This window comes from Streptomyces longhuiensis (genome assembly GCF_020616555.1).
GTDB lineage: Bacteria > Actinomycetota > Actinomycetes > Streptomycetales > Streptomycetaceae > Streptomyces > Streptomyces longhuiensis.
The window spans coordinates 57,672-114,788 of record NZ_CP085173.1 but is presented as its reverse complement, the minus strand read 5'-3'; the positions used below and the strand labels follow the sequence as shown (position 1 = coordinate 114,788).

At 68.3% G+C, this 57,117-nt stretch carries 45 protein-coding genes and 10 pseudogenes (2 of these 55 running past the window's edge); 33 read left to right on the top strand and 22 right to left on the bottom strand.

From position 1 onward, the window contains the following. Positions 1-826, top strand: partial view of a transposase gene (locus tag LGI35_RS00520; RefSeq protein ID WP_227300159.1) — the 3' portion only. The gene continues 326 nt to the left of window position 1, outside the view; only the last 826 of its 1,152 coding nucleotides appear in the window; its start codon lies beyond the left edge, outside the window; it ends in the stop codon at positions 824-826. 251 nt (positions 827-1,077) lie between these two features. Here the strand turns inward: LGI35_RS00520 and LGI35_RS00515 are convergent, their stop codons facing one another. Further along, complete coding sequence (locus LGI35_RS00515; protein WP_227291613.1) at positions 1,078-1,665, bottom strand: hypothetical protein; 588 nt, start codon at positions 1,663-1,665, stop codon at positions 1,078-1,080. A 519-nt stretch (positions 1,666-2,184) separates the two neighbouring features. Between LGI35_RS00515 and LGI35_RS00510 the strand changes: the two are divergent. From LGI35_RS00510 to LGI35_RS00500, 3 genes and pseudogenes are all read left to right on the top strand, one after another. Further along, positions 2,185-2,521: pseudogene (locus LGI35_RS00510) on the top strand (DUF2267 domain-containing protein); the annotation flags it as partial. Positions 2,522-2,629: 108 nt separating this feature from the next. Continuing rightward, positions 2,630-2,986: pseudogene (locus tag LGI35_RS00505) on the top strand (DUF2267 domain-containing protein); the annotation flags it as partial. Positions 2,987-4,159: 1,173 nt separating this feature from the next. After that, positions 4,160-4,495, top strand: coding sequence for a MerR family transcriptional regulator (locus LGI35_RS00500; protein WP_227291612.1), 336 nt, complete (start codon positions 4,160-4,162; stop codon positions 4,493-4,495). Positions 4,496-5,122: 627 nt separating this feature from the next. Here LGI35_RS00500 and LGI35_RS00495 read toward each other — a convergent pair. Genes LGI35_RS00495 through LGI35_RS00475 form a run of 5 tightly spaced genes read right to left on the bottom strand, consistent with a single transcriptional unit; the run spans position 5,123 to position 10,690 of the window. Continuing rightward, the gene (locus tag LGI35_RS00495) at positions 5,123-6,055 is read right to left on the bottom strand and encodes a glutaminase (RefSeq protein ID WP_227300158.1); all 933 of its coding nucleotides are present in this window, start codon (positions 6,053-6,055) and stop codon (positions 5,123-5,125) included. A 36-nt stretch (positions 6,056-6,091) separates the two neighbouring features. Then, positions 6,092-7,504 carry an aspartate ammonia-lyase gene (gene aspA / locus LGI35_RS00490; RefSeq protein ID WP_227291611.1) on the bottom strand — a complete coding sequence of 471 codons (1,413 nt, stop codon included), beginning with the start codon at positions 7,502-7,504 and terminating at the stop codon, positions 6,092-6,094. A 32-nt stretch (positions 7,505-7,536) separates the two neighbouring features. Beyond that, positions 7,537-8,553 carry an asparaginase gene (locus LGI35_RS00485; RefSeq protein ID WP_227300157.1) on the bottom strand — a complete coding sequence of 339 codons (1,017 nt, stop codon included), beginning with the start codon at positions 8,551-8,553 and terminating at the stop codon, positions 7,537-7,539. An 11-nt stretch (positions 8,554-8,564) separates the two neighbouring features. Then, a complete protein-coding gene (locus LGI35_RS00480; protein WP_227291610.1) occupies positions 8,565-10,016 on the bottom strand; it encodes an amino acid permease in 1,452 nt (483 codons plus the stop codon). Next, the gene (locus LGI35_RS00475; RefSeq protein WP_227300156.1) at positions 10,013-10,690 is read right to left on the bottom strand and encodes a FadR/GntR family transcriptional regulator; all 678 of its coding nucleotides are present in this window, start codon (positions 10,688-10,690) and stop codon (positions 10,013-10,015) included. Before LGI35_RS00475 ends, LGI35_RS00480 begins: the two co-directional genes overlap by 4 nt. Positions 10,691-10,774: 84 nt before the next feature. Between LGI35_RS00475 and LGI35_RS00470 the strand changes: the two are divergent. After that, positions 10,775-10,945 (top strand): annotated as a pseudogene (locus tag LGI35_RS00470) (carbohydrate kinase); the annotation flags it as partial. A gap of 352 nt (positions 10,946-11,297) precedes the next feature. On the opposite strand, the gene LGI35_RS00465 reads toward LGI35_RS00470, so the two are convergent. Then, the gene (locus LGI35_RS00465) at positions 11,298-11,477 is read right to left on the bottom strand and encodes a DUF6381 family protein (RefSeq protein WP_227291609.1); all 180 of its coding nucleotides are present in this window, start codon (positions 11,475-11,477) and stop codon (positions 11,298-11,300) included. A gap of 653 nt (positions 11,478-12,130) precedes the next feature. On the opposite strand from LGI35_RS00465, the gene LGI35_RS00460 reads away from it, so the two are divergent. Further along, positions 12,131-12,985, top strand: a complete 855-nt coding sequence (locus LGI35_RS00460) for an aminoglycoside phosphotransferase family protein (RefSeq protein ID WP_227291608.1) — start codon at positions 12,131-12,133, stop codon at positions 12,983-12,985. A gap of 77 nt (positions 12,986-13,062) precedes the next feature. Here LGI35_RS00460 and LGI35_RS00455 read toward each other — a convergent pair. Then, positions 13,063-13,194, bottom strand: a pseudogene (locus LGI35_RS00455) (transposase family protein); the annotation flags it as partial. A gap of 46 nt (positions 13,195-13,240) precedes the next feature. On the opposite strand from LGI35_RS00455, the pseudogene LGI35_RS46305 reads away from it, so the two are divergent. Beyond that, a pseudogene (locus LGI35_RS46305) lies at positions 13,241-13,438 on the top strand (GNAT family N-acetyltransferase); the annotation flags it as partial. A 31-nt stretch (positions 13,439-13,469) separates the two neighbouring features. Here LGI35_RS46305 and LGI35_RS00450 read toward each other — a convergent pair. Next, positions 13,470-14,644, bottom strand: a protein-coding gene (locus LGI35_RS00450; RefSeq protein ID WP_227291607.1) for an IS3 family transposase whose coding sequence is annotated in 2 segments (ribosomal slippage) — positions 13,470-14,377 and positions 14,377-14,644 — 1,176 coding nt in all. Because the reading frame shifts where the segments join, the coding sequence is not laid out codon by codon here. A gap of 71 nt (positions 14,645-14,715) precedes the next feature. Between LGI35_RS00450 and LGI35_RS00445 the strand changes: the two are divergent. Then, positions 14,716-15,009 (top strand): annotated as a pseudogene (locus tag LGI35_RS00445) (GNAT family N-acetyltransferase); the annotation flags it as partial. Positions 15,010-15,241: 232 nt separating this feature from the next. Here LGI35_RS00445 and LGI35_RS00440 read toward each other — a convergent pair. Beyond that, positions 15,242-16,504: an ROK family transcriptional regulator gene (locus LGI35_RS00440; protein ID WP_227291606.1), complete on the bottom strand. Its 1,263-nt coding sequence runs from the start codon at positions 16,502-16,504 to the stop codon at positions 15,242-15,244. A 166-nt stretch (positions 16,505-16,670) separates the two neighbouring features. On the opposite strand from LGI35_RS00440, the gene LGI35_RS00435 reads away from it, so the two are divergent. From LGI35_RS00435 to LGI35_RS00395, 9 genes are all read left to right on the top strand, one after another. Further along, complete coding sequence (locus LGI35_RS00435; RefSeq protein WP_227291605.1) at positions 16,671-17,834, top strand: Gfo/Idh/MocA family protein; 1,164 nt, start codon at positions 16,671-16,673, stop codon at positions 17,832-17,834. Between the two features lie 44 nt (positions 17,835-17,878). Then, on the top strand, positions 17,879-18,799 hold the full coding sequence (locus tag LGI35_RS00430) for a sugar phosphate isomerase/epimerase family protein (protein ID WP_227291604.1): 921 nt from the start codon (positions 17,879-17,881) through the stop codon (positions 18,797-18,799). Positions 18,800-18,857: 58 nt separating this feature from the next. Beyond that, positions 18,858-20,423, top strand: coding sequence for an ABC transporter substrate-binding protein (locus tag LGI35_RS00425; RefSeq protein WP_227291603.1), 1,566 nt, complete (start codon positions 18,858-18,860; stop codon positions 20,421-20,423). Between the two features lie 23 nt (positions 20,424-20,446). Further along, entirely contained in the window at positions 20,447-21,400 is a 954-nt protein-coding gene (locus LGI35_RS00420; protein WP_227291602.1) for an ABC transporter permease, read from the top strand. After that, positions 21,397-22,299, top strand: a complete 903-nt coding sequence (locus LGI35_RS00415; RefSeq protein WP_227291601.1) for an ABC transporter permease — start codon at positions 21,397-21,399, stop codon at positions 22,297-22,299. The genes LGI35_RS00420 and LGI35_RS00415 overlap by 4 nt, the downstream gene beginning before the upstream one ends. Then, positions 22,296-24,389, top strand: a complete 2,094-nt coding sequence (locus LGI35_RS00410) for a dipeptide ABC transporter ATP-binding protein (protein ID WP_227291600.1) — start codon at positions 22,296-22,298, stop codon at positions 24,387-24,389. The genes LGI35_RS00415 and LGI35_RS00410 overlap by 4 nt, the downstream gene beginning before the upstream one ends. 29 nt (positions 24,390-24,418) lie before the next feature. Next, positions 24,419-25,315, top strand: a complete 897-nt coding sequence (locus LGI35_RS00405) for a sugar phosphate isomerase/epimerase family protein (RefSeq protein ID WP_227291599.1) — start codon at positions 24,419-24,421, stop codon at positions 25,313-25,315. 53 nt (positions 25,316-25,368) lie between these two features. Then, positions 25,369-26,898, top strand: coding sequence for a GMC oxidoreductase (locus LGI35_RS00400; protein WP_227291598.1), 1,530 nt, complete (start codon positions 25,369-25,371; stop codon positions 26,896-26,898). Positions 26,899-27,054: 156 nt separating this feature from the next. Further along, positions 27,055-27,327 (top strand): WhiB family transcriptional regulator, encoded by a 273-nt coding sequence (locus LGI35_RS00395; RefSeq protein ID WP_227300155.1) that lies wholly within the window; start codon positions 27,055-27,057, stop codon positions 27,325-27,327. 272 nt (positions 27,328-27,599) lie between these two features. Here the strand turns inward: LGI35_RS00395 and LGI35_RS00390 are convergent. After that, a pseudogene (locus LGI35_RS00390) lies at positions 27,600-28,581 on the bottom strand (IS5 family transposase). 121 nt (positions 28,582-28,702) lie between these two features. Here LGI35_RS00390 and LGI35_RS00385 point away from each other — a divergent pair. Together LGI35_RS00385 and LGI35_RS00380 are read left to right on the top strand one after the other, a co-directional pair. Continuing rightward, positions 28,703-28,858 (top strand): annotated as a pseudogene (locus LGI35_RS00385) (HU family DNA-binding protein); the annotation flags it as partial. Between the two features lie 492 nt (positions 28,859-29,350). Further along, positions 29,351-29,953, top strand: a complete 603-nt coding sequence (locus LGI35_RS00380) for a hypothetical protein (protein ID WP_227291597.1) — start codon at positions 29,351-29,353, stop codon at positions 29,951-29,953. A 601-nt stretch (positions 29,954-30,554) separates the two neighbouring features. On the opposite strand, the gene LGI35_RS00375 is transcribed toward LGI35_RS00380, so the two are convergent. Then, on the bottom strand, positions 30,555-31,001 hold the full coding sequence (locus tag LGI35_RS00375) for a MarR family winged helix-turn-helix transcriptional regulator (RefSeq protein ID WP_227291596.1): 447 nt from the start codon (positions 30,999-31,001) through the stop codon (positions 30,555-30,557). 171 nt (positions 31,002-31,172) lie between these two features. Here LGI35_RS00375 and LGI35_RS00370 point away from each other — a divergent pair, with 171 nt between their 5' ends. From LGI35_RS00370 to LGI35_RS00340, 7 genes are all read left to right on the top strand, one after another. Then, entirely contained in the window at positions 31,173-32,135 is a 963-nt protein-coding gene (locus tag LGI35_RS00370) for an alpha/beta hydrolase (protein ID WP_227291595.1), read from the top strand. Positions 32,136-32,586: 451 nt separating this feature from the next. After that, a complete protein-coding gene (locus tag LGI35_RS00365; protein WP_227291594.1) occupies positions 32,587-33,186 on the top strand; it encodes a TetR/AcrR family transcriptional regulator in 600 nt (199 codons plus the stop codon). Between the two features lie 75 nt (positions 33,187-33,261). After that, the gene (locus LGI35_RS00360) at positions 33,262-34,485 is read left to right on the top strand and encodes an acyl-CoA dehydrogenase family protein (RefSeq protein WP_227291593.1); all 1,224 of its coding nucleotides are present in this window, start codon (positions 33,262-33,264) and stop codon (positions 34,483-34,485) included. Next, positions 34,482-35,297: an SDR family NAD(P)-dependent oxidoreductase gene (locus LGI35_RS00355; RefSeq protein WP_227291592.1), complete on the top strand. Its 816-nt coding sequence runs from the start codon at positions 34,482-34,484 to the stop codon at positions 35,295-35,297. Before LGI35_RS00360 ends, LGI35_RS00355 begins: the two co-directional genes overlap by 4 nt. Beyond that, positions 35,294-36,052, top strand: coding sequence for an SDR family oxidoreductase (locus tag LGI35_RS00350; RefSeq protein ID WP_227291591.1), 759 nt, complete (start codon positions 35,294-35,296; stop codon positions 36,050-36,052). Before LGI35_RS00355 ends, LGI35_RS00350 begins: the two co-directional genes overlap by 4 nt. After that, on the top strand, positions 36,052-37,122 hold the full coding sequence (locus LGI35_RS00345) for a phosphotransferase family protein (RefSeq protein WP_227291590.1): 1,071 nt from the start codon (positions 36,052-36,054) through the stop codon (positions 37,120-37,122). The genes LGI35_RS00350 and LGI35_RS00345 overlap by 1 nt, the downstream gene beginning before the upstream one ends. 22 nt (positions 37,123-37,144) lie before the next feature. Next, a complete protein-coding gene (locus tag LGI35_RS00340; RefSeq protein ID WP_227291589.1) occupies positions 37,145-37,789 on the top strand; it encodes a histidine phosphatase family protein in 645 nt (214 codons plus the stop codon). A 40-nt stretch (positions 37,790-37,829) separates the two neighbouring features. Here LGI35_RS00340 and LGI35_RS00335 read toward each other — a convergent pair whose 3' ends face one another. After that, on the bottom strand, positions 37,830-38,444 hold the full coding sequence (locus LGI35_RS00335; RefSeq protein WP_227291588.1) for a TetR/AcrR family transcriptional regulator: 615 nt from the start codon (positions 38,442-38,444) through the stop codon (positions 37,830-37,832). A gap of 94 nt (positions 38,445-38,538) precedes the next feature. Between LGI35_RS00335 and LGI35_RS00330 the strand changes: the two genes are divergently transcribed. Then, positions 38,539-39,789, top strand: a complete 1,251-nt coding sequence (locus tag LGI35_RS00330; RefSeq protein ID WP_227291587.1) for an NADH:flavin oxidoreductase/NADH oxidase family protein — start codon at positions 38,539-38,541, stop codon at positions 39,787-39,789. 271 nt (positions 39,790-40,060) lie between these two features. Continuing rightward, positions 40,061-40,510: a hypothetical protein gene (locus tag LGI35_RS00325; RefSeq protein ID WP_227291586.1), complete on the top strand. Its 450-nt coding sequence runs from the start codon at positions 40,061-40,063 to the stop codon at positions 40,508-40,510. Positions 40,511-40,607: 97 nt separating this feature from the next. Here the strand turns inward: LGI35_RS00325 and LGI35_RS00320 are convergent, their stop codons facing one another. The 3 genes from LGI35_RS00320 to LGI35_RS00310 form a co-directional block, all read right to left on the bottom strand. Beyond that, positions 40,608-41,486 (bottom strand): IS5 family transposase, encoded by an 879-nt coding sequence (locus tag LGI35_RS00320; protein WP_227291585.1) that lies wholly within the window; start codon positions 41,484-41,486, stop codon positions 40,608-40,610. Positions 41,487-42,298: 812 nt separating this feature from the next. After that, on the bottom strand, positions 42,299-43,897 hold the full coding sequence (locus LGI35_RS00315) for a succinic semialdehyde dehydrogenase (protein ID WP_227291584.1): 1,599 nt from the start codon (positions 43,895-43,897) through the stop codon (positions 42,299-42,301). Between the two features lie 21 nt (positions 43,898-43,918). After that, on the bottom strand, positions 43,919-44,839 hold the full coding sequence (locus LGI35_RS00310) for an acetoacetate decarboxylase family protein (protein WP_227291583.1): 921 nt from the start codon (positions 44,837-44,839) through the stop codon (positions 43,919-43,921). 177 nt (positions 44,840-45,016) lie between these two features. On the opposite strand from LGI35_RS00310, the pseudogene tnpA reads away from it, so the two are divergent. Beyond that, positions 45,017-45,355, top strand: a pseudogene (tnpA, locus tag LGI35_RS00305) (IS200/IS605 family transposase); the annotation flags it as partial. Positions 45,356-45,581: 226 nt separating this feature from the next. Here the strand turns inward: tnpA and LGI35_RS00300 are convergent. The 4 genes and pseudogenes from LGI35_RS00300 to LGI35_RS00285 form a co-directional block, all read right to left on the bottom strand. Next, positions 45,582-45,965, bottom strand: a complete 384-nt coding sequence (locus LGI35_RS00300; RefSeq protein WP_227291581.1) for a hypothetical protein — start codon at positions 45,963-45,965, stop codon at positions 45,582-45,584. Between the two features lie 339 nt (positions 45,966-46,304). Then, the gene (locus LGI35_RS00295) at positions 46,305-47,549 is read right to left on the bottom strand and encodes an NADH:flavin oxidoreductase/NADH oxidase family protein (RefSeq protein WP_227291580.1); all 1,245 of its coding nucleotides are present in this window, start codon (positions 47,547-47,549) and stop codon (positions 46,305-46,307) included. A gap of 597 nt (positions 47,550-48,146) precedes the next feature. Further along, positions 48,147-48,457 (bottom strand): annotated as a pseudogene (locus LGI35_RS00290) (alpha/beta hydrolase fold domain-containing protein); the annotation flags it as partial. A gap of 29 nt (positions 48,458-48,486) precedes the next feature. Further along, on the bottom strand, positions 48,487-49,056 hold the full coding sequence (locus tag LGI35_RS00285) for a TetR/AcrR family transcriptional regulator (RefSeq protein ID WP_227291579.1): 570 nt from the start codon (positions 49,054-49,056) through the stop codon (positions 48,487-48,489). 154 nt (positions 49,057-49,210) lie between these two features. Here LGI35_RS00285 and LGI35_RS00280 point away from each other — a divergent pair, with 154 nt between their 5' ends. The 3 genes from LGI35_RS00280 (at position 49,211) to LGI35_RS00270 (ending at position 54,408) form a co-directional block, all read left to right on the top strand. Next, a complete protein-coding gene (locus LGI35_RS00280; protein ID WP_227291578.1) occupies positions 49,211-51,439 on the top strand; it encodes an MMPL family transporter in 2,229 nt (742 codons plus the stop codon). A gap of 569 nt (positions 51,440-52,008) precedes the next feature. After that, positions 52,009-52,968 carry an NAD(P)H-quinone oxidoreductase gene (locus LGI35_RS00275; protein ID WP_227291577.1) on the top strand — a complete coding sequence of 320 codons (960 nt, stop codon included), beginning with the start codon at positions 52,009-52,011 and terminating at the stop codon, positions 52,966-52,968. 360 nt (positions 52,969-53,328) lie between these two features. Beyond that, entirely contained in the window at positions 53,329-54,408 is a 1,080-nt protein-coding gene (locus LGI35_RS00270) for an NAD-dependent epimerase/dehydratase family protein (RefSeq protein ID WP_227291576.1), read from the top strand. A 192-nt stretch (positions 54,409-54,600) separates the two neighbouring features. Here the strand turns inward: LGI35_RS00270 and LGI35_RS00265 are convergent, their stop codons facing one another. Further along, the gene (locus LGI35_RS00265; RefSeq protein ID WP_227291575.1) at positions 54,601-55,575 is read right to left on the bottom strand and encodes an alpha/beta hydrolase; all 975 of its coding nucleotides are present in this window, start codon (positions 55,573-55,575) and stop codon (positions 54,601-54,603) included. 255 nt (positions 55,576-55,830) lie between these two features. Next, a complete protein-coding gene (locus LGI35_RS00260) occupies positions 55,831-56,433 on the bottom strand; it encodes a TetR/AcrR family transcriptional regulator (protein WP_227300154.1) in 603 nt (200 codons plus the stop codon). Positions 56,434-56,711: 278 nt separating this feature from the next. Here LGI35_RS00260 and LGI35_RS00255 point away from each other — a divergent pair, with 278 nt between their 5' ends. After that, positions 56,712-57,117: the 5' end (the start) of a class I adenylate-forming enzyme family protein gene (locus LGI35_RS00255; RefSeq protein ID WP_227291574.1), read on the top strand. It continues 1,217 nt past the right edge of the window; only the first 406 of its 1,623 coding nucleotides appear in the window; it begins with the start codon at positions 56,712-56,714; its stop codon lies off the right edge, out of view.

Below are 57,117 nucleotides of genomic sequence, written 5' to 3'. Positions count from 1 at the left end.
CATCGAGGTCCTGGAGCAGATGAAGGTGTTCTACCGCGGCGAGCAAGTGGTCCTGGTCTGGGACGGCCTGTCCGCCCACTGGAGCCGGGCGATGCGGGCCTGGGTCGCCGAACAGGACTGGCTCACCCTGGAACGATTACCCGCCTACGCTCCCGAGCTGAACCCGGTGGAACTGCTGTGGTCCTCACTCAAGAAGCGTGAACTCGCCAACCTCGCCGGCGACCACCTCGCCGATGTCGCCGACGCCACCGAGCAAGGCATCCACCGCATCAACACCAACCCCCGACTGCCATGGTCATTCCTCGCCCATACCGGCCTGACCATCCGCCCACCACACCCACCGAACTTACGAAAAGATCAGTATTGCTCGTGCTTACGGCCGACTCAACGCCGAGACCGTCGGCCACGCCGACATCTACCGCACGCGACGGATCTTCCTCGGACCGATCGACCGCCGACAGACCACGTGAGTCGGCTCGTCCGGCACAGGGGCGAGGCACATGGACACGCCACAGCTCTCGGCGCACCCATCACCGGACAAGCCGAGGCCGAACTCAGTGCCGCTCTAGCTGAGTTGAGCGACCCCGGCCCGTTCCTGGCCCTCAGTAACGGTGACGCGGAGACCAATAACATCCTCCTCCACGAATCCGGCCCCGCCGACGCCCGCCTGATCGACTTCGAGTCCGCCGGCTACGCCCTCGTCGACGCTGCCTGCCTGCATGTCCCGGGTCTGGCGTGGATGACCGTGGGCGACCCCATCGCCACCGGTCTTGCTGACCACTACCGCCACGCCTTTGCCGATGGCGTGCCCCGAGGCCGAGGATGACCGGCGGTACGGATTCGGCCTGGCGGCAGCCTGCATGTCCTGGGCGATCATCCGTTTGCAACGGTTCGTCTTGCTCGACACCCGCGCGCCCGGCGACGACAGCAGACCCCAGCTCGTCGAGCCGCTGGAGGCCGCAGCTTGCACCGCCACGGCCCATCGTGCCTTCCCCCCTCACCAGCTGGGCTCTTCGCACAGCCGACCTGCTGCGCCGGTCGGACGCCGTAAGAAGCGCCGGGGCTGAGCCGTCCGGTTCATGTTTGTTGGGCTACTGCCATCGTGAATTCATGACGGAGGCGGTCAGAACGCTCTCGGGCTTGCTCCCATCTCCTGCGAAGGCCATCGCCCGTGGGCTGGGGGCCTCCTTTGATCGCTTGTACTTCTTCCTTCAGCGATCGATGGACGGCCTGGGCTTTACTGAAGAGTGATTTGTCGAAGTGTCCAATCCTTCGGGCTGCCCTCTCAGCCTTGTTGAGAGCCGTGTTGACGGTACGCCAGGAAACGTCTGAAGCTTCCGATTCGCCTGCTGGCGTGGCTACGTCCTCGTAAACATCATTAGCAACGGGCCATTCGTCCCACGACATCTGTGCGTCGTACACAGCGTTGGAGGGGTGTCGCCGGGACCGCAAGAGCGCGGCTATCTGATTGGCGAAGTCATCTTGCAGCACGTCGCACGCCGTTTCGAAGACCTCGCAAGCCTCAAGTAGCTTCTCTTTGCGCTGTGTCAGGACTTCTTTGCGCTTGGAATAGACGGGCGTAAAAATGACGCCGGCCAGGGCGACGAGGGAGATACCCAGAGGGACCCAGATGGTGGACGCATCTGACGCGGCGAAGAGAGTCATCCCAACAGTGTGCCCATGCGTTATGGCTGACCGTCTACCAACTGCCTGCCTATGCACCCGAGTTCAACCCGGCCGCCACCTCGGTGACGGTCTTCCCGGAGGAGCGGTTGGAAGTCGAGGCTGGTCTTGGCGATGAGGCCGTCGCGCGGTGCGAAACGACGGACATGAGATCGGCATCGAGCGGCGGCCGGCACCGCCAGACGCACCCCCCAGGGCCGTACCCTGGTTCTGGACGTGCTGCCCGCGACCTTCCCGTGGGTGCGCTACCTCCCCGCACACGACGTACGCGCCTTCTCCGTCGAGCTAATCGATGCGCTCGGGGGACCGCAGCCACTGAGCGACACGGGCAGGGATCCCACGGGTGACCGCAGCCGGATTCGCGCGTTAGCCTGCGCGTTTCACTTGGGCTTTGGTCCGGATCATGAGCGGTACCGCGAAAGTGCCTTCTGAGCTGGGACGATGAACCTTGTCGAGGGGTTCTGTCGGTCCTAGCGGAAGGCGCTTTCTGCGTGCAGGGTATCCCCCCAGGAAGCCGAGCGGGCCGCGCGTACCGTTCTGGCGCTGCTGGGCGCCCATCTGGTGGGTGAGGTCCGGGCCGAGCTGGCCGCCCGGCTTCCGGAGACCTTCGCCCTGATCCTGCTCAACCCGCTGCAGGCCACCGAGCCGCTTTCACCCGAGCGGTTCGTGCGGGCGACCGCGGCATGGATCGACGGAGCCACCGAACAGACCGCGGGCCTGGGACGTCAGCGCCGTGCTGAGCGTGGCCGCCGATGCGGCCGGCGAGGACTTCACCCACCGCATCCTGCTCCAGCTGCCCCCGGGCTACGACCTCCTCTTCGGCCATCCCGAGACCTGAGCCCCGGAGAGCGACACCCCCTTTGGCCACGAAAGGCACACCAACCGATGCTCCCGCTGGATGAACCGGCTCCTGCCCGGCCTGGCATGTCGTTTCATCAGGTGCTGGAGCGCCTGCCCCACCCGGGAGCGGGCCGAGGAGGTGATGCGGGCCGTTCTGACGGCGCTGGGCCGTCAGCTCACTGGCGACGAACGCGTCGAGCTCGCCGCCTGCCTCCCCATCGAGGCCGCACGCGTCTTCGCCGGCCAGGTCCCCGGCTGTCAGCCACTCACCGGCTGAGGCTTCGTCAAGGACCTGCCCGCCCGCACCGGGACCACCCTTGCGACCGTCCGCTGGGATACCGGAGCCGTTCTCACCGTCGTCGGTGACCTGGCCGGCCCTGGCCTGCTGGCCCGTATCCTCACCCGGCTCCCGCCCGGATACGCCCTGCTGTTCGGCCGGGCCGAACTCACTCGAGCTGCATAACCCTGCCCGGCCCGGGGGAGATGCCGCTGCGGCGACCTGGCGCAACGGTGGTGGAGCAGCGGGACGACGTTGTCGCAGCTCGGCGGTACCTCGGCCCGGGGTCCTGACCGGGCTGACTCGCCTTGCCCATACTCAGCCGTGCCGGTGTCTGCGGAATGCTCCCAGACCGGCCCGGGGCCCTCTTGACAGTCACTGACCGGTACGTGGTGACCGCGTCCGCGTTGGGCTTCCGTGTGGCAGCGCTTCGTGAGCCAAGAGCTCGGCGAGGGCTGCCTGCGATCAGGCCCGAACGACTGCAAGGGTCGGCAGCGCAGCCATCCGGGCCCAGCGGAGGGTCGTCAGTGCAGGTGACTGGCCCTGCTCTCACCCCTCCACTGCGCGGGGGCCGAATACCTACCCGCCGACACGCAGAAATCTATGTTGGCCGCAGTAGACATTGGGTGGCGGCGTAGTTATGGTTTCTCTCGTAGCCAGAAGTCAGCAAGGCCCGGCAGACACGAACTGCCGGGTAGCGGTACGGAAGTTGCAGTTCGCAGGACGGTGCGGTGGTGGAGTTCCGGAGCCAGGGTTGTTGCAGGACGGCGACGGGGCTGACGACCGGACCGGGTGGCCCGCAGTGATCAGGGGCCGCCGGCGGGGCCGCGGTCAGCAGGGGCGGTTCCCGTGAGTGCAGTTCGCGGTACCCAGCAGTGAATCGGTGAGCAGTACCTCGGTGAAGGCGTCGGCTGCGGGCGCGCGCACCGGGAGGTTCGGCAGTGGGGTTCTAAGCCAGAGCAGATGCACGATGGGCGACGGGGCTGGCTGCCGAAAATGTGGCGCTGTCACAGGTCACAGAGCAGTTTGCATCACCAGCAGTACGCAGTAGAGCAGTGCCAGCAGTATGAAGTCCCCCCGTTTTGTAAGTGGTTGATCACCGAGGGAAGAACGGAGGAACGAGCGCCATCAGGATCGCCCGGGCGGAGTGTTGAGCCCGGGTACCGCAGGACATCGATAGTGAGGTGGTCTCCGGTCAAGCAACCGCGATCCCCGCACCCCCGACAACTCCCAGGTCGGGGCGGCGGACACAGAAGGCCGGCGCAGTTCCAAGGCCGGCAGATGGTGTAGATGTTCCTTCGGGGCCCTGGTGCCATATGGCACCAGGGCCCCTCAAGCGTGTTCCACGGAGAGGTGCAAATGACAGCAGATGACTCGTTCGACCGTCTCGAGGACGAGGACTACCCCGCCTACACGATGGGCAGGGCCGCCGAAATGCTCGGCACCACCCAGGGCTTCCTCCGCGCCATCGGCGAAGCCCGCCTCATCACCCCGCTGCGCTCCGAGGGCGGCCACCGCCGCTACTCCCGCTACCAGCTGCGCATCGCCGCCCGCGCCCGGGAACTCGTCGACCAGGGCACTCCCATCGAGGCGGCCTGCCGCATCATCGTCCTCGAGGACCAGCTCGAAGAGGCCCAGCGCATCAACGCCGAATACCGTCGCGCCGCCGAATCGGGTTCACCGCCCGCGGGCTGAGGCGACATTGGGCCATCGCGCGCCGGCAGATCCCGCACGCACCTGCCGGGGGACGCGGCGTGTGGGCCCGTTCCTGATGGTGACAGCGTGTGAGGGCGTGTGGCGTGCCGTGCCCTTGGGATTGGTGCAGATCAGCTCACGCGTCTCGATCCGGGACACCTGCCCGCCCCGCTCAAGCGGCTTCGCCGCCTGCCGGGATCTGCGTTCTCCTCGTCTGGGCATCAGACCGCCTGCCGTTCCGCCAGACGGCTCGCGTAGTCGGCGTAGGTCTTGTTTGGTCGTTTCACTCCGCGATCGCCCTCGCAACCAGCAGGTCCGCCGGATGTAGCGCAGAGACCGCATCGTGGAGCTGGTGTGCAGGTGTCCGAGCAGCCGCTGAACGATCAGCAGGGCGTTGAGGTTGGCGCAGCCGCCAGGTGCTGCCCACTCTGATCAACGAGGTCGACGACTGCCAGGATCTGTCGATCCCCGGCTTGGACGGGAACCCTCGTCGGCCGGAAAGGAGGTGTGAGTGAGGTTCTCGGAGATCTGCCAGATGCGTTTCGCGTCGCCCTCGCCTGCCGAAGGACAAGCGGACTCTGGCGAACGCGGACGCCGCGATACGCCAGGCCCGCAAAGAGATCGGGCTCAGAACACCGACAGCCCCGTCAGAGTCGTGAAGCGGTCCAGGGCCGCGACGCCCGCCACCGAGTTGCCTCGCTTGTCGAGTCCCGGGCCCCACACGGCCAGCGTGCAGCGGCCGGGCACGACCGCCACAATGCCACCGCCGACGCCACTCTTACCGGGCAGTCCCACGCGGTACGCGAACTCGCCGGCCGCGTCGTAGGTGCCGCAGGTGAGCATGACCGCGTTGACCTGCTTGGCCTGGCTGCGGGTGAGCAGCCGGGAGCCGTCGGCGCGGATGCCGTGCCGGGCAAGGAACCCGGCGGCGAGCGCGAGATCGGCGCAGGACGCCTCGATGGAGCACTGGCGGAAATACTGCTCCAGCAGCGCGGGCACCGGGTTGTCGATGTTGCTGTACGACGCCATGAAGTGGCCCAGTGCCGCATTTCGGTCGCCGTGCGCGGCCTCGGAGGAGGCGACGTCCCTGTCGAAGGCGAGCTCCGGGTTGCCGCTCTCTGCGCGCAGGAACTCCAGCAGGATGCCGGCCGCGTCACCGGTCTGGGTCTGCAGGCGGTCGGTGACGACGAGGGCGCCCGCGTTAATGAAGGGGTTGCGGGGGATGCCGTTCTCGTACTCCAGCTGCACCAGGGAGTTGAACGGGTTACCAGAGGGTTCGCGGCCCACGTGCTCCCACAGCTCGTCGCCCTCGCGGGCCAGGACGAGGGCTAGCGTGAAGACCTTGGTGAGCGACTGTGTGGAGAACGGCTGCTGCCAGTCCCCAACGCCGTACACCGTGCCGTCGAGTTCCGCGACCGCCATGCCGAAGCGGCGCGGGTCGCAGGCGGCGAGCGCCGGGATGTAGTCGGCAGGCCGCCCACGGCCCGGCGTCTGTTCGATCTCGGTGGCGATGCGTTCGAGGACCGGCTGGAAGGCCAGCGGCGACGTCGTGATCACTATTTTGCCTCCCGGCCGGTCCTGGTGCGCGTTCGTGGTTCAGGCGTGCGCAGAGCCGCTGCCCGCGAGGACTTCCGGACGCAGCAGCTCGGCGAGCCGCTCGGCCGGCAACAGCCCCTTCTCCAGCACGAGTTCGGCGACGCCGCGTCCGGTGGCGAGGGCCTCCTTGGCGATGTCGGTGGCAGCCGTGTACCCGATGTGCGGATTGAGGGCGGTCACCAGGCCGATGGAGTTCTCGACGGCCGCGCGCAGCCCCTCGGTGTTGGCGGTGATCCCTACGACGCAGCGCTCGGCCAGGGTCAGGCAGGCGGTGCGCAGATGCGTGATGCTCTCGGACAGGGAGTGCAGGATGATCGGCTCGAAGGCGTTGAGCTGGAGCTGTCCCGCCTCGGCCGCCATGGTGATGGTGACGTCGTTGCCGATCACCTCGAAGGCGACCTGGTTGACGACCTCGGGGATCACCGGATTGACCTTACCGGGCATGATGCTCGAACCGGCCTGCACCGGCGGCAGGTTGATCTCGTTGAGGCCTGCGCGCGGCCCGGAGGAGAGCAGGCGCAGGTCGTTGCAGCTCTTGGAGAGCTTGACGGCGATCCGCTTGAGCACACCCGACATCTGGACGAAGGCGCCGCAGTCCTGGGTCGCCTCGACGAGGTTCACGGCGGTCACCAAGGGCAGCCCGGTGATGTCGGCGAGGTGGCGGCGCGCCGCCTCGGCGTATCCGGCGGGGGCGTTGAGGCCGGTGCCGATGGCAGTGGCGCCCAGGTTGATTTCATGGATCAACTCGACTGCCTCGTCAAGACGGCTACGATCCTCGTCAATCATGACGGCAAACGCGGAGAATTCTTGACCGAGCGTCATGGGTACCGCGTCCTGCAACTGTGTACGGCCCATCTTGAGCACATGGCGGAACTTGACGGCCCTGCCGGCGAAGGCGTCCTGCAGTACAGCCATCGCCTTGAGCAACCCGCGCACCGCGAAGACGGTCGCTATCTTGACTGCGGTCGGGTAAACGTCGTTGGTCGACTGGCTCAGGTTGACGTCCTCATTGGGGTGCAGGAACTCGTACTGGCCCTTCTCGTGGCCCAGCAGCTCCAGCGCCCGGTTGGCGACGACCTCGTTGGCGTTCATGTTCGTCGAGGTGCCGGCGCCGCCCTGGATGACATCGACGACGAACTGGTCGTGCAGCTTGCCCTCGCGGATCTCGCGGCAGGCCTCGACGATGGCGGCCGCCTTGTCCGGGGCGAGCAGGCCGAGTTCCTCGTTGGCGCGGGCGGCGGCCTCCTTGACAGCGGCGAGGGCGTCGATCAGGTGCGGGTAGGCGGAGATCGGCGTTCCCGTGATGGGGAAGTTCTCCATGGCGCGCAGGGAGTGAATGCCCCAGTACGCCTCGGCGGGGACGTCGCGGTCGCCGAGCAGGTCGTGCTCGCTGCGGTGGGATGCGGCGGTCATGGCTGTGCGGGCCTCTTTCGGAGGTGTGTGGATCAGGTGTACGTGGGGTGGGTGAGCGGGGCGAGCGCACGGGCGGGCCGGATGCTGCCGACCACCTCGCCGCCGCCGAGGAGCGGGGCGGTCGCGAACTCGGCGAGTGCGGCCGGGTTGACTCCGCAGCGCGCGAGGGCGGCCGCGGCCACCGGGACGCGTGCCCGGTCCGCGCCGTCGGCGATCTTCACGGCGACGGCCCGGCCGTCCGGGAGCGCGGCGACCTGCACGCCTTCGAAGCCGTCCTTGGTGAGCAGCCCCGGCACGGCCCGCATCAGCGCGGAGACGTCCCGCCCCGATCCGGAGGCCATCTCGGGGTGCTCGCGCATCGCGTCGGCCACCATGGCCTCGGGGGTGCCGGGCGCGGCGGTGACGATGCGGGCGGCGGCGCGGGCGAGGCCGTGCAGCGAGACAGAGAACAGGGGCGCGCCGCAGCCGTCGACGGTCACCTGGGCGATCTGCTGTCCGGTGAGGCCCTCGACGATCTCCGCGATGGCCTGCTGGAGGGAGTGGGCCGGGTCGAGGTAGTCGTCGAGGGACCAGTCGTTGAGCTGCGCCGTGTAGAGCATGGCCGCGTGCTTGCCCGAGCAGTTCTGTGCGAGGCGGGAGGGCAGCCGCCCCCCGCGCACCCAGTCCTCCCGGACGACCGGGTCGAAGGGCAGGTCCGTGACATTGCGCAGCTGGACCTCCGACAGACCGGCCTGCTCCAGGATCCGGCGGGTCCCGGCCAGGTGCCGCTCCTCGCCGGAGTGGCTGGCGGCGGTCAGCGCGAGCAGTTCGCCGTCCAGCGGCAGCCCGGTCCGCAGCATCGCCACGGCCTGGACGGGCTTGAGGGCCGAGCGCGGGTAGAAGGCGGCCTCGATGTCGCCGATCTGAAGGTCCACGCTGCCGTCGGCGCCCAGCACGACCACCGAGCCGTAGTGGATGCCCTCGATGACACCGCCGCGGACAAGGTGGGCGACCGGCGCGTGGAGCGGTTCCCGGATCACCGGGGCCTCGGCCACCGAACTTCCGTACATCACTGCCTGGTTCACGCGTCCGCTCCGTCGCGCATCCCTGCCACCCGGCGGCGCACCCCGTACCAACCCGCGACGAGCGCCGCCGCGATCAGCGGCAGACACAGCACGGTCGTACGTCCCGCGCCTCCGTCGGCGTACATCAGCACCAGCACGGAGACCAGGAAGACGATCGTCACGATCTCGGTCCACGGCGAGCCGGGCAGGCGATAACTGGGCCTGGTCAGCTCGCCGTTCTGGGTCTTCTGCCAGAACATCAGGTGACAGAGCATGATCATGCCCCAGGTGGAGAGGATGCCGATCGCTGCGAAGTTCAGCACGATCTCGAAGGCGTCGGCGGGGACGACGAAGTTGAGGCCGACGCCGATGACGCAGATGCCGCTGGTGAGCAGGATGCCGCCGTAGGGGACCTGACTGCGGCTCATCACGCCGGTGAACCTGGGTGCCGAGCCGGACATCGCCATGGAGCGCAGGATGCGGCCGGTGGAGTACAGGCCGGAATTGAGGGACGACATGGCCGCGGTGAGCACGACCAGGTTCATGATGCCGCCCGCGGCGGGGATGCCAATGTTCGACAGCACGGTGACGAAGGGGCTCTGGGCGGCGCTGTATGAGCTCCAGGGCAGCAGCATCGACAGGAGGACCACGGAACCGACGTAGAAGAGGCCGACGCGCCACATGATCGAGTTGATCGCCTTGGGCATGATCTTCTCGGGGTTCTCGGTCTCGCCCGCCGCGACGCCCACCAGCTCGACGGAGGCGTAGGCGAAGACGACGCCCTGGACGATCAGCAGCATCGGCAGCAGGCCGTTGGGGAAGATGCCGCCGTTGTCGGTGATCAGGGACGGGCCGGGGCTGTGGCCGTCAACGGGGTGCTGGGTGACCAGCAGGAAGACGCCGATGAGCATGAAGACGACGAGCGCGCTCACCTTGATAATCGCGAACCAGAACTCCAGTTCGCCGAACATCTTCACGGATATGAGGTTCACGGTGAGGACGACGGCGAGCGCGATGAGCGCGATCACCCACTGCGGGATGTCGGAAAACATGCCCCAGTAGTGGGTGTAGACGGCCACGGCGGTGATGTCGGCGATGCCGGTGGTGGCCCAGTTCAGGAAGTACATCCAGCCCGCGATGTACGCGCCCTTCTCGCCGAGGAACTCACGGGCGTACGAGACGAAGGCGCCCGACGACGGGCGGTACAGGACGAGTTCGCCGAGCGCGCGGACGACGAGGAAGGCGAAGAGGCCGCAGACCGCGTAGGCGACGAAGAGGGAGGGCCCGGCGTCGGCGAGGCGGCCGCCGGCGCCGAGGAAGAGGCCGGTGCCGATGGCACCGCCGATGGCGATCATGTTGACGTGCCGGGACTTCAGGGACTTGCTGTAGCCCGCGTCTCCGGCGTCGACGTGTCCGGAGGCCGGCTTCTCGCTACGCAGGGCGTCTTGCTGAAGGGATCGCTCGCTCACGCCTGGGGTCCGCCTTCCGCGGGTGGGGCCGCGCGCTCGGGGCGCACGATGGAGGTGAGGGTGGTCTGGACGCGGTCGAGATGGTGGGCCATGGCCTCCACCGCGTCGTGTTCGCTGCCGTCCATGAGGGCCTCGACGATCGCCCGGTGCTCGCGGTTGGACTGCTCGCGGCGGCCGCCGAGTTCGTTGAGGAAGGCGGACTGGCGGCCCAGCGCATCGCGGATCTCCTCGATGACCCGGCGGAACACCGGGTTCTGCGAGGCCTCGGCGACGACGATGTGGAACAAAGTGTCCATGGCGACCCAGGCGGTGGTATCGGTCTCCCGCTCCATCCGCTCCAGGAGGTGGGTGAGGTGGTCGAGGTTCTCCGGGGTGCGCCGCACCGCCGCGTACCCGGCGACCGGGATCTCGACGTGGCGGCGCACTTCGAGGAGGTCGCTGGCCGCGTAGTCCCCGAAGGTGGGGTCCTCGACCGCGTTGGCGACCACGAAGGTGCCCTTGCCGGTGCGGGACACGGTCAGCCCCATCACCTGCAGGGCCCGCAGCGCCTCGCGCAGTACCGGTCGGCTGACTTCGAGGCGGCGGCAGAGCTCCGCCTCGGAGGGGAGCTTGTCGCCGATGGCGTACTCGCCGCGCTCGATGGCGCCGCGGAGGTGGGTGAGTACCGCTTCCATCGCGCTGACGCGCCGCGGCACCGACCCACCTGTCTGGCTGTCTGACAGGTTCACGCGAGTGATCCTGCGCGCAACGGGACGGGGCTGTCAAGGGGGGCAAGGGCGTTGTCCGTCGGCACGTGCTCGCTCGTCCTCGAACCGGCTGCGAGCGCGTATGAGCACCTGATGCGGCGCGAGTCCGCGCGGGGCGTCTTCGTCGCCCTCGACCCGAACATCCGCGCCGGTCTGATACCGGACGCGGACGCCTACCGGGCACCGCTTCCGGGCCGCCGATGGCGATGCGTGGGCGGTTTCGTTTGGGCGGAGGTTGCGTCTCCAACGGCGGAGGGCCCGGCCCGGCTTTCGCCGAACCGGGCCGGGCCACCTGTTCTTCGTACGCCGCCGTGATCGACAGGTAAAGGAGCCACGGCACGGGCGGCCCCGGATCATCCGGTTGCTCCTGAACCGGAGCCGGGACGGCTGGGCGGTACTGCCTTTGTCGGTGTCTCTGGCGGCGGAGGCGTTGTTCTTGAGCGGAGACAGCAGTGACCGGCCGGGGGCCTCTCGCGTGCCCGGAAGGCCACGGAGGCCGGCCACCGGCCGGTGTCTGTGTTCGGAACTGCCAGGACTACATCGGGTCGATGTCCCGCTTGCCCGTACCGCCTGCGTGCTCGCTCTGCTCCTTGAGCTCGCGGGCCTTGTCCTTCAGACGCTGACGCTCCTGCGGGTCAGTGGCGCGTTCCGCGGCCTGTTCCAGGTCCGCAGCCCGAGCACGCATCTCACGTCCGGACTCGCCTGCAGCGCTCATGATCACTCCTTGGGTGACGGGGGAAGAGCGGGCCACACCAGCGAAACAGGACCCGTCACCCCCGGCATCTCGATCAATCACCCACCGTTATCTACGCAGTTGGGAAAGCCCTCGCGTAACGGCTTGCGTGCCGGGCTCTGCTCATGTTGCGGGGTGCCTTGCTCAGTGGCTCCGGTCCCACGGGATCGGATGCGAGACCGTTGGCGTCGGCCGGGGTGTTGGCGCGCCATCGCCATACCTGCGTGGTCACTCGAATGGCGGGGTCGCGCATGCGGTGGCAGGGGCGGTCGCGTGAGGATCAGCGAGAGCCCTGCCCGGAGCGTTCGCGCCTCTTCCAGCCGGGCGGGTGGCTCCGTCCACCTTCAGCGACAGCGTTTGTCGATGAGTTTCAGCAGCAGTTGACCGTCCATCTGTCGGGGACTGTTCACGAGTTTGGGAGTCCCTCCGGTCCACCGAGGCCCGGCGCCATGTCTTGATCGTCACTCCAAGCGGTGTCATCCGCGGTCGGGGTTCTCATCGCTCATCTCGACGCTCTGTTATTGCCGTCGAAGCGTTGCTGGGCGTCCTGATACGTTCTGTGACCTGCGGCGACGAACGGGGATGTGGTGGACGGGATAGCTTTTGTACCGCGGGAGGTTCGTAGCCGGCTTGTCGTGCGCTTCGGACCGGAAGTTTTGGGCTGGTGTGATCAACTGCCAGCTCTGGTGGATCAGCTGGCGGCTCGCTGGAGCCTGACTGTCCTCGCGGGGGGCGGAGGTGGCACCTCACGGGTGTTTCACTGCAAGCAGCAGGCTGACGGGGCAACTGTGTGGCTGAAACTCACCCCCGACCTCGAGATCGCCTCCGCGGAATCAGAGGCACTGCACGCCTGGGCCGACACGCCGTCGGTTGTCCAACTGCTGGCGGAGGATCTTACTGTCGGGGCCCTGCTGCTGGAGGGCGTGAAGCCGGGAGTCCCGGTGAGGCAGCTCAGCTGGAGTCTTCCTGAGGTCGCAGCCCTGCTGCGGGAACTGCGCATTCCTTCCCCTGCTCGCGGACAGGGTTCTGTGCTGCAGCCGCTTGCGCACCGAGTGGACTTCCTCTTCGAGCTGACCGACCGCCGGCTGGCGGGTGCCGGTCTGAGCGAGGTGTTTGACCCGGCGGTGCTCAACCGGGCTCGCGCAGCCGCCCTGGATCTCGCCAGCGGCGGCACGGTGGGACTCGTGCACGGTGATCTTCATCCGGCCAACGTGCTGTCCGGGCCTGGGCAGAAGATGGTCGCGATCGATCCCCGGCCTGCGCTCGGTGACCCTGATTTCGACGCTGTGGACTGGGTGATGGCGGGAGTGGAGGAGCTCGCCGAGCTGGAGCGGAGGGGCGAGGAATTGGCGGCGCTGGTTCCCGGCCAGTCTTCCGGTCGCGTACTGGCCTGGTGCCGCGCTGTTGCTGTCATGAATGCGGCCTCCAGGCTCTGCGCGGGTCGGAACGACGCCGAGACCCGGTTCCTGTTGGCGCTGGCTCGCGGCTGAGCGATGGGCGTTTGAGTCAGCCCGGGTTCGCAACCGCCCTCTCAACCGAACAACATCGTCAGCTTCCGCGACAGGCGTGCCTGGACGATGCCATGGGCGCGGGCCGCGGTCAGATCGTGGGTACGGCCGGGCAGGGCCTGGGAGAACCACAGTGGTGTGCCGTTCGCGGAGGCGATGACCTGCACATTCATGCCATGCCGCTTGTGCTTCTTGTGAGGCGTCGGCGTGGATGCTGACTGACCGGAGGTACTGAAGATGATCGACGTTGTGCTGAAGCTGTCAGCCCGTGATTTGGTGCATGCGGACCTGGCGTCGTGCGGGTGGGCAGGGTCTGACCACCACTTGGCCGGCGTCGCCAAGCAGTTGGAACGTGCACGGACCGGTGAGGTCGACTACCTAGCGGTCTGCTCTGCAACGGACATCCCTGTGGCGAAGGGCGGCGTCGACTACCAGGGGCTTCCCCCTGAGCCGTAGACACCGTTTGCTATGCGGCAGTGGTCAGCGTAACCATTCGCTGTTCGAAGGCGATCGGGCTGACCTGGCCGATCGCTGAATGCCTTCTCCTGGTGTTGTAGCGAGTGATCCACCGGAATACCGCGAGGCGGGCCTCGCGTACTCCCGGCCAGCGCTTCCGGCCCTGAAGGGTCTCTCGTTTCAGGGCCGCGTTGAAGCTCTCCGCCGCGGCGTTGTCCGCGCTCGTCCCGACCGCCCCACGAGAACGGATCACGCGGAGTTTGCGGCATGCCTTGGCGAAGTCCTTCGAGGCGTACTGGGCTCCGTTGTCGCTGTGGAAGACCGCCCCGACCAGGTCACCGCCGCGGGTGCGGGCGGCGGCTTCGAGGGCGTCGGTGACCAGCTCGGTGCGCATGTGATCGGCGATCGCCCAGCCCGCCAGCCGCTTCGAGCAGAGGTCCAATACCGTCGCCAGATAAAGGAACTGGCCGCCACCGATGGGCAGGTAGGTGATGTCGCCCACGTACTTGGTGTTCGGTTCGCTCGCGGTGAAGTCGCGCTGCAGGAGGTCGGGGACCTTGGTCGCGTCCGGGGCGGGCACCGTGGTGGTGACCTTCCTGCGTAGGCGCACGCCGACAATGCCGGCCTCGCGCATCACGCGCTCGACGCGCTTGTGGTTGACCTGCCAGCCCTCGGCCCGGAGCTCGGTGGTGACCCGCGGGGAGTCATAGGTGCCGTCCCATTCGGTGTGGATCTCGCGGATCTTCCCGGTCAGCTCGGCATCCGACCGGGCCCGCTCGGCGCGGGCGCCAGCGACGGACCGCCATCGGTAGTAGCCGGAACGGGAGACTTCCACGACCCGGCACAGCCGCTTCACTCCGAAGGTGTCGCGGTGATCATCGACGAACTGGAAGCGGCTCACCAGTTGGTCTCGCCCGCGAAATACTTGGCCGCCCGGCGCAGGATCTCGCGCTCAAGCTCCAGCTCGCGCACCTGCCGGCGCAGGGCGGCGATCTCGGCGTCCTTGTCCGCCTCCGCCCGCGCGGACGGCGCTTCGGCCGTCTCGGCTGCCTTGATCCACAGGCGGAGCGTCTCATGGTTCACGCCCAGGTGCTTGGCCACGGCCGCGACGGGCCGCCCCGGGCTGGAGCGGTACAGCGCGACGGCGTCGGCCCGGAACTCAGCCGAGTACTTGTAGGTCCCCAACTGGAACTCCTGATCTCTGGAACTTCATAGATCCAGTGTCCAGGGTGTCCACGACCAGGGGGAAACCTCCCCAGGTCAAGGAGGGCGTCGGCACTTTGTGGCAGCTGGCAGTCCACCCCGCATTGCAGTCGTGTGGGATCGGCACGTTCCTTGTCGAAGCCTCAGAACTGCGAATCAGGAATCGCGGTCTGCGGCAGGCGGAGCTGGCTGTGGAGGAAAGCAACCCCCGGGCGCGTGCGCTCTACCAGCGACTGGGCTATGTCGCGTACGACCGCCAGCCGGACTCATGGGACGAACAAGCCCCTGATGGATCGTTGCGCCGCTACGAAACGATGTGCACGTTGATGCGGAAGCAACTCTCATAGGCTCAGCCACGGCCGCCACCTCCAAGTTCGTCAGCCATGGCGGCTCCTCGGATCCGGCCAGAAGCTGCGAGTCGCGGAGTGGCTCATCGCTGCGCTGGTGGTCGGGTAGCTGGACCGAGTGGAAGCCGAACGGATGTGGTGAGCCTGATGGTGGGTATCTGGCTGCGCGAGCCGCGGCACCGTGGGTGGAAGTGACCGCAGACGTATGGCCGCACGGGTGCTGGCCGACGCGTCAGCGCGCCGGGCCGAGCAGCCGCCCCACTCCATCCTGGCTGAAGGCCTGCTGGACCGCGAGGACGACCGCGCCGATCAGGCCGGCCCGCTCGCCCAACTGACTGGTCGTGATGACCAGTTTGCGGGTGGCCAGGGAGAGGGCGCGCCGGTAGACCACGGCGCGGATCGACGCGAGCAGCTCGTCACAGGCGTCGGCGATCGGGCCGCTGAGTACGAGAGTGCGCGGGTTGAAGGCGAGGACCAGCATGGCCACCACCTCGCCGATCTCCACACCCGCCCGGGCCACCTCGTGTAGGGCCTGGGCATCGCCATTGGCCAGACGTTCGCAGAGCAGCCGCAGGCCGTGGGCGGGATCGTCCGGAGTGTGTTCCGGGATGTCCAGTGCGGTGAGGATCGCCCGGCAGGAGGCGACGGCCTCCAGACAGCCCGTCTTGCCGCAGGCACACAGCACCTCGTCATGCCCCGGCATGTGGGTGTGCCCGACGTCGCCCGCCGCGCCGTCCGCACCCCGGTGCACGGTTCCTTCCGCGGTGACCAGGCCCGCGCCGATGCCGGTGCCGACGCTCAGGCAGAGCAGCGGGGCATCGCCACCGGTGCCCCGCTCGGCCTCGCCGAGGGCCATCAGATTGACGTCGTTGTCGACGAGGGTGGGCGCGCCGAGGAGTTCCGTCATCCGGGCGGCGACCGGAAACCCGTCCCAGCCCGGCATGATCGGAGGGCGTACCGGGCAGCCCCGGACGAAGTCCACCGGGGCGGGCAGGCCTACCACCACCTGGCGCACCGGACTGCCGGTGCGGCCGTGTTCGGTCAGCAGCGTACGGACGTGTTCCGCGACGGTCGCAAGGAGCGTGTCCGGTCCTGTCTCCACCCGTAGGTCGAGCGTGTCGCGGGCGATCAGGTCGCCGTTGAGGTCCGTGACCGCGACGCCGGTTGACTCCGGGCTGACGAACACCACGGCGAGCGTCCCGGCCTCCGGACTGATGGTGAGGGTGCGCGGCGGCCGCCCTCGCACCGACTGACCCACCACCGTCTCGGTGATGATGCCGCGCCGCAGGAGTTCGTCGATCTGCTGGCCGACCGTGGAACGGGCGAGCCCTGTCCGCCGGGCGATGTCGGCCCGGCTCGCCACCTCGCTCTTCGCGATCAGCGTCAGGACGGTGTGCAGCGCCACCGGAACCGGCTGGGTCGGTGTGCCCGGAATTTCGACGGGGGTACGGCCAGCGGCCGGGACAGCCGGACGGTGCTCGCGCTCTTTATGCATGAACACAAACTAAAGAAGGCATCTTGTGGTCGTCCAGAGCCTGAACAAAGCTCTCCGTAGAACGGGGTGGCCGAAAAGCGCTCAGCAGGACGCAATTACCGACGGCGACACAACCACCTACGAAGACGCGACAAGCAACGCAGCAAATGCTCCACGGAGGCTCAGCATGACGACACCGCATCCTCGATCAGCCATCGTCGGCACAGGGATGATCGGAGCCGTCCACGCCAGAGCCGTCCGCGCCGCCGGCGGTGTGCTGCACGGCGTCCTCGGCTCCTCCCCTGCCCGCAGCACCCAGGCCGCCGCCGCACTGGACGCACCCCACGCCTACCCGGACCTGGACGCCCTGCTCGCCGACGACGCGGTCGACGTCGTCCACCTGTGCACCCCGAACACGCTCCACGCCCGGCAGGCCCTGGACGTGCTGGGCGCCGGGAAGCACCTGGTGTGCGAGAAGCCTCTTGCGACCTCCGCGGCCGACGCCGAACGCATCGTCGAGGCGGCCCGCGTCGCGGACCGGCTCGTGGCCGTTCCCTTCGTCTACCGCTACCACCCGATGGTGCGGGAGATCAGGGCCCGCCGACTGGCGGGTGAGTTCGGCAACTGGCAGCTGCTGCACGGCAGTTACCTGCAGGACTGGATGCTCCCAGCCGACACCGCCACCTGGCGCGCCGACCCGGCCGCGGGCGGTCCGTCACGCGCGTTCGCCGACATCGGCTCCCACTGGTGTGACCTGGTCGAGTGGACGGCAGGCGTCGAGTTCACCGAGGTGACCGCCTGCCTCGCGACCACCGTCGCGCAGCGCCCGGTGGGGAGTTCGGCTAGTTTCGGCGGGCCGGAGCGGCAGGGAACCGGGGCGGGCGAGTGCGTCGCCGTCAGTACTGAGGACGCCGCAGTCCTGTTGCTGCGGACCGGCGAAGGCACCCTTGCGAATCTGACCGTCTCCCAGGTGTCGGCAGGCCGCAAGAACCGGCTCTGGTTCGAACTCGACGGCAGCCACGCCAGCGCCGTCTTCGACCAGGAGGAGCCGGAGCGCGCCTGGCTGGGCGGTCTGGACGGCGCCCGCATTCTGGTCCGCGACCCCGGCCGGGGCAGCGCCGAACAGCGTCGCCTCGCCCACCTCCCGGCTGGTCACGCCCAGGGCTACGCCGACTGTTTCACGGCCTTCACGCGGGACGTCCATCAGGCTGTCGCGGGAGACGGCCTGCCGGACGGGCTGCCCACCGCCACCGACGGACTGCACTCGGCCCATCTCGTGGAAGCGGTGCTGACCTCAGCCGCCGCCGGCGTCTGGACCGACGTCAGCCGCCGTGCCCTCGCCGCCGCCTGACGCCATCTGAAAACCCCCGTGCATCACCGCAAGGAGCCTCCGTCATGAAACTCGGCATGCTCACCGCCTGCCTGCCCGATTCCTCTCTCGACGAGATCGCCGACTGGGCGGCGAAGACCGGCTACGAGGCCCTCGAAGTGGCCGTCTGGCCGCGCACCGGCGGCCGCGACTTCGAGGCCGCCCACCTGCCCGTCGCCGACTTCGGCGCCCGCGAGAAGGACGACACCCTCGCGCTCCTCGACCGCCACGGCCTGTCGATATCCGCCCTCGCCTACTACGAGAACAACCTCCACCCGGACCACGCACGCCGTGCCGAGATCCGCGTCCACCTCAAGCACGCGATCGACACCGCCGCGGCCCTCGGCGTTCCGTACGTCGGCACCTTCGTCGGCCGGGACTGGACCCGCCCCGTCGCCGAGAACCTCGCCGAGGCCGAGCGGATCCTGCCCGAACTCGTCGAGTACGCGGGGGAGCGCGACGTCCGCATCGTCATCGAGAACTGTGTGATGGAGGGCTGGCACCCGGACGGCTACCCCGGCAACCTTGCCTACTCGCCCGAGCTGTGGGAGTGGATGTTCGGCCTCGGGTTCTACCTCAATTGGGACCCCTCGCACCTCACCTGGATCGGCATCGACCCGGTTACCACCATCGCCCCCTACGCCGACCGCATCGTGCACGCCCAGGCCAAGGACATCGAGATCCAGGCCGACCGCATCGACCGCTACGGCTTCTTCGGGAAGGCGACCGGCCGTAAGGACCCCTGGGACACCGGCTGGTGGCGGTACCGCGTTCCGGGCCGGGGCCAGGTCGACTGGAACGCGGTTGTCGACGCCCTGTACGAGCACGGCTTCACCGGCACCCTCTCCGTCGAGCACGAGGACCCGGTCTGGGGCGGCACCCCCGACCGCGTCCGGCAGGGTCTGGAGATCGCCCACCGCAGCCTGCGCCCGCTCCTCGTCGCCTGAGGCGCGAATCCATCACGTCATTCCGGATCAACCAGATCGAAGAGAAACGAGGTCCTCCATGGTGCGGTCGCGAAGGAGGTGGGGCGGTGCCGCGACGGTGGTGTGCGCCCTCGCCCTGATGGTGTCCGGCTGCAGGTCGGCGGTGCAGCAGCAGGGGGCGCAGAACATCACCGTCCCGGACACCCCGCAGGACGGCGGGACGCTGGTGGCCGCCCAGGTGCAGGACGCGGATCCGGGCTCGTTCCTGAAGACGTCGATCGGGAACATCCTCACCGAATACTCGGTCCTGGAGACGCTGACCCGCATCGACCAGAAGACCGGCAAACCGCAGGGCGTGCTGGCCAAGTCGTGGAAAGTGGCGCCGAACGGCAGGAGCATGGACGTGGTGCTCCGCGACGACGTGACCTTCCACAGCGGGGCGAAACTCACCGCCGCCGACGTCCTCTTCACACTGAAGAAGGTGCGGGACCCGGCCACAGGCGCCGCCAACCAGCGGGTCGCCGCCGTGATTTCGGGCATGAAGGCGGTCGGTGACAACGAGCTGAAGCTGACCTTCTCCAAGCCGCTGCCGAACATCTACGACCTCTTCGAGACCATGCCGGTCCTCAACCCGGCCACGTACGACAAGTACGCGGCCGGTGAAGTCGTCGACGGCACCGGCCCGTTCGAGTGGACCTCCTGGACGCCGGGCGGGAAGGTCGTCCTGACCAAGTACCCGAAGTACCGGGACGCCGACGACATCCACCTCGACAAGATCCAGATCAACGTGATCACCGACCCCACGGCGATGATCTCCGCCATCCGCAGCGGCCGCATCCAATACGGCGTCGGCATGGGCGCTCTGGACGCCTATACCCTCAGCCGCCAGCCCGGCTTCCAGCTGATCACCGCCGGCGGCTCGGCGATCCCGCTCGCCTTCGACGTCAGCAAGAAGCCCTTCGACGACAAGCGCGTCCGGCAGGCCTTCCAGTACGCGGTCGACCGAGAGCGGATCGACAGCCAAGTGGAGGGCGGACAGGCGACGGCGACCTCGCTGCCCTGGCGCACCAACACCGTCGGCTACGACGAGAAGCAGGCCGGGCGCTACCACTACGACCCCGACAAGGCCCGCAAGCTGCTCGCGCAGGCGGGGGTGAAGGACCTCTCCGTCGAGATGATCACCCTCAACAGCCCCGAAGCCACCGGCATCTTCCAGATCGTCCGCAACAACCTCGAAGCGGTCGGCGTCGACCTCAAGGCCGTGCCACTGGCCGCCGCCGAGTTCGACGGACGCCTCGCGTCGGGCACCATGGGCGCACCGGTCTTCCTCCAGCAGGCCAGCAACGGGCTCTCGCCCGCCGGCGCCGTCGTCGGCCGCGCCGAACTCCTCGCGGACGGCAACCCCAGCCACTACGGCGACGACCGCTACACCGCACTCTCGCGACGCCTCACCGTCGCCACTGGTGCGCACGACCAGAGGGCGGCCCTGCGCGCCTGGAACGACCACTTCCTGGACCAGGCGTTCGCCGTTCCGCTGATCACTCGGCCGTCGATGACGGTCGCCTCCCGCGCGGTGCAGGGCATCACCTACACCCAGATGGGATTCATGGACCTCAACCACGTCTGGCTCGCGCGGGCCCGGTAGGCGAAGGACGGAACCGATTCCCCATGTTGCGCTATCTCGTGGGCAGACTGCCCTCCCTTTTGCTGGTTCTGATATCCGGCTCGGCCGTCGCCTTCGCGCTGCCCCGGTTGGCACCCGGCGATGTCGCCGTCTCCATCGCGGGCACCGACGCCACCCAGGCGCAGATCGACGCCATCCGCAAACAGCTCGGCCTGGACCGGCCACTCGTCCTGCAGTACTGGGACTGGATCTCCGGCCTCCTCCACGGCGACCTGGGCGAATCCCAGCGACTGCAGCGCAGCGTCGCCGGCCTGATCGGCGACCGGCTGGACAGCACCCTCGAACTCGCCCTGATGTCGCTCCTGTTGGTGATCCTGATCGGACTCACCCTCGGGATCATCGGCGGCGGGCAGCGCCGCCGCTGGGTGCGCGGCGTCCTCGACATGACCAGCAGCCTGCTGATCGCCGTCCCCTCGTTTCTCTTCGCCCTCGGCCTGATCTTGCTGTTCGGCGTCTACCATCGCTGGCTCCCCGCCAGCGGCGAGGTCAGCCTCCTCGACGACCCCTGGATCGGAATCCAGTACCTGCTCATGCCCGCCCTCGTCCTGGCCCTCGCGCCCGGCGCCGTCGTCGGACGGATGCTGCAGACCGAGATGGCGAAGGTACGCGGCGAGGACTTCGTCGACCTGGCCAAGGCGAAAGGCGTCGCCCCGCACCGCATCACCCGCCGCCATGTGCTGCGCAACAGCGTCGGCAGCGCGGTGGTCGGGGTAGGTCTGCAGGCCGGCAACCTGATCGCCGGGGCCGTGATCATCGAGGCGGTGTTCAGCCGCAACGGCATCGGACAGCTCGCCGTGTCCAGCGTGGAGACCCGCGACTTCAGCGTCCTGCAGGTACTCATCCTCGGCATCGTACTGACCGCCGCGCTGTGCCAGATCCTCACCGAGATCATCCTCGCGGCCATCGACCCGCGGGTCCGACTGGGAGAAGCCGCATGACGTCCATCGCAGCAGACGAAGCCACAAACGGAGTCGCAGACGGAACGGGCCGAAGCCGCCCGGCCGCCCGGCGCCTCAACCCCACCCTCGCCCGCTATCTCTCCGCACTGCGCACCCCCAAGGGCCTCACCGGCGGAGTGATCTTCGCCGCCCTCGCCCTCGCCGCACTCCTCGCGCCCGTCCTCTTCCCCGGTGGCTACGACCAGCAGGGTGCCACCGCCCTCACCGGACCCTCCGTCGCCCACCCCTTCGGCCTCGACGAATTCGGCCGGGACATCTTCGTCCGCTCCGTCTACGGCCTGCGCATCGACCTCAGCCTGATTCTCACTGCGGTGCCCGCCGCCGCGGCCCTCGGCACCCTCCTCGGACTGACCGGCGCAATTTCCGAACGGCTCGGCGCGGCGACCCAGCGCGCCCTCGACGTCATCATCGGCTTTCCCGGACTCATCCTCGGCGTCTGCCTGGTCGCCATCCTCGGCGCCGGCTGGCCCGCTCTCTTCCTCACCATCTTCATCAGCGGCCTGCCGTCGGCCGGACGCTACGCCCGCACCGCGTGGCTCAGCCAGCAGGACCGTGAATACGTCCTGGCGGCACGGGTGTTGGGGGTGAAGCGGTGGCAGCTGCTCACCCGGCACGTGCTGCCCAACGCGCTCGACGCGTGCGTCGTCAACACAGCCGTGTGGATGGTCGTCGGCGTCTACATCGAGGCCGGCCTGTCCATCGTCGGCCTCGGCATCCAGCCGCCGACGCCCTCGCTCGGCGTGCTCCTCAACAACGGTCTGCGGTTCGTGACGCAGTCCCCGACCTATGTCGTCGGCCCGGCGCTGCTGCTGCTCCTGCTGGCGGTCGCCTTCAGCCTGCTGTCCGACGCGTTCAACGAGGCGGTGAACCGGAAATGAGCCCGACCAAGGAAACCTCCGGGACGGAGTCCCCGGCGCCGCAGGCGGAACCGCTGCTCCGTGTCGACGGGCTGCGTACCGAGTTCCGGGTGCCCGGCGGCCCGGTCACTGCCGTCAACGACGTGAGCTTCGAGGTTCGGCCGGGGCAGGTGCTCGGCATCGTCGGCGAATCCGGCTCCGGCAAGTCCGTCACCGCCCGCTCGGTGATGCGGATGCTGCGCGTCCCCGGCGAAGTCACCGCGGGCAGCATCCGTTACGGCGGCACCGACCTGCTCGCCCTTCCCGAGCGCGAGATGCGTACGTGGCGCGGCAGCAAGGTCGCCATGGTCTTCCAGGATCCGCAGGCCGCCCTCAATCCGACGATGCGGGTCGGCGAGCAGATCGTCGAGGCGATGACGGCGCACGGCCACGGCCGCACGGAGGCCCGGCAGCGGGCGCGCGAACTCCTCGAGGCCGTAGGCATCCCCGACGTCGACACCAAGATCAACCACTATCCGCACCAGTTCTCCGGCGGGATGCGCCAGCGCGTCGTCATCGCCATCGCGCTCGCCAACGACCCCGCCCTCCTCATCGCCGACGAGCCCACCACCGCCCTTGACGTCACCATCCAGGCGCAGATCCTCGGCCTGCTCGACCGGCTCCGCCGCGAACTCGGCATCGCCGTCGCGATCATCACCCACGACATGGGCGTCGTCGCCGAACTCTGCACGGACGTGGTCGTGATGTACGCGGGCCGCACGGTCGAGAAGGGCAGCGTGGCGGAGGTCTTCGCCCGGCCGAGCCACCCCTACACGGCCGCCCTGCTGCGCGCGATGCCCCGGATCGACGACGTCCGCAGCGGGCGCCCCCTTGCAGCCATCCCCGGCGCCCCACCGGACCCGGCCGCACTGCCGGCCGGGTGCGCGTTCGCACAGCGGTGCGCGGTCGCCGAGGAGCGCTGCCATGGCGAACAGCCGGTGCTGCTGACCTCCCCCGGCAGCGGGCCCCAGCACCTGGCGGCCTGCTTCGTCGCCGAGCGCGGAGGCGAGATCACGGCACCGGAGGACGACGCAGCGGACGTGCGCAGTGCTGAACAGGCTCCCGCCCAGTCCCTGCTGGAGGTCCGCGACCTCCGGGTGGACGTCGGGTCGCGGCGGCGCGGACTGTTCGGCCGGGAACCGGCCGTGTACGCGGTCGACTCCATCAGCCTCACCGTCGAGTCGGGGCGGACGCTCGGCCTCGTGGGGGAGAGCGGCTGCGGCAAGTCGACGTTGTCCCGGGCGCTGGTCGGGATCAACAAAATCGCGGGCGGGACGGTCAGGGTTGAGGGCCAGGACGTGACCGCCATGGAGGAGCCGGACCGCGAACGGGTCCGCTCGCATGTGCAGTACCTCTTCCAGGACCCCTACGCCTCCCTCAACCCGCGCCGTACCATCCGCCAGTCACTCGCCGAGGCGCTCGCGCTCAGCGGTGTCCAGGGCGCGGAACAAGAGACGCGGGCACGCGAACTCATGAGCCAGGTCGGTCTGCGCGACGACCACTTGGACCGCTACCCGCACGCCTTCTCCGGCGGCCAGCGGCAGCGCATCGGCATCGCGCGGGCGCTCGCCCGGCAGCCGCGCGTCCTGATCCTGGACGAACCCGTCTCCGCGCTCGACGTCTCCGTCCAGGCACAGATCATCAACCTGCTCGAGGAGATCCAGGCCGAACTCGGCGTCGGCTACCTCTTCATCGCCCACGACCTCTCCGTCGTCCGTCACCTCAGCGACACCGTCGCCGTGATGTACCTCGGCCGGATCGTCGAACACGGGCCCGCCGAGGCCGTGTACGCGAACCCGCAGCATCCGTACACGGCCGCGCTTCTCTCCGCCTCCCCCTCGCCCGTACCCGGTGAGGGCGGCCGGGAGCGGATCACGCTCGGCGGCGACCTGCCGAGCCCTGCCGCACCGCCCTCCGGCTGCCGCTTCCGCACCCGCTGCCCGATCGGCCCGCAGGTCAACGAGGAGCGGACGGTGTGCAAAGAGAAGGACCCCCAGCTCACCGCTGTCGGCGACGGACAGCGAGCGGCCTGCCACTTCCCCGGCGAACTCGCCTCCGCCACAAGCCGATAGCCCCCTCCCAGGAATCCGAGGTAACGAACATGACATCCCGTATGACCCTGGCCCTGAACCCCATCCAGTGGTGGGCCACCGACGACGGCTGGCTCGACCCCACCCTCGCCCCGCCACCGGCCGAACTCCTCGCGCTGGTGAAGAAGACGGGCTTCAATGCCGTCATGGCCGCCGTCCCCGCCGGGCACACGGTCGCCGCCTACTCGGCGCTGCTCGACGACGCCGGACTGCGGCCGGCCCCCGGCTACTTCGTCTGCCGCTCGGAGGGTGACTCCGCCGACGCCCCGGCCGTGCTCGAGGCCGCCGCCGCTGCCGCCCGCGACCACGCCGAACTCGGCCTCACCGACATCGGACTCGGCCTGCCCATGACCAAGGGCGGCCCGCGCATCCTGCGGCCCGGGCAGGGCACAGAGCCGGACGCGGGCCGGGTGGCCGCCCTCACCGACCTGCTCGGCAGGCTCGCCGAGGCAATGGTGGCCGAGGGAGTCCGCCCGGCCCTGCACCCGCACGTCGGCACCTGGATCGAGACGGAGTCCGAGACCCGGACCGTCCTCGACGCGCTCCCCGCCGAGCAGTTGGGCTTCCTCCCGGACACGGGGCACCTGTCCTGGGCGGACGCGGACGTCGCGGGACTCGTCGCCGACTACGGCAGCCGCATCCCGTTCCTGCATGTCAAGGACGCGCGGATGGCAGTCGCCGAGCAGGGGCGCGCCGCCGGGCAGGACTATCAGCGGACGGTCGTCGACGGCCTGTGGACCGAACCCGGCCGCGGAGACCTCGACCTCACGGGCATCGTCTCCGCCCTGCCCGACGACTTCACCGGGTGCCTGATGGTCGAGGTCGACCGACCCGCCCTCACCGACCCGTATGAGAGCGCGGTCGCATCGGCGCGGTGGATGCGGTCGACGTTCGCACTCGACAACTGAGACACCTGCCGCCCGCCCCGCTGAGACATCACACCCATCCTGAGGAGCCCAACGTGCCCGCCGACAGCCGCCCCGACCTGCTCATCGTCGGCAGCGGGATCATGGGGGCGGGCGTCGCCCGCCTCGTCCGCGACGCCCTTCCCGCCGCCCGCATCCTGATGCTCGACTCGGGCCCGGTCCTCGGCCCCATACCCGGCCAGCACCTGCACGACATGCCGGACGGCGAGCTGCGCCTGCGCCACCAGGAGCGGATCGCCTCCGGCGTCCAGGGCATGTACGTCGGCGCCGAGAGTGTCGCCGGCGACGCGGGCGTCGGCGTGGCCGACCGCGAGCCCGGCATGTACCGCCTTGCCGGCATCGGCGAGGACGCCGACGCCCTGCCCGCCGCCGCCCTCGCCTGGAACACCGGCGGCATGAGCGTCCACTGGACCGCCGCCACCCCTGCCGCCTGGGGCAGTGAGATCCCGGACTTCATCGAGCCGGAAGCCTGGCAGCGTGACATCGCTGAGGCGTCCCGCCTCCTGCAGGTCAACACCGACCCGATGGGCCCGTCCCCGCTGCGCACCGCGCTGATGTGCGCCCTCAACGAGGTGTTCGCGCCGCACGCGGAGGCTGGCCGCCAGGTACAGGCGCTGCCTATGGCCGTTAACGAGGATGGCGAGGGCGCCCTGGTGCGCACCGGCCCCAACCGGGTCTTCCCCGCCATCGCCGACGGCGACGACCCGCACTTTGAGTTGCGCACCGGCGCCCAGGTCATGCGCCTCCTGCACAAGGGGGGCACGGTAGGGGGCGCTGTCGTCCGAGAGATCGCCACCGGCCGCGAGTACACCGTCACCGCCGCCGCGACCGTCGTGTGCGCCGATGTCTTCCGTACCCCGCAATTGCTCTTCGCCTCTGGCATTCGCCCGCGGGCCCTCGGCCGCCACCTCAACGAGCACATCTTCCAGACCGGCCGCGTCCACGTGGACCCGGACGCCGTGGCCCTGGACGGCGCGAAGCTCGCCGGTGCGACGCTCACCGATGGGAGCGAGTGGCGGCACGCCTCTTACTGGCTCCCGCACAGCGGCAAGGCTCAGCCGTTCAACGGCCAGTTCAGCGGTACGGCGCGGGTCGACGGCGGCGGCCGGATTGCCGAGTTCTCCGCGGGGATCGCGCTCTACGTCCCCACCGAGATCCAGGAGACGAACCGGGTCGAGTTCTCCGACACCGAGCTCGACGCCCTCGGCATGCCCAAGATGCGCGTCGTCTTCGACTACACCGACGAGGATCGCCGCCTCCTTGACGAGGCTCGAGCCGCCCAACTCCGCGCGGGCCGCCGCCTCGGCCGATTCGACCCCGCGACCGACAGCGAGACCCTCCCGCCCGGCACCTCGCTCCACATGACCGGCACCGTCCGCATGGGTCCCGCCGACGACGGCACCAGCGTCTGCGACCCTCAGACCCGCGTCTGGGACTTCGACAACCTGTACCTGGCCGGCTGCGGCGTCGTCCCGACCGCCCTGGTCTGCAACTCCACCCTCACCGGCGCGGTGACTGCCGTGCGCGCGGCCCGGTCGGTGGTCGGCAGGCTGAGCGCGGGCTGAGGATGCCGCGACGGAGCCCCACCGGAAGTCCGGTGGGGCTCCGTCGCAGGGCGGAACTCAGTCCCGACCTGTGCGTGCCGAAGACTTTGTCACCTCATGCGACCTGCGTGTATTGGTGGATGAGGCCGCCGAAGCGATCGCGCCGGCTGACACGCGATTGGTCATCGACGGCGGGCGGTTCGGGCGTACTCACACCGGCGGGGCCGAAGCTGCCCGGCTCCTGGCTCGTCGATCGAATGCCTCTCCTACGCCCTCGACGCTCGCATCGAGCACGGCATCTGGGGCGGCACCACGGACAGGGAACGGCCCGCTCTGCTGCGGCGCCGGCCCACGGTGAGCTCCTGGCGACGCCTGCTCGACGCGGCCCGCTCTGAGCATGAGGGACGGCACCGCCGTGGAGACGCCGAGCGAGGCACCGCGGCGGGCTGAACCGCTCAGGGCTTTCCGTCCCCAACCAGGCACTCCGATGGCTCCGCGGGATCTCGTGCTGCCGAGCCGCGCTGGATGCGGGCTGAGTCGTGGTTCAGCAGCAGGTGTCCAAGGGGACGCGAAGCGTCGACGAGTTGACCAACCATCACGGTGCTGCCGCGGTGACTCGCCCCGTCCAGAGCCAGGAGGGATGCCCCCGCAAAACGCCTTCCAGGCGTTGTCAGTGCCGGGTGGCAGGATGGCTCACGGTTAGGGCCTGTGTGAGGTTGTGATCAGTCAGCGGCTTTCAAGAGGTCATCGATCCAGATCATTGTGGCGCGGAGGTGGAGTCCGGCGAGGTAGCTTTCGGGGGCCTTGTCGTAGCGTGTGGCGATGCCCCGCCAGGCCTTCAGCTTGTTGATCAGACGCTCGACCGTGTTCCGTTCCTTGTAGAGGTCGGTGTCGTGGCTGACGGGCCGGCCGCCTCTGGAGCCCTTCTTCTTCCGGTTGGCGGCCTGGTCCTTCTTCTCCGGGATGACTGCCTTGATGTTGCGTTTGCGCAGGTAGGCGCGGTTGCCGCGAGATGAGTAGGCCTTATCCGCGGCGACCGCGTCGGGCCGGGTTCGGGGGCGGCCGACGGGGAGGCGGATCCGTACTGCCTCGAGCACGGACATGAAGTGGGGACTGTCCGCGGCCTGTCCGGCGGTCAGGACGAACGCGAGCGGACGGCATTTGCGGTCAGCGGCAAGGTGGACCTTGCTGGTCAGGCCGCCCCGGGATCGGCCGAGCTGAGCTTGCTTCAGGCGGAGCTTGTGTCTGCGTCGGACGCGTCGACGCTCGGCCTGTCCGTTCTGTTCCTCCGGTCCGCCCCTTTTTTGCCGGGCCTTCTCCTGCTCGCGCGCAGCTTTCTCCAGGGCCTCCATGAGGTCCTTGGCGACGTGCATCCCGGCGGCGTCGTGGTGGGCGCGGGCAGTGGTGGAGTCCACGCTGACCAGCGACAGGTCTGTTCTGCCGGCGCGGGGCGGCCTCTGCGATGAGGCCTTCCAGCAGGGCTGTGAAGACGCCGACGTCCCGCCAGACGCGGAAGCGCCCGTAGACCGTGGCCCAAGGGCCGAACTCCGAGGGCATCTCCCGCCACTGGCCACTGGAGCGGAGCCGCCAGATCATCCCCTCGAACTGTTCCCGTAGTCGTTCGGGGTACGGGCCGAACCTGCCGATCGGCAGGTAAGGCTCGATGAACTTCCACTGAGCATCAGTGAGTTGCTTGCGCGTCACGCCCAATTCCTACCGGGTTCCACCCCACCAAGAGGGAAGAACCAGCAACTGATCACAACCTCACACAGGCCCTAGTCCCGGTCGCCCGGCGGCCAGGACGCAACGAGATACGGAGAGTCGAATGAACCGCAGTGACCTGGTGGCTACGCTGGCCGACCGCGCCGAGGTGACCCGCAAGGACGCCGACGCCGTGCTGGCCGCGTTCGCCGAGACCGTCGGCGAGATCGTCGCCAAGGGCGACGAGAAGGTCACCATCCCCGGCTTTCTGACCTTCGAGCTGTGACCACTGCCGCTAGGTGACACTTCGGGTCGCCGATGACCTGGTCTTTTGCCAACTACCGACGGCACCTCACCCCGCGAGATACTGAGTCTTCTTGGCACATCAGTACAGGCTGAGGGTCACCCGCCACGCCCGCCTCAACATGGACGAGTTGGGGTACGCACCTCAACTCGCCGCTCTGATACGGTTCCTGCCCACTGAGCTACAGACCATTCCCTCGAAAGTGTGCTCGTCCACGCCTGCGCATTTATGTGATCGCCAGCTCGAATTGAGCGCAGAATCGATTCATCGACTCCGTCTTGAACCTGGTTCTGCATTCCGCATCTCGGAAATCTTCACGCCTCGGCGTGACCATGACGAGACGCCCTGCGTACGACTCCGCAGCCGCACCGCTATCGCGTTGACGAGATCCCACCGCTGTTTCCCAGGGACTGGTACGCCGAGCATCTGGAGCCCCTTACCCACCAACTCGCCAGGGTCACGTCGCACGTGGAGCGGCATCTGCGCTGGGCTGGCTCGCTCAGGCTTGCCGAGTTGATCAGCGGGCAGAGCTGGCGAATGTGCGCCGCCGGCCTGGGCATCCCCGCGAGCAGCGCGGTCCAGACGATCAACGTGCTGGGCCAGCCGTTGGAACAGGCCGGCCTGTGGCCCGCTTTCGAACGGGCAGTCGACGATGTCGCCCGCATGCTGGACGAACAGGAGCCCCGGGTCGAATACGCGCGCCGCCGCCGCACCATGGCCACCTGGCGGCTCTCACGGGGCACCTGGGTGGAACTGTGCGCCGGAATCCCCGGGCTCGAACAGCGGGGTGCCACCGGCGACCTGAACGTCGGCGAGGCCCTCATCTGGAGCTGGGTCAACGAAGCAAGTTACCTGCACAGTCCCGCCGTCACCGTGCGTCGCTCCGCTCCCGCCTCGACCTCGGAGGCCTTTCCTGGATTAACAACCACCCCGATGCCCCCGCGCCCGCTATTCCTTGCCGGAATCTCCAGGCGGGTTCCGAAGAGGCAGCCGCTACCTCGTGCGGACGGTGAGAGGCCAACCATCTGCGCCCGTGGGGGCTTTGATCGTCTGTCGGCGCTCTTGGGCTGACTCTGGTCCTGATGGCGCTCCGACGGTGTTGGGGATCCGGGGCCGGGACGGGGGCCCTGCACGGGCGCCACAACGGTGGCGACCATGGTGCGTGGAACCCGGCCTACGCGGCCGGTAACACCCTCCCGGGGCGGCAACCGGAAGGGCCTGTGGAAGAGGCTCCCGCTCGACGATGCCGTAGAAGTCACCGTCACCGGCATCGAGCATCGCACCGCCGTGCTCGTAGTCCCAAGGCTCATGTTCTCTTCGCGCGCGTCCCCGGCCTGATCGGCGCCCTCGTCGACCGCTTCGGGTTCCGTGGTACCACCATCCCTGACGCTATCGACCAGGATTCAACCACCGGCTGGATCACCCATCGCTAACAGCGCCCGTTGCCGCATGAGCGGATCCGGACCTCAGGCGGCGCAGGAGCTGCTGTCCGCCGTGCGCGAGGCGGTGGCAGAGGCCTTGACTGAACTGCCCAGTGATCAGGGCGAGTTCACCCAAAGTGCAGTGTCCGGTTCGGTGGTGCCGCACCGGGCGGGGTTGGCTCAGAGAGCCGCTACCCGGCTCGCGCTCAGGGCTGGCGGTGCCGCCGGCTCTGTCGGCCTACCTGGTGAGGTCAGCTGTGATTGACGTTCGCGGTGAGCAGGCGGAGTAGGTGTTTGGCGGTGGCGTCCTGCTCGGGGGTCAGGCCCATGGCCTGGCCGATGGCCAGGGGGACGGTGCGGGCCTTCTCGCGGAGATCCGTACCGGCCTGGGTGAGGCGGATGGTGACGGAGCGTTCGTCGTCAGCGCTCCGCTGGCGGTGGATCAGGCCGCTGGATTCCAGGCGCTTGAGGAGAGGGGAGAGGGTGCTGGACTCGAGCTGGAGTGCGGCTCCCAGTTCGCGGACGGCGACCGAGTCCTGGTCCCACAGCACCAGCATGACCAGGTACTGAGGGTAGGTCAGCTCCAGCTCCTCCAGCAGCGGCCGGTAGCGCGTGGTGACCGATCGTGAGGCGGCGTACAGGGCGAAGCACAGCTGGTCCTGGAGCAGGAGTGAGCCCTGCTCTTCGGAGTGGTCCATGACTGCGGTCCTAACGTCGAAACGATCGGCAAAGGCCCCACTCTATCATTCCGAGCGTCCGCGATTAGATCGTGCACGACTTAGTTGCGCGCGATCTAATCGGGCGGTACTTTTCTTCTCGTCCCGCCGGACGGCCACCCTGGCCGCCGGCACGACCCATGAGGAGCATTCATGTCCGAGTCCGCTATCCGCCCGGTGCTGGAGCCGGCCGCCGCCGCCTTCGCCGAGGCCACAGCGAACCCGCCGTACCTCTTCGACCTCGGTCCGGCCGAGGGCCGCAAGGCTGTCGACGAGGTGCAGTCCGGCGAGATCGGCAAGCCGGAGATCGTCGAAGAATGGGTCACCGTCCAGGGCGGCCCCACCGGATCGGTCCGGGCCCGCATCGTCCGGCCGGCCTCCGCCGGGACCCTGCCAGTGATCCTCTACATCCACGGCGCTGGCTGGGTCTTCGGCAACGCCCACACGCACGATCGACTCGTGCGCGAACTGGCGGTCGGCGCCGGGGCGGCTGTGGTCTTCCCCGAGTACGACCTGTCTCCCGAGGCCCGCTACCCGCTCGCCATCGAGCAGAACTACACCGTCGCCCAGTGGATCGTCCGCGAGGGCGCGGCCAAGGGCCTGGACGCCACCCGCATCGCGGTGGCCGGCGACTCCGTCGGCGGCAACATGTCCATCGCGCTGACACTGATGGCCAAGGAGCGCGGCGACGTACCGCTGGCCCAGCAGGTGCTGTTCTATCCGGTGACCGACGCGGCCTTCGACACCGGCTCCTACCACCAGTTTGCGGAAGGGTACTTCCTGCGCCGCGACGCCATGCAGTGGTTCTGGGACCAATACACCACCGACGAGAACCAGCGGGCAGAGATCACCGCCTCACCGCTGCGCGCAACCACCGACCAGCTCCAAGGACTGCCCCCGGCCCTGGTCATCACCGCCGAGGCCGACGTGCTGCGCGACGAGGGCGAGGCCTACGCCCGCAAGCTCCGCCAGGCCGGCGTCCCGGTCACTGCCGTGCGCTACCAGGGTGTCATTCATGACTTCGTCATGCTCAACGCCCTGCGAGAGACCCATGCCGCCGAAGCCGCGATCAACCAGGCCGTCGCCACCCTGCGTACCGCTCTCGGCGCCGTGTAACCATCCATCCCCTCACCCTGCGGCCCGGGCGGCACCAATGCCCGGGCCGCAGGGCCTCCTATTGCGCAGGCGCGGTCTGCGTGCAATTCCTCGCGCACGCTGGGGCGAAGGCGAGTGTGGGATTCACCGGCGAAACCCTGCCGTGCCACCCCAGGCACCCAAGCCTCAGCAGCTGCCACCGTGCCGCCGGCACCACCTCGGCCGACCTGCGTGAGCGGGAGGTCACCACCCCGGGCGGTACAAGAGACGCGGCCCTGCCCCTTTGCTCTCATGAGGGCTGGGCGCCATCGAGGACGCAGTCCGCGCGGCGGCCGAGCGCAGACCTGCCGGAATGCGAGAGCAAGACCAATGTGTGCAGCGCCTGCATGAGGGAGCCGACCGTGCGGTGTCCGTACCGGCAGGCGCCGCCCCAGCTTGTCGAGCATTGCTCAACAAGCTAGGGTCGGCGACCATGACCGCGAAGTCCGTACCGGCCCGCGTGCGGCTGAGGCCGGAGGAGCGCCGGACACAGCTGATCAATATCGGCCTGCGTCTGCTCACCACGCGCCCCATCCATGAGATGTCCATCGACGAGGTGGCCGCCGAGGCGGGCATCTCCCGTGGGCTGCTCTTCCACTACTTCCCGACCAAGCGGGACTACTACGTCGCGGTGGTGCAGGCGGGCGGGCGCCGGCTGCTGCTGCACGCCAAGGCGCCACAAGAGGGCACGCCGACGGAACGGGTGCGCGGGATCGTCGACGGGTTCGTGTCGTTCGTGCAGCGCCGCAAGAGCAACTACGTGGCCGTCGTGCGTGCCGCCGCGGGCGGCGACGAACTGGTGCTGGAAGTCTTCGAGGACAACCGCCGCGCGCTGACCGACCGAGTGCTGGAGGCCGCAGGCATCGACACCCCTGCACCGTTGCACCGGTTGGCCGTGCGCGGCTGGCTGGCCATGGCGGAGGAGATGGCCATCAGCGCCACCGACGACGTCGTCACCACGGCCGACCTGATCGATCTGCTCGTGAGCAACCTGGAGCAGGTCACGGAACGGTTCGCCATCAGGCAACACTGACGTGCACCGGACAGGACACTGCCCGGCGCACGTCCGCCTCGATTACTGAGCATTGCTCGACAGGATGGAAGAACTATGGACTTCGGACACTCGCCAAAGGCACGCGGGTACATCGAGCGTGTCGACGCTTTCATGACGTCAGAGGTCCTGCCCCGTGAGCAGGAGTACTTCACTGCCCTTCGGGCCCAGCAGGACCGCTGGGCATCCGTGCCGTCGGTGATCGATGAGCTCAAGGCGAAGGCCAAGGCGGCAGGGCTGTGGAACCTGTTCCTGCCCGACAGCACCTACGGCGCCGGCCTGACCAACGTCGAGTACGCGCCGCTGGCCGAGCTCATGGGTCGCTCGCTGATCGCCCCGGAGATCTTCAACTGCAACGCGCCCGACACCGGAAACGCAGAGGTCCTGCTGCACTACGGCAGTGACGAGCAGCGCCGCCGCTGGATGGAGCCGCTCTTGCGCGGCGAGATCCGCTCGGCCTTCTGCATGACCGAGCCTGAAGTGGCCTCCTCCGACGCGGCCAACATGGCTGCGACCGCCGTCGTCGACGGGGACACCATCGTCCTCAACGGCCGCAAGTGGTGGAGCACCGGAATCGGGCACCCGGACTGCCGGTTCGTCGTCTTCATGGGGCTCACCGACCCTGAGGCGCCGCGCCACGCCCGGCACTCCATGGTGCTGGTGCCTCTTGACACCCCGGGTGTGCGGGTCGAGCGGATGCTGCCGGTATACGGCTACTTCGACGAGCCCTACGGCCACGGCGAGGTGTCCTTCTCCGACGTGCGACTGCCGCTCGACGCGGTGATCGCCGGCCCCGGCCGTGGCTTCGAGATCGCCCAGGGCAGGCTCGGCCCAGGCCGTATCCACCATTGCATGCGGCTGATCGGGCTCGCCGAGAACGCCCTGGAGCTGGCCTGCCGCCGTTCCGCGTCCCGCACCGCCTTCGGTAAGCCGCTCACCAATCTGGGGGGCACCCGCGAACGCATCGCGAAGGCCAGGATTGCGATCAATCAGGCGCGGCTCCAGGTCCTGCATGCCGCCTGGCTGCTGGACACCGCCGGGGCGGCCGCCGCCATCAGCGAGTTGTCACAGGTCAAGGCCGCTGTCCCGACGATGGCCTGCGAGGTGATCGACATGGCGATCCAGCTCCACGGCGGCGCCGGCCTGTCCGACGACTTCCCGCTCGCTTCCGCCATGGCCGCCGCCCGTGCGCTGCGTCTGGCCGACGGCCCCGACGAGGTGCACCTCGGTGTCATTGCTCGGGCCGAACTCGGCCGGTACGGCACCCGGGAGACAGGGTGAGCAGGCGTGTCCTCATCACCGGCGGAGCCTCCGGGCTGGGCCGGGCCCTGGCCCAGCGATATGCCGCTGCCGGGGACCGTGTCCTGATCGCGGACTGCAGCGAGCCAGCCGAACTCCCCACCGGAACCGTCTCGTTCATCCGCCTGGACGTGCGCATCCACAACGACTGGCAACGTGCCCTTCGCTGGTGCGAGGACCACTGGGGCGGTCTCGACGTGCTGGTCAACAACGCCGGGGTGACCGCGGTCGGACGCGTCGAACGCCTTCAGGCCGACGACTGGGACTGGATCCTCGACATCAACCTCAAGGGCGTCGTTCACGGGTGTCGTACCTTTGTGCCGCTGTTCAAGCAGCAAAGAAGCGGACACATCGTCAACATCGCCGCCCTGGCAGGACTGTTGAACATGCCCGGCATGGCCTCGTACAACGTGTCGAAGGCGGCCGTGATCTCCCTGTCCGAGACTCTCCGTCAGGAGCTGGCCCCCTTCGGCATCCGCACCACCGTCGTTTGCCCGGGCTTCGTGAACACGAGCCTCAGAGCAGGGCTGCACAGTCCCGATCCCGTGTTGGCCGAGCGCGCCGACCGCATGATCCAGCGTGGCAAGCCGACCGCGGAGCAGGTGGCTGAGCAGGTCGTCGACGCAGTCGCCAAGGGACGCTTCCTGATACTCACCCATCCCAAAGACCGGCGCGCCGTACGCCTCAAGCGCTTCCTTCCCCGAGTCGCCGATGCGCAGACCGCCGTGAGATGGCGGCGCACCGTCAGGAGACTCAAGACCCAAGACCGGCAGGAGCAGGTGAGGACATCGTGACCGTGAGAAGCAAGATTCTTATCACCGGGGCGAGTTCGGGTCTCGGTGAGGGAATGGCCCGCACCTTCGCCGCCCTCGGCCGTGATCTCGCACTCTGCGCACGCCGCGCCGACCGTCTGCAGGCACTGCGCAAGGAACTGCTCGCCGCCCACCCGGGCATCACGGTCTCCGTGCGCAGCCTGGACGTCAACGACCACCAGCAGGTCTTCGATGTCTTTCACGCGTTGAGTGCAGACCTGGGCGGCCTTGACCGAGTCATCGTCAACGCAGGTCTCGGCAAGGGAAAACCGATCGGTACCGGCCGCTTCGACGCCAACCTGCAGACCGCGCAGACCAACTTCACCGCCGCGCTCGCCCAGTGCGAGGCCGCCATGAAAATCTTCCGCGCCCAGCATTGCGGCCACCTCGTGGTCGTCTCGTCGATGAGCGCGATGCGCGGTCTGCCTCGCAACCTCACCACGTACGCGGCCACCAAGGCCGGCGTCTCAGCGCTGGCCGAGGGAATTCGGGCGGAGATGACGGCGACCCGCACGCCGATCGCCGTCACCACCCTCCACCCCGGCTACATCGCCACCGAACTGAGCGCAGGCGCGGCGAAGACACCGCTGATGACCTCCACCGAGAAGGGAGTGCGGACCATGGTGAAAGCCATCGAGCGCGAGCGCCCCGAAGCAAAGGTCCCCGCCTGGCCCTGGGTACCCGCCGGCTTCCTCATGCGCCACCTGCCCCTGCGACTCATCACCAAGGTGACCTGATGAACGACACAAGCCACAGCGCGGTCCGCACCGAGGATGCCTTCGACGTCGAGCGTGTGCACAGCTGGCTGGCAAAGCAGGTGGACGGACTGTCCGAGCCTGTCCCCGAAGTTGTCCAGTTCACGGGCGGCGCGTCCAACCTCACCTACCTGCTGCGCTACACGGATCTCGGCACGGAACTGATCCTGCGCCGCCCGCCGGCCGGCAAGAAGGCCACCTCCGCGCACGACATGGCGCGCGAGTACCGCGTCCAGGAGGCGTTGAAGCCCGTCTACCCGCTCGTGCCCGCAGTCCGCGCACTGTGTCAGGACCCGTCCGTCATCGGCAGCGACTTCTACGTCATGGACAAGGTGCCCGGCCTCATCCTTCGCGGCAGGCTTCCGCATGACATGTACCTGCCATCTACCGCTGCGCGGACACTGTCGGAAGCATTCGTCGACACCCTCACCGACCTGCACCAGGTCGACCCCGCCGCCACAGGACTCGCCGACCTCGGCAAGGGCGACGGCTACGTCCGCCGCCAGGTCGAGGGCTGGACCCGCCGCTACGCCCAAGCCCGCACCTGGAACACACCCAGCTTCCGCCGCGTGACCGCCTGGCTTGCCGACCACCAGCCCGACGACGTCGCCACCTGCGTCATCCACAACGACTGGCGTCTGGACAACCTCGTCCTCGACGAGACGGACCTGCACGTCACCGGCGTCCTGGACTGGGAGATGGCCACCCTGGGCGACCCGCTGATGGACCTCGGCAGCGCCCTGGCGTACTGGGTGCAGGCCGACGACCACCGCATCGCCCAAGCCATACGCCGCCAGCCCAGCCATCTGCCCGGCATGCTCACCCGCGCCGAGATCGTCGAACGGTACTGCGACCGAATGGGCCTGCCCGCCGACAACTGGCCCTTCTACGAGACCTTCGGACTGTTCCGGCTCGCCGCGATCGCCCAGCAGATCTACTACCGCTACCACCACAAGCAGACCCGCAACCCGGCCTTCCGCAACCTCTGGCTCGCCGTCAACTACCTCGACCACCGCTGCCGCTCGGTCATCCGCCGCAGCACCCGAAACTGACAGGACGGATAAAACCACCGCCATGCCGCTGATCTGTCTCGTCCGCCACGGCCAGGGGTCCTTCGCTGCGGAGGACTACGACGTCCTGTCCGAGCTCGGCCGCACCCAGGCCGCCGCCGTCGGCGAGGAACTCTCCCGCCGAGGCCTGCGCGATCCCTACCTCGTGTCGGGCACCCTCAACCGCCAGCGCGACACGGCCCGCCTCATCGCGGACACCGCCGGATTCAAGCGCTCGCTCCACGAGGACCCACGCTGGAACGAGTACGACCACCTCGCCCTGATCGCCCGCTACGCCCCCTCATCACAGACCGCGTCCGTGCAGGACCTGCTCGATCACGCCCTGATGGCCTGGATGCAGGACCCCAGTGACCCCGGCGGAGAAACCTGGACCACCTTCGCCGAAGGTGCCGCCGCCGCGCTGGCCGAGCTGCCCGCCGCACTCGGCCGAGGCAGAGACGCCGTCGTCGTCACCTCGGGCGGCATCCTCGCCGCCCTGTGCAGCACACTGCTCTCCCTGCCGGCCGAGGGAGTCGTCGCCCTCAACCGCGTAACCGTCAACGCCTCCGTCACCACTCTCGCGGTGGGCACGTCCGGGACCACCCTCCTGACCTTCAACGAGCACGCCCACTTCGCGGGCGATCAACGCCACCTGCTCACGTACCGCTGACGGCGCCGGCGGACATGGCCGGCACTGTGCGCCGAGACCGTCACCTGCCGACCGGCGCAGATACCGCCTGCGACAGCGCCGGAGAGGCGGCGAACAGTGCGTATACGGAGGCGCGGACCTGTGCGGCGACGGCCTCGGGGGTGGAGGTGTCGAGCTTGCCGTCGAGATGGAGGAAGGCCAGGCCGTGCACGAGGGCCCACACCGTCGTCGCCAGGGCGGCCGCGTCCTCGGCGCCAGGGAAGGCGTCGCGGACGATGCTCTGGACGTACTCCGAGATGACGGCGGTCGCGGCAACCCGTTCCTCGCTGGCCGGATCGCACGGCTCCGCGAACATCGCCCGGAACAGGGCAGGGTGCTCGAGAGCGAACTGCACGTACACGACGGCGACGGCGGCCAGGTCGTCGGGCGTGGAGGGCGCGGGGTGAGCCGCGGCCAGGTGCTGGGCGAGCTCGCGGTACCCCTCCGCAGCGACAGCAGACACGAGCGCGTCGCGGTCCGCGTAGTGACGGTAGGGGGCCGTGGCCGAAACGCCGGCCCGGCGGGCGACCGCGCGCAGGGAGAGTGCGGCGCTGCCGTCCTCCTCGAGCAGCTCTCTCGCGGCCCTCAGGCAGGCCGCGCGCAGATCCCCATGGTGATATCCACCGGCTTGAGACACAGGTCACACTCCCTTATGTTTACGGCGCTCACATACCCCTCTAATGTGAGGGGTGTATACATCATAAGCGATTGAGATGGAAGAGGGAACTGGGATGACCAGTGAGCTGTTCTCGCCGCTGCTCCTGCGCTCCGGGCAGGTACTGAAGAACCGGATCGCGAAGGCGGCCATGGAGGAAAACATGGCCACACAAGGCCAGCTCCCTGGCGAACAGCTATACACGCTGTACCGGCGCTGGGCCGCCGGGGGCACCGGCCTGCTGATCACCGGCAACGTCATGGTGCACGCGGAGGCGCTGACCGGCCCCGCAGGCGTCGTGCTCGACGAGCACTCACCCCTGGAGCCGTTCGCCGACTGGGCGAAGGTCGGCAAGTCCGGCGGTGGTGCGATCTGGATGCAGATCAGTCACCCCGGCCGCCAGGTGGCATCCGACATGCCCGGCGTCGTGTGGGGTCCTTCCGACGTCGGCGTCTCCCTGGGCAGGCACAGCAGCCGCTTCGGCCGGCCCACCGCCATGACCCCGAAGCAGATCGATGACACCGTGACCCGGTTCGCCGTCACGGCCCATCGTGCCGAGAAGGCCGGCTTCGACGGCGTCGAGGTCCACGCCGCACACGGCTACCTCCTCTCTCAGTTCCTCTCACCCTTGGTCAACAAGCGCACCGACCGGTGGGGCGGATCGCTGGAGAACCGGGCCCGGATGCTGCTGGACATCGTCCGCGCCGTCCGCGCCGCGGTCTCGCCCTCCTTCGCCGTCGCGGTGAAGCTCAACTCCGCCGACTTCCAGCGCGGAGGCTTCGACGCCGACGACGCCCGACAGGTGATCGAGATGCTCGAACCGCTCGGTGTCGACCTGGTCGAACTGTCCGGCGGCAGCTACGAAAGCCCCGCGATGACCGGCCGCCCCGCCGACAACCGCACCCAGGCCCGCGAGGCCTACTTCCTCGACCTCGCCAAGGACCTCGTCAAGACGAGCCAGCTGCCGCTGATGCTCACCGGCGGTATCACCCGGCGCAACACTGCAGAGAGGGTCCTTTACAGCGGCGTCGCGCTCGTCGGGATGGGCACCGCCCTCACTCTCACTCCCGACCTCCCTGAACGCTGGAGGAACCACCGCGAGGCCGACCGCCTGATGGAGCCGGTGACCTGGTCCGACAAGGCCCTCGCCTCGGCCGCCAGCATGGCGCGGGTCCGCCACCTGATGCGCCGCCTCGCCCGCGGCAGCAACCCCAAGCCCGGCACCTCCCCAACCTTTGCTCTGATCTCCGAACGCCGTATGCAGCGACGCGCCCTGCGCACCTACCGCGCCTGGCTGTCCAAGGGGCGGGGCGCCGCCGGGCGGTAAATCAGCCCCTCATGGCAACGTCACCGGACGGCGCTGGTATCCCCAGCGGGTCGGGGACGTCGGCGCCTCCGTATCGGGGGCGCCGCCCTAGGGGCTGTCCGATGGGTCGTGTGAGCTGATCAGAGCCGTGGCTTACGCGCAGATGAGCTTCTCCGAAGGCGCCGTCGTCGCGCTCACTGGCACTGGGATTTCGTCGCCCGCACCCTTGCCTGCGTCGGCCGGTTGAGGAATTTGGTTGCAGTGGATCAGGCGGATGCGGTGATACTCCGCCATGAGTAGAGACGCCGAGGTCATCGTGCTCGCCCGCTGGTCGGACGAGGTGATGGAACCACTGACCCAGGACGACCCGGAACGTACGTGGCGAGGTCGCTTCGTCCCGATAGCGGGGCACTGGGGCTATGAGTTCGGGTGGGCCCTGGAGTTGGAGAAGATGCGCGCCCGCAAGGGCCTGCTCAGGCACCTGGAGTCGCTGCCGTGGCCGCATCCGCATACGGTCCAAGTTCTGCTTCGCGACCAGGACGACGACTGCTTCGGGCTATGGATGTTCCAGGAGGGCCAGCTGGTGGAAGTCGCCATTCCGCGCACCGAGCGTTTCCACCAGCCGGCACCGCCCAATGAGGACTCCGAACCCGACCCGGGCATGCTGCTGCGCACCGACCAAAACACGGCTCTGCCCGAGCAGACGCCAGAAGCACACCGCGACACCCGCTCAACCTGGTAGACCGAGTTCGACAGCTCATCTTGGGACGTCAGGGCTGTCGACGCGGGCCTACCCAGCGAACTGGCCACCACTACCCAGGTGCCGATAACAAGGCGTTTCACTGCGGACGGAGCCATAGGCGGATCGCGGCCACGGTGACCATCCCGTAGAAGACGTACGCCCGTTTGTCGAAGCGCGTGGCGACGGCTCGGAAGTTCTTGAGCCGGTTGATGGTCCGCTCGACCTCGTTGCGGCGGCGGTAGATCATCTTGTCGAAGCCTGTGGGCCTGCCTCCCTGGCGGCCGCGGCGCCGGCGGTTGGCCCGCTGGTCTCTCGGCTCGGGGATCGTGTGCTTGATCTGGCGTCTGCGCAGGTGACGCCGATTACGGCGTGATGAGTACGCCTTATCTCCCCCGACATGGTCGGGCCGGGTGCGCGGTCGTCCACCAGCCGGCCGGAACACACGGATCTCGTCCAGGACGGGAATCATCTGCGGTGCGTCCCCCCACTGACCGGGCGTGATGACAAAGCCGAGCGGGCGACACCCGCCTTCCCCAGCGAGGTGGATCTTGCTCGTGAGCCCGCCTCGCGAGCGTCCCAGGGCCTCGTCGGGACGGTGACGCGCCAGGCTCCTACGCCGACTCGGGACCTTCGGGGCACGGGTGGAGGCACCAGCCGCGTGCTGATGGGCGCGGCAGGTCGTGGAATCGACGCTGACCATGCTCCAGTCGATCCGACCCTCGGCATCGGCCTGGACGGCCCGCAGGATCCTTTCCCACGTACCGTCCGCCGACCACCTGCGATGACGATCGTGAACCGTCTTCCAGCTACCGAAGCAGGGAGGCAGGTCCCGCCAGGGCAGACCGGTCCGCTGCCGGAACAGAATCCCGTTGATCACACGGCGGTGGGATTGCCAACGCCCACCCCGCCTGCGATTCACCGGTAAGTGCGGCTCCAGCCGAGCCCACTCTTCATCCGAAAGATCTCCCCGCCCCATGTCCCACGGAACGAGTGCCCAGCGAGAGCGTCACGCGACCCATCGGACACGACCTAGCCGGGTCGTGTCCGGAACAAGTCAGGGAATGAGTCGGTTGGCAGCAGACGGTTCCTATGCCGCAGCGGGTTACCGGGGCCCGGTTCTAGATCTGCCCTCGGGAGAGGCGGGTCCAGCCGACCTCGCTCCCGGGACACAGAGCGAAAAACTGCCGGGCTCGCCTGAACTGCAGCCTGCTGAGAGGACTCCGGCGCCAGGACAGTCCGGGGCCCGCCTGGTGTCCGTCGACGCTCGCCAGGAATCCGTGCTGGTCTGCTGGTCCCATTCCGGGTGAGAGATGAGGTACTCCGTCCCGGCGTCGCCAGTGACGTTGCGGCCTACGACGACCGCGGTGTGGCTGTCTGTGAACGGGATCCGGGAGACCGGTCACCGGTCCTCGTCGGCCAGTGCCTCGCATGTCGCGTCCGTGTCGGCCTCTCGGCACCGAATCAGACCGGATGAGGTTCGTTGTCCTCGGTCCGGCACCGTCACTGCAGGTAGGCGGGCCAAATGCTCGGCAGTGACAGTAGTCCCTCGCCCGCGATCAGCGGGTCGCTCTCGAATCTTTCGATCAGCACGAGCCCGGACTGGCAGCCGCCTCCGACATGCCCAGTACTGCTCGAAGTCGCGCGGGGGTAGGTGCGCGCGTTCCTGCCCTCACGAGCGGTGGTCCTGCCCGGTGGATCAGGTGAAGAGGGCGAGCCCGTCGTGTGGACAAGCCGCCCTCTTTTCATGGCGTGGCTCGATCGAGGCCACGGCTGCATGGCAGACGCTGTTCAGCGGACGCCGACTGCCTTCATGACCTTCAGTGCTCCGGTCAGGAGGGTGGCCCAGGTCTCGGGGGAGATGCGGGCCGGCGGGTAGAAGCCCTGGATGCGCTGGTGAGCGACGGTCTGGGCTTCGGTGTACTTGAGGATGCCGTCGGCGCCGTGGCGACGGCCGAGTCCGGAGTCGCCCATACCGCCCATGGGGGCGTCGATGCTTCCCCAGGCGGCGGCGAAGGCTTCGTTGACGTTGACGGTGCCGGCGTGGACGCGAGCGGCGACGGCCCGGCCGCGTGCCCCGTTGCTCGACCAGACGCTGGCGTTGAGGCCGTATGCCGTTGCGTTGGCCCGTGCGATGGCCTCGTCGACGTCGCGGTAGGAGTAGATCGAGACGACGGGGCCGAAGGTCTCGTGGTCGTACAGCGTCATGTCGGGGGTGACGTCGGTAAGGATGGTCGGCTCGTGGAACAGCGGTCCCAGATCGGGGCGTGCCTTGCCGCCGGCGAGGACGGTGGCGCCCTTGGCGACCGCGTCGGTGACGTGGGCCGTGACGGTCTTGAGCTGGGAGGCGGTGGTGAGGCTGCCGACATCGATGCTGTAGTCGTAGGCGGCGCCGATCTTGAGCTTCTTGGTGCGGGCGACGAACGCGGCGACGAACTTGTCGCGGATGGACTCGGCCACGTAGAGGCGCTCGATGGAGACGCACAGCTGCCCGGCGGACGGGAAGCAGGCGTTGACGGCGCCCTCGGCGGCCTTGTCGATGTCCGCGTCGTCCAGGACGATCATGGCGTTCTTGCCACCGAGTTCGAGGGACGCGCCGATGAGGCGCTTGCCGGCGTCGCTCGCGATCTGGCGTCCGGTGGCGGTGGAGCCGGTGAACATCATGTAGTTGGCGTTGTCCATCAGCGCGCCGCCGATGGAGCTGCCCCGGCCGATCACTATCTGCCAGACGTCGGCCGGCAGGCCCGCCTCGTACATCAGGTTCATGGACCACAGGGCGGTGAGTGCGGTCTGGGTGTCGGGCTTCTGCACGACGGCGTTGCCAGCCATGAGCGCCGCGATTGTGTCACTGGCGGCCATGCTGAGCGGGTAGTTCCACGGCGAGATGACAGTGACGACGCCCTTGGGGTGACGCAACTCGGTGGTGTGGGTGAGCAGCGGGATCGCGCCGCGGCGGCGCTTGGGGCTGAGGTACTTGTCGGCGTTGCGGGCGTAGTAGCGGGAGACGATGCCGATGTCGACGACCTCGAGGTAGGCGTCGCGGCGGGTCTTGCCGTTCTCGGCCTGCATCAGGTCCAGGGCCTCGTCCTGCCGTGCCAGGACGAGGTCGTGGTAGCGCAGCATGATCCGCTTGCGCTCCGAGATCGGAGTGGCTGCCCAGGACTTCTGCGCGATCCGGGCCCGCCCGAACGCGGCCTCAACGTCCTCAGGGGTGGAGACGGGGAAGTCGGCCAGGGGCACGCCGGTGTAAGGGGCGTTGGTGGTGACCCGTGCGGCGTTCGGCGCGGCCGAGACCCGCGCGGTCAGCTGCGTGAGCAGGGCTGGGGTGATGGACGCGGGCAGGCCCAGGCCGCGGGCGGCCGTGGGGCGCTTGGCGTGGTCGGTGAGCATGGTACGGACTCCTTGCTGCTGCTACTTGTTCCGGCTCCGGACCGAGGTGGGCACCGGCATGTGGAGGGCGGCCTGGCCTTCGGTCATGACGTCGAACTGGATGGTCCGCTTCGGCTTGAGCGACCGCAGGTCGTTGGACATGCGGCCCTCACCGAGGTGGAGGGTGATGCCGCTGGTGCTGCGCGTCGTGCCGGCGTTCAGCACGTTGGTCTGGTTCATGGTGGAGTGCCACGCGCCGTTGATCGTCGTGTACGAGGTGAGCGAGCTGACGCGCTCCCCGCTCACATAGGCCTTCTGGGAGGGGGTGTTCGCCAGGAGAGACAGGTCGACTCCGCCGGCGTCGTTGGCCACACTGGCGCTCGTCCGGTGGTCGTTGATGTCGACGTCGAGCCCGGTGACCCACTTGGGGAAGCCGTAGCCGTCGTGGCCGCGGACCTGGGCGATGTCCGTGTTCACCGGCAGCGACAGCACGTAGGAGTCGAGGTGTTCGTTCTTCAGGCCGGAGACGAGGTCGAAGAAGCCGAGCTTTCCGTGCCGGGCGGGCTTGACGGCAATGCCGACGGCCGCTTCGGTGTAGAAGTCGATGTCGCACACGTCATAGCGGAAGAACATGACCGAAACCAGGCCGAGGCCCGGCGTGATCTCCAGCGGCGAGAGCTCCTCGGGCAGACGGCTGCGGATCGCACGGGTCGGCGCGACCATCGTGAGCCGGGCGGTGGACATCGTGTAGTAGAAGTTCGGGGTGAGCGTGGAACCGATCGGAGAGTCGACCTTGATCTTGGGCAACTGGCGGAAGAAGTCCACGCTGCTGACGCGGGGGTCGCGGGCGATCTCGTCGAGGTTGGGGTTCATTCGGTAGCGGTCGTACAGGCCGCCCTTGGGGACCGTGACCTCACGGCCGCCCAGGCTGACCTTGACGGCGTCCTTCTGCGTTGAAGACATGGCGAGGGTTCCTCACTCTCATGTAAGCGGTGTACACATGACTATAGGGCGCTATGTATGCACTGTCAACAATGGGGTGCGGGGATTCTACGAACGACTCTCGACGGTCGATGACAGGGGCGCTCCAGTGCCTGCAGCCGGGGGGCCTGAGCGGGGGAGTCGTACCCCTGAGGGAGCGTCACCAGGTACCGCAAGGGCGTCTTCGGCAACGCAATGCTCAAGCGGTGCGAAGAGATCATGCGGGAGGTGTGTGACGGCTTCGAGGTAGAGCTGCGCCAGTTCAACGGCGAGACTGATCACGTGCACCACCTGGTGCACCATCCGCCGAAGGTCGCGCTCTCGGAACTGATCAACCGTCTCAAGCGCGTCAACTCCCACTACCTGCGCGCCGAGTGCGGCCGGATCAACCGGATCGGGATGGGCTCGGTGTTCTGGTCCCGTTCGTACTTCGCCGGAAGCTGCGGCGGAGCGCCGCTGGCGATCGTCCGTCAATACATCGAGCAGCCGAAACGTCCGTCGTGGACCGGGTCGGAGCGGTCCTCAAATCGGATTCCCGCCCCACCTAAAGGTGGGGATTCCCTCCGAAGAGAGGGATGGGACGGTGGGACCTGATGCATGCCGCGCCGAGGCTTCAGCGAGGAACCCGGGCCTTCGTGAGAACCGCGCCCGCCGAGAGTAACTGCGCCGCCAGAAGGGCGCGATGGCCGCGCCGTGTACGGACGCTCTTGTCCGTAGGCAGCCCCTACCGGCCCTCTCGGAGTCGGCGGAACGCGGTGGAGAGGATGCTGGACCACACGGTGGTCACAGTTCCAGGCAGGGCTGCCGGCTCGAGCGGCCTTTCTTCATCAGGCTCGGTGGGCAACGGTTCCGCAGGGGCGGCGGAAGCCGGTGTCTCGTTGACGCCCGACCGCTGCTCATTCATGTCCTGATCGAGCGCGAAGACAGGATCCGAGAGTACCGGCACCGAATGCGCAGAGGCCTTCAGCGATGCGGTGTGGATGCCTCTGAGTTGCTGGACATGGTGCCGGTACGGCACGGTCCGGCCGTCGGGTGCACGCGCAGGATCCTGTGCTGCGGGGTCTTCCAGATCCTCCTGCCCACCAAGGTTCTGGATCGGTTCTGCCATCTTCGTGTCTCTCTGTCCGGGTGGGGATGATCTCTGAACGCCCCGTCTGTGCCCGTTGGGTGCACCTCGCCGCCCGGATGAAGCGCAACGCCGCTCACGCTTTTGCGTCAACTCCCCAGGCGGGCTGCTGTCGTCCAGGTGGTCCTGGTGCCGCGCCGCCCGAAGTAGTCGGCATTCGTGCATGGTTCAGCGGGAGTACCTCACTTGACCAAGGGCCTCGGCGTAGGGGGCATCCTGGTACAGAAGGCGCTGATCGTCGGCGACCGGCAGGAAGGCGAAGCCGATGGCGCCTCACGCGCGGCAGGGGCGGGCCACGCGCTCAGGCGCCATCGGCGGTTCTTAGGCCGCTGCCTGGGACTTCGACAGCCAGGCGCGGTAGCTGCGCAGGGCCACTCGCTGCTTGCGGCGCTCGGAGATCAGGGCGATCGCCGGGTGGGTGCCGGGCTTGGGGTTGCTGCCGCGGGCGATGCGGCGCATCTGGTGGCGGACCTGAGCCATGCTGGCGGTCGAGGCGAGGGCCTTGTCGGACCAGGTCACCGGACGCATGTGACGGTCGGCCTCGCGGCCCTGGCGCCAACGTGAGGGAAGGTCGGGGGTGATGGCGAGGGCGGTGCCCATACCGACCACCGCCACGCCGCTGTCGAGGACCTTGTCGGCTGTCGCGCGCCGGGTGATGCCGCCGGTGAGCATCAGCGGGATGGGGCTGGTCTTGACGAGGTCCTTGGCGAGGTCGAGGAAGTAGGCCTCGCGGGCCTGGGTGCGGTTGTCGGCGGGGCGGCCGGTCATCGCGGGGCTTTCGTAGCTGCCGCCGGAGAGTTCGACCAGGTCGACACCGAGCGGTTCGAGCATCTCGATCACCTGTCGGGCGTCGTCGGCGTCGAAGCCTCCGCGCTGGAAGTCGGCGGAGTTGAGCTTCACCGCGACGGCGAAGGAGGGCGAGACCGCGGCGCGGACGGCGCGGACGATGTCCAGCAGCATCCGGGCCCGGTTCTCCAGCGATCCGCCCCACCGGTCGGTGCGCTTGTTGACCAAGGGTGAGAGGAACTGAGAGAGGAGGTAGCCGTGTGCGGCATGGACCTCGACGCCGTCGAAGCCAGCTTCCTCGGCGCGTCGCGCGGTCACCGCATACCGGGTCACGGTGTCCTTGATCTGCTTCGGGGTCATGGCGGTGGGGCGGCCGAAGCGGCTGCTGTGCTTGCCCAGGGAGACGCCGACGTCGGAGGGGCCCCACACGACGCCGGGCATGTCGGATGCCACCTGGCGGCCGGGGTGGTTGATCTGCATCCAGATCGCACCACCGCCGGACTTGGCTGCCTTCGCCCAGTCGGCGAACGGCTCCAGGGGTGCATCCTTGTCGAGGACGACGCCGGCGGGGCCGGTCAGTGCCTCGGCGTGGACCATGACGTTGCCGGTGATCAGCAGGCCGGTGCCGCCAGTGGCCCAGTGCTGGTACAGCGACAGCAACTGCCAGTCGGGGAGCTGGCCGTCGCCGGCCATGTTCTCCTCCATGGCCGCCTTCGCGATCCGGTTCTTCAGGACCTGCCCGGAGCGCAGGGTCAGTGGCGAGAACAGCTCGCTGGTCATCCCGTTCTCTCTTTCATCTCGATCACTCACGATGTGTGCACCATTTACATTAGGGCATGAATGTAATCATCGTAAACATCGAGGGGTGTGGGGTATGTCGCAGACGGGCGGCCCGTGTCACCGTGGGGCCTGCGCGGCCTGGCTGCGGGCCGCGCGGGAGCCCGCCGGGGGAGGGCGTCCCGGTGTGCGGTCGCCCGACGGGGCGGCGTCTCGGCGACAGTCTCTTTCGCCACTGCACGGGCCACGATGTTCTTGCCGCCGCTGAGGGATGCCGCGAGCTCGGCATCTGGCCCTGACCCCCTGCGCCTTCCATCCCGGTGCTGTCGCCACCCAGGTTCGCGTCTCCGCCGCTCGCGCATAGGGCGGGGCCTTCGGGGTTGGCTGGCGGTGAGGCTGCAAGGCAGAGCAGGCAGTCGTGGAGGACCTTTTCGGAGTTGGCTCTCTAGGCCGGGGCCGGTGGCTCGGCTGAAAGCAGTCCGGGCCCGTCGGTGCCGCTGGCGATGCCGCTGGCGCGCTCAGCTTCGTGTCTTCATGCGCAGAGAAGCGCGGGGTGTGTCAGTCGTCGTGGAGTGCGGTTCTGAGGGCGTCGATGGCGAGCTAGCGCGCGATGTTGGCGGCGCGGGTGTTGCGGAGGCCGTCCAGGAAGAGGAAGTCGTGGACCATGCCCGCGACGCGGACGGAGGTGACGTCGAGCTTGTTGGCGTACTGCTCGCCCTCGTCGCGCAGGGCGTCGGCCTCGTCGGTGATGACCAGGGTCGTCGCCAGGCCCTTGAGCTGGTCGAGGGTGGCCTGCAGGGGGCGTGGTGTTCGGCGCGCGGGGCGAGGTCGGTGGTGTAGGCGTCCCAGAACCACTTCATGCCGTCGCGGGTGAGGAAGCAGCCCTCGGCGAACTGCAGGTAGGAGGGGGGTGAAGTCGGCGTGGGGGAGCCGGGTCGGATCAGCCTGGCTCCAGCGTGGCGGCCGCGGCGCGGATGAAGGTCATGGCGACCTCCAGATCACCCGGCTCGGATCGGTGCGTCAGCTCACCGATCACGCTTGCCACGGTGGCCGCCAGGATGCGCGGGGCGAAATCGTCGGGGCGCCAGCCTTGTTCTTCGGCGAGGAGCCGGGCACCGTCCTGGACGACGTCGGTCAGCCGGCCCCGGCAGAGCCCCTTGAGCTGAGGGTTGGACTGGAGCATCCGGTCGTGGAGCCCGTCGAACTTGTCCGGGGACTCCGCCTGTTCGCGCAGCCACTGCTCCACGGTGTCGAGGATGCCCTGCCCGGCAGGTCTGGCGTGCAGCGCTGCGGCCAGCTGGTCAACGAATGCGTTGAAGTGCGCCATCGCCAGTTCCAGCTTGGTCGGGAAATACAGCGTGACCGTGCGCGGCGAGACCTCGGCCGCTTCGGCGATGTCGGCGATGCTCGTGGCGTCGAAGCCCCGCTCGGCGAACAGCTCGTAAGCGGCGGTGAGGATCGCTTCCCTGCGTCGAGCCTTGCTGCGTTCCCTGAGGCTGGCACCCGTCATGCCGGGAGCTTACCACCGGTAGTTAATTTACAGTCGACTGTAAAAATGCGTTACTGTGCAGTGCGTGGTGGAGGTGACCCGCTCTGACTCCTCCACCACGCATATATGCCTTCAGCTCCCATTGATCAGAATTTCGACCGGTTAGGAATGTTCGATGGCCTCACGCCTATACGCCTGGGCGCGCTGGATGATTCGCCGCCGCCGCTGGGTGATAGCCACTTGGATCGTCCTTCTCACGGTCGTCGGAGGCCTGGGAGCGACCCTTCACGGGGAGAGGACCACGGAGTTCACGGTCCCCGGTGTCGAAGCGCAGCAGGCGCAGGACCTTCTGAAGGAGAAGTTCCCTCCGGCCGCCGGTGGCGTCGTACGGATCGTCGTCGCCGCCCCTGAGGGGAAGACCGTTACGGACCCGGCGCAGCAGCAGGCGCTCGACGCCGTCCTCCGCAAGGCAGCGTCGGTGCCTGGCGTCATCACCGTCTCCCAGCCGACCTCGGCCGGTACGGTCTCGGCCGACCGGACCATCGCGTACTCCGATGTCCGTTTCGCTGAGGAAGCGTCCAAGGTCGAGCAGTCCGCCAAGGATGAACTGTCCACCGTGGTGCAGCCGCTCCGGGATGCCGGGATGCAGGTCGAGCTCGGCGGCTCGGCCATGCTGCCGGAGTCCAAGGCAGGAGGCCCGGCGGAACTGGTAGGCGTCGTCCTCGCCTTCGTGATCCTTGCCGTCGCGCTCGGCTCCGTCGTCGCGGCCGGACTGCCACTGGTGACCGCGCTCCTGGGCGTGGCCGTCGGCGTGCTCGGCACGCTGTTCGTCTCCGGCTTCGTGCAGATGACAGGCACTGCGACCGTGCTGGCGCTGATGATCGGCCTGGCGGTCGGGATCGACTACGCGCTGTTCGTCATCTCCCGGCACCGCGAGCAACTCTCCGACCCCGAGATGGACTGGGAGGAGTCGATCGCACGCGCCACCGCCACAGCCGGCAGCGCGGTTGTCTTCGCCGGAGCCACGGTCGTCATCGCGCTGGCGGCACTGTCCATCACCGGCATCCCGTTCCTCACGATCATGGGCCTGGCCGGCGCCGGCACCGTGCTGATCGCTGTCCTGGTCGCCATCAGCCTGCTTCCGGCGGTACTGGGAGTGTTCGGCGAGAGGATGCGCCCGCGCCGCCCCAAGCGGAAGAGCAAGCGCAAGGACCGCCCCGCCGGTGCCTGGGGCCTGGCCTGGGCGCGTACGGTCACCCGCAAGCCGGCCCTCGTCCTGCTCGCTGGCATCGTAGGGCTGCTGGCGCTTGCCCTGCCTGCCCGTGACCTGCGTCTTGGCCTGCCCAGCTACGCCTCACAGCCCGAGGCCAGCACACAGCACAAGAGCTACGACCTGCTCACCGAGGGCTTCGGACCCGGCTTCAACGCCACCCTCATCACCGTGCTGGACACCGAGCGCATCCCGCAGAACCAGCGGCAGGCCACCGTGACCCAGCTGCGCGGTGCGCTGGCCGCGGACAAGAACGTGGCCGCCGTCTCACGCCCGGTACCCAGCCCCTCCGGCGGCGTCGTGGTCATGGGGGTGGTCCCGAAGTCGAGCCCCGACGCTCAGGCCACGACCGATCTGGTCCACCGCATGCGTGACCAGGCCCTCAAGATCGCCGACACGGGCGGTTCCCTCTACGTCACCGGACAGACGGCCATGGCCATCGACGTCGCAGGCAAGCTCGGCGAAGCACTGCCCCTGTTCATCGGTGTCATCGTCCTCCTGGCACTGATCCTGCTGGCCATCGCCTTCCGATCGATCCTGGTACCGCTCAAGGCGGCACTCGGCTTCCTGCTCTCGGTCGGCGCGAGCCTGGGTGCCTCCGTCTGGGTCTTCCAGCAGGGTCACCTGAACGGCCTGCTCAACGTGGCAGCCACCGGACCGGTCACCAGCTTCCTCCCGGTCCTGCTCACCGGCGTGCTCTTCGGTCTCGCCATGGACTACGAGGTGTTCCTCGTGAGCCGGATGCGCGAACACTACGAACACAGCAAGAATCCGGCCGAGGCGATCGCACAGGGCGTATCCAGCAGCGCGCGGGTCATCGTGGCCGCCGCACTGATCATGGTCGCGGTCTTCGGCGGCTTCATCTTCAACGAGGACCCGATCGTCAAGGCCATCGGCTTCGCGCTCGCCATCGGCGTGTTCGTCGACGCCTTCATCGTCCGCATGACCCTCGTGCCCGCCGCCATGGCCCTGCTCGGACGACGTGCCTGGAGCATGCCCCGCTGGCTCGACCGACTACTCCCGGACGTCGACATCGAAGGCGCGCGTCTGCCGGCAGCGGCTCCGGCCGAACCTGCCGCGCACCCGCAAACCGACGAGAAGACCCCGCGTCGCAAGGCATCCACCCGGGTCTGAACACCCCCCCCAATCTCCGAGGCCGCCCTGCCGTGGGGGCCCGACGGCCTCGGGTGACACCCTGCACCTCCCTTGGGACAAGGAGGTGCAGGGTGTCTTTTTCGCACTCCACGTACCCGCAGCTGGGCGATGCTCATGTTGGGCAATTTGTCCAACTTGGAGTGCGGGAACCCCCTGTCCTGCGTCTCAAGAGGGCTGCCGTGGCTCTTACTTGACGGAGACTCAGGAGTACCGACCGCCCCTGAAGGGGAGACATGGGGCGCCTCGCCCGCAACCCGCAAAGGCGTCGCGCGGTGTCGCCGCCAGTTTGGTTGGCGCAGGGTCCTGCATGGACCGCCGCGGAAGCGTACTGAATCCCAATGTTGACACTGCACACTCCGGGGATGTAATGTATGTGATGTAAACATTCGGCTCTCGGGTGTATATGGACAGAAGCGGGCATTCTCACCCCTTCTCGGTATCGTGTTCGCGGCGCGCTCGGCATCGGCCGGCTAGCGGGAATGCCGCGGACGCCCTGTACCCAAGACCCCGCAAGAGCCCTTCATCGCAGTTGTGGGAACGGAGTTGTCGTGAAGGCTGTATCGATCACGGAGCACGGTGGTCCTGAGGTCCTGCAGTGGGTCGAGGTCGAAGACCCGACGCCCACCGCCGGTGAGGTGGTCATCGATGTGGTGGCCAGCGCTCTGAACCGGGCGGACGTCATGCAGCGCTGGGGGCTCTACCCGCTGCAGCCCGGCTGGTCGCCGTATCCGGGGCTGGAGGTCTCCGGCCGTATCAGCGCGCTGGGGGAAGGGGTGACCGGCTGGCAGGTGGGCGATGAGGTCTGCGCCCTGCTGACCGGAGGCGGCTATGCGCAGAAGGTCGCCGTTCCGGCGGGGCAGCTGCTGACGATCCCCAAGGGAATCGGACTGACAGAGGCGGCGGGTCTCCCTGAGGTCACTGCCACGGTCTGGTCCAACATTGTCATGACCGCGGGCCTGAAGGCCGGCGAGACGATCCTCGTGCACGGCGGCGCCGGCGGTGTCGGCACGATGGCGATCCAGATCGCTAAGGCCCTGGGAGCCCGCGTCGTCACGACGGTCGGCGGAGCGGAGAAGGCCGCCCAGGCCCGGGAACTGGGCGCCGATGTGGCGATCGACTACCGTACCGAGGACTTCACGGAGCACGGCCCCTACGACGTGATCCTCGATGTCGTCGGCGGTGACTACCTGGAGCGCAACGTGCGCTCCCTGGCGGCCGACGGTCGACTGGTCATCATCGGCCTGCAGAATGGCCTCGAGGGCCAGCTCAACCTCGCCGAGATCGTGTTCAAGCGGGCCTCCGTGCACGGCACCACCCTGCGGACCCGCTCCAAGCAGCACAAGGCCGAGATCGTGGCCGAGGTCCAGAAGAACGTCTGGCCCATGATCGAGAACGGCACCGTGAAACTGGTCATCGACCAGACCGTCCCGATGGCCGACGCAGCCGATGGGCACCGCCTCATGGAAGCCGGCGGCCACCTCGGCAAAATTCTCCTCACCAACGACTGAGTAGGCGGCGCAGAAGCGCCCGCGAATGCCCCCGCCCCGCGTGGCCCTCACCGTCGGCAGCTGCGCCGAATCTGCGTAGCCCGCCGACAGGAACGACCACCGGGCGAGGACCCAGGAATCCGGAGCGGCAGGACACGCCGGTATCAAAGCCCTCGCGCACCTGCCGCCCCGGGCCGTCACCTTCGTTCGCCAGATACCGGTGCTCCGGCCGCTCACCGGCCCTGTGGGCACGGGGACATCCCAGCCGCCCGGTACTCATCCGCGCGCGCCCTGTCTCTGCTCAGCCAAATCCAACTGCGGGCCGCCCCTGACCAGCCGGCTTCGTCTCCCTCCCGCATGTGCGCGGGCGAAAGGATCCACATGGACACCCAGGTCGACCTCGGTGGCCTCACTGTCGACACGAGCGCTCCAGTCCTCGTCACCGGCGCCACGGGATATGTCGCAGGCTGGATCGTGAAAGGTCTGCTCGACGCCGGGGCCACCGTCCATGCGGCTGTCCGCGACCCGCGCAACACCACCAAGGTGCAGCACCTTCTCGACATCGCCGACACCTCGCCCGGCACCCTGCGCCTGTTCGCGTCCGACCTGATGCGTGAGGGCTCGTACCTCGAGGCCATGCAAGGGTGCCGCGTCGTCATCCATACCGCCTCACCTTTCACCCGCACTGTGCAAGATCCCCAGCGTGACCTCGTCGACCCGGCCGTGCACGGCACTCGCAACGTGCTCCAAACCGCGAACGACGTCGACACCGTCGAGCGAGTGGTCCTCACCAGTTCTGTCGCCGCGATGGTCGGGGACGCCAAGGACGTCGTCCGCCTCCCGGGGCGGACCGTGACTGAGGGGACCTGGAACACCACCTCGTCTCTGACCCGCGAGCCGTACAGCTTCTCCAAAACCCTGGCCGAGAAGGAGGCATGGCGCATTGAACAGGGGCAGGGCCGCTGGCGCCTTGTCACCGTCAACCCAGGCCTTGTGATCGGTCCTGCCTTGAACGCCGACCCGACCAGCGAGAGCTTCAGCATCGCGCGACAGATGGTCAGCGGCCAGGCCCGCTTCGGTGCGCCTCGCATCGCCGTCGCTGTCGTCGACGTCCGTGAGGTCGCCTACGCGCACCTGGCAGCTGCGTTTCTCCCCAAGGCCCAGGGGCGCCACCTCGTCATGGCGGAGACCACCGACATCGTCGATCTTGCACGCAGGCTCCTGCCCGCCTACGGGGCACGGTACCCGCTGCCTCGCCGAGCTGTCCCGAAACCTGTCGCTGTCGCGTTCGCTCCGGCATCTGGGCTCGAACGTGGCTATCTACGGCGCAACATCGGCTTCGATCTGCGAGGCGACACCACAAAGAGCCGGCAAGCCCTCGGCGTGCGCTACCGGCCCGCGCAACACTCCATGGAAGACATGCTCGGACAGCTCGCCCAGGCCGAAGCGTTGAAACTGTAGCTCCGGGAATCGCCCCAACATGCGGATTCCCTCTGGCTCCAGGCGGCGTGGGACAACCGGGCTCTTTCACCGAAACAGCCTCGAGAGATCCGCTCAGGGCGACCGGGACGAAGGAAGCGTCAGATCCGGGCCCGTCCGTGCCACGAAGGGCTTCGGCGGACCCGGATTGCGCATCCGTGCCAGGGGGTGGAGCTAGCTGTCGTGCAGTGCCGTCCGCAGAGCGTCGACGGCGAGTGTGCGGGCTACGTTGGCCGCGCGGGTGTCGCGCAGGCTGTCCAGGAGGAGGAAGTCGTGGACCATGCCCGCCACGCGGACGGAAGTCACATCGACACCGGCCTCGCGGAGCTTGTTGGCGTACTGCTCGCCCTCGTCGCGCAGGACGTCGGCCTCGTCGGTGATGACTAGGGTGGTGGGGAGCCCCCGGAGCTGGTCCAGGGATGCCTGGAGCGGAGAGGCGTGCACCTCGGTGCGCTGGGTGGGGTCGGTGGTGTAGGCGTCCCAGAACCACTTCATGCCGTCGCGGGTGAGGTAGTAGCCCTCGGCGAACTGGAGGTAGGACGGGGTGTCGAAGTCGGCGTTGGCCACCGGGTAGAGCAGGACCTGAGCCTTGAGGTCGATGCCGCCGCGCTCCTTGTTCATCAGTGCGAAGACGGCGGACATGCAGCCGCCGACCGACTCGCCGGTGACGGCGATGCGCGAGGTGTCCAGGCCGTGGTCGGCGCCGTGCTCCAGAACCCACTGGCCCACCGCGTAGTTCTGCTCGACCTGTGTGGGGTACTTCGCCTCCGGCGCGCGGTCGTAGACGGGGAAGACACCCGCCGCCCCGGCGCCGACGGCCAGCTCGCGGAAGAGGCGGTCGTGGGTCTTGTCGTCGCCGAAGACCCAGCCGGCGCCGTGGATGTAGAACACCACCGGCAGTGAGCCGGTAGCCCCCTTGGGCCGGATGATCCGGGTGCGGACCGTGCCCCACTCGCCCGCGTCCACATCGACCCACTCCTCGTCGACCTCCGGGCGGGGCACGCTCGGGTCGCTCTGCAGGCCGAGCAGGATGTCGCGGCCCTTCTCCGGGGGGACCTCGTAGATCCGCGGGTGCGGATCGGTCGCCTCGCACAACTCCTTCGCGGCGGGCTCCAGGTACGGGGTGATCGGCGGGGGAAGCTCGGTCATGTTCACTCCCATGTCACGAGCACACGTGTGCCCTGTTCCTGCGGCCAAACCGGCCGCGCCTGTAGATCCCCCTGCCCGGGCGGGAATGCCCGGTTCCATCGTTCGTGGCCTACTGGGCAAGCGCAACTCAGCCGCAGGTATGCCCACAGGGAGGATGACCGGGCCGTTGCTCGACAGAGATCCTGTGGCTCGTGGTCAGGTTTCCCAGAGGTGAACTCCGCTGTCCTGACTGGGCCGATGGACGAAGAGTGCTGTTCACGGTGCGCCGACTGTCATGCGGGTCATGGCGCGGTACCGCTCTGCGAGTGCTTGAGGGGTGTGTTCGCCTTCTGCGCGGTACCACTGGGAAACGCCGGTGCACATGGTGACGATCGCCCTGCTGACCTCACGCGGATATGCGGTGGTGAAGACCTTCTGCGCCACACCGTCTTCGATCACGTGGTCCATCAGGCGCTGCTGGCGGTCGCGGGCGGCTATGTAGGTGGTACGGGCTTCTCCGGTGAGGCTGCGGATCTCGCTGTAGGCGATGAACGCGAGGTCCCGCCGATAGGCGTGGAACAGCACGAGGCACTCCACGAGCAGGTCCAGCCTCCGCTGGATGTCGGTGCCGGCCTCCTCCAAGGCCGCGGTGCTGCGTTCCCACAGGTCGTCCATGGCATAAGAGACGATCGCGACGAGTAGTGCCTGTTTCGATGCGTAGTGGTAGTACAGCCCCGGCACGGAGAGCTCCGCCCGGGAGGCCACCGTCCGGATCGTTGTCCCGTGGTAGCCGTGCTCCATGAAACAGGCCAGCGCAGTCTCGAGGATGGGCGGCAGTCCGCTGGCTGAGTACGTCCTCCAGGCCACCCTGGCATCCATCTTGGTCACAGCGCTCCCCTCGCCCGGATCTTCGTCGCGTCGGCAAGTCAGTATGCAGCGCCGCTCGGTCGACGCCGACAACAGACCCCTTGACACAGCGCTCCCGCCGCATCAATCCTTCACCGAGCGATCGCTCGGTAACCCTACCTCGCACAAAACGAACCGAGCGAGCGCTCGGTAACCATTGGCCTGCGCGGTGACGCGGGCAGGAGGGACGAGAAGTGACGGTTCCTGAAGATCCTCCGTGGGGTTCCTTGCCTTTGGCCGGTGCAGCAGAGATGACGGTCGTCCACGACTCTCTTGTGGCCGCATGGAAAGCACGGGTAGCGAAGAATCCGGGCGCCGCGGCGCTGCGCTACTTCGACGGCGCCCTGTCCGCGCAGGACGTGGACGCGGCGTCGGACGCCCTCGCGGCCGCGTTCGAAGCCCGCGGAACCCGGCGAGGTGACCGCGTCGGCGTATACCTGCAGAACATCCCTCAGTACGCGCTCGTGCTGCTGGCCTTGTGGAAGCTGGGTGCCACGGCCCTGGGGCTCAACCCGATGTACCGGCGGCACGAACTTCGCCGAATCATCGACGACGCCGGGGCGATCGGGATCGTGTGCGCGGATGCCGACGCCGAGGAGACGCTCGGCACCCTTGAGGGAAGCACGGTCCGGTGGCTGATCAGCACGTCGGCGCTGG

What these genes read in the sequence shown, in the direction of transcription:
- LGI35_RS00260 (WP_227300154.1), bottom strand. Translation starts at nt 56,433, where the DNA reads ATGGATGCCAGGGTGGCCTGGAGGACGTACTCAGCCAGCGGACTGCCG.
- LGI35_RS00515 (WP_227291613.1), bottom strand. Translation starts at nt 1,665, where the DNA reads ATGACTCTCTTCGCCGCGTCAGATGCGTCCACCATCTGGGTCCCTCTG.
- LGI35_RS00440 (WP_227291606.1), bottom strand. Translation starts at nt 16,504, where the DNA reads ATGCATAAAGAGCGCGAGCACCGTCCGGCTGTCCCGGCCGCTGGCCGT.
- LGI35_RS00485 (WP_227300157.1), bottom strand. Translation starts at nt 8,553, where the DNA reads ATGTACGGAAGTTCGGTGGCCGAGGCCCCGGTGATCCGGGAACCGCTC.
- LGI35_RS00420 (WP_227291602.1), top strand. Translation starts at nt 20,447, where the DNA reads ATGTTGCGCTATCTCGTGGGCAGACTGCCCTCCCTTTTGCTGGTTCTG.
- LGI35_RS00435 (WP_227291605.1), top strand. Translation starts at nt 16,671, where the DNA reads ATGACGACACCGCATCCTCGATCAGCCATCGTCGGCACAGGGATGATC.
- LGI35_RS00300 (WP_227291581.1), bottom strand. Translation starts at nt 45,965, where the DNA reads ATGGCAGAACCGATCCAGAACCTTGGTGGGCAGGAGGATCTGGAAGAC.
- LGI35_RS00365 (WP_227291594.1), top strand. Translation starts at nt 32,587, where the DNA reads ATGACCGCGAAGTCCGTACCGGCCCGCGTGCGGCTGAGGCCGGAGGAG.
- LGI35_RS00325 (WP_227291586.1), top strand. Translation starts at nt 40,061, where the DNA reads ATGAGTAGAGACGCCGAGGTCATCGTGCTCGCCCGCTGGTCGGACGAG.
- LGI35_RS00340 (WP_227291589.1), top strand. Translation starts at nt 37,145, where the DNA reads ATGCCGCTGATCTGTCTCGTCCGCCACGGCCAGGGGTCCTTCGCTGCG.
- LGI35_RS00345 (WP_227291590.1), top strand. Translation starts at nt 36,052, where the DNA reads ATGAACGACACAAGCCACAGCGCGGTCCGCACCGAGGATGCCTTCGAC.
- LGI35_RS00405 (WP_227291599.1), top strand. Translation starts at nt 24,419, where the DNA reads ATGACATCCCGTATGACCCTGGCCCTGAACCCCATCCAGTGGTGGGCC.
- LGI35_RS00410 (WP_227291600.1), top strand. Translation starts at nt 22,296, where the DNA reads ATGAGCCCGACCAAGGAAACCTCCGGGACGGAGTCCCCGGCGCCGCAG.
- LGI35_RS00295 (WP_227291580.1), bottom strand. Translation starts at nt 47,549, where the DNA reads ATGACCAGCGAGCTGTTCTCGCCACTGACCCTGCGCTCCGGGCAGGTC.
- LGI35_RS00415 (WP_227291601.1), top strand. Translation starts at nt 21,397, where the DNA reads ATGACGTCCATCGCAGCAGACGAAGCCACAAACGGAGTCGCAGACGGA.
- LGI35_RS00500 (WP_227291612.1), top strand. Translation starts at nt 4,160, where the DNA reads ATGACAGCAGATGACTCGTTCGACCGTCTCGAGGACGAGGACTACCCC.
- LGI35_RS00375 (WP_227291596.1), bottom strand. Translation starts at nt 31,001, where the DNA reads ATGGACCACTCCGAAGAGCAGGGCTCACTCCTGCTCCAGGACCAGCTG.
- LGI35_RS00330 (WP_227291587.1), top strand. Translation starts at nt 38,539, where the DNA reads ATGACCAGTGAGCTGTTCTCGCCGCTGCTCCTGCGCTCCGGGCAGGTA.
- aspA (WP_227291611.1), bottom strand. Translation starts at nt 7,504, where the DNA reads ATGACCGCCGCATCCCACCGCAGCGAGCACGACCTGCTCGGCGACCGC.
- LGI35_RS00360 (WP_227291593.1), top strand. Translation starts at nt 33,262, where the DNA reads ATGGACTTCGGACACTCGCCAAAGGCACGCGGGTACATCGAGCGTGTC.
- LGI35_RS00465 (WP_227291609.1), bottom strand. Translation starts at nt 11,477, where the DNA reads ATGAGCGCTGCAGGCGAGTCCGGACGTGAGATGCGTGCTCGGGCTGCG.
- LGI35_RS00285 (WP_227291579.1), bottom strand. Translation starts at nt 49,056, where the DNA reads ATGACGGGTGCCAGCCTCAGGGAACGCAGCAAGGCTCGACGCAGGGAA.
- LGI35_RS00270 (WP_227291576.1), top strand. Translation starts at nt 53,329, where the DNA reads ATGGACACCCAGGTCGACCTCGGTGGCCTCACTGTCGACACGAGCGCT.
- LGI35_RS00310 (WP_227291583.1), bottom strand. Translation starts at nt 44,839, where the DNA reads ATGTCTTCAACGCAGAAGGACGCCGTCAAGGTCAGCCTGGGCGGCCGT.
- LGI35_RS00315 (WP_227291584.1), bottom strand. Translation starts at nt 43,897, where the DNA reads ATGCTCACCGACCACGCCAAGCGCCCCACGGCCGCCCGCGGCCTGGGC.
- LGI35_RS00430 (WP_227291604.1), top strand. Translation starts at nt 17,879, where the DNA reads ATGAAACTCGGCATGCTCACCGCCTGCCTGCCCGATTCCTCTCTCGAC.
- LGI35_RS00370 (WP_227291595.1), top strand. Translation starts at nt 31,173, where the DNA reads ATGTCCGAGTCCGCTATCCGCCCGGTGCTGGAGCCGGCCGCCGCCGCC.
- LGI35_RS00320 (WP_227291585.1), bottom strand. Translation starts at nt 41,486, where the DNA reads ATGGGGCGGGGAGATCTTTCGGATGAAGAGTGGGCTCGGCTGGAGCCG.
- LGI35_RS00425 (WP_227291603.1), top strand. Translation starts at nt 18,858, where the DNA reads ATGGTGCGGTCGCGAAGGAGGTGGGGCGGTGCCGCGACGGTGGTGTGC.
- LGI35_RS00475 (WP_227300156.1), bottom strand. Translation starts at nt 10,690, where the DNA reads ATGGAAGCGGTACTCACCCACCTCCGCGGCGCCATCGAGCGCGGCGAG.
- LGI35_RS00280 (WP_227291578.1), top strand. Translation starts at nt 49,211, where the DNA reads ATGGCCTCACGCCTATACGCCTGGGCGCGCTGGATGATTCGCCGCCGC.
- LGI35_RS00265 (WP_227291575.1), bottom strand. Translation starts at nt 55,575, where the DNA reads ATGACCGAGCTTCCCCCGCCGATCACCCCGTACCTGGAGCCCGCCGCG.